The 55,769-nt window shown below is 68.6% G+C and carries 52 protein-coding genes and 1 tRNA gene (2 of these 53 only partly in view); 28 read left to right on the plus strand and 25 right to left on the minus strand.

Translation table 11 applies throughout. The features are described 5' to 3' along the window. The 3 genes from J2S76_RS11580 to J2S76_RS11590 all read left to right on the plus strand — a co-directional run. Positions 1-1,128, plus strand: the 3' portion of a protein-coding gene (locus J2S76_RS11580) for an aspartate aminotransferase family protein (RefSeq protein WP_307060602.1). Its footprint begins 252 nt before the window's first position; the window shows 1,128 of its 1,380 coding nt (coding positions 253-1,380); the start codon falls outside the window, past its left edge; its stop codon occupies positions 1,126-1,128. A gap of 63 nt (positions 1,129-1,191) precedes the next feature. Then, positions 1,192-2,571, plus strand: coding sequence for a transaminase (locus J2S76_RS11585; protein WP_307060603.1), 1,380 nt, complete (start codon positions 1,192-1,194; stop codon positions 2,569-2,571). Positions 2,572-2,682: 111 nt separating this feature from the next. Next, positions 2,683-3,663: an amidohydrolase family protein gene (locus tag J2S76_RS11590; protein ID WP_307060604.1), complete on the plus strand. Its 981-nt coding sequence runs from the start codon at positions 2,683-2,685 to the stop codon at positions 3,661-3,663. Between the two features lie 15 nt (positions 3,664-3,678). Here J2S76_RS11590 and J2S76_RS11595 read toward each other — a convergent pair whose 3' ends face one another. Together J2S76_RS11595 and J2S76_RS11600 are read right to left on the minus strand one after the other, a co-directional pair. Next, positions 3,679-4,017 carry a rhodanese-like domain-containing protein gene (locus J2S76_RS11595; RefSeq protein WP_307060605.1) on the minus strand — a complete coding sequence of 113 codons (339 nt, stop codon included), beginning with the start codon at positions 4,015-4,017 and terminating at the stop codon, positions 3,679-3,681. Positions 4,018-4,104: 87 nt separating this feature from the next. After that, positions 4,105-5,112, minus strand: a complete 1,008-nt coding sequence (locus J2S76_RS11600; protein ID WP_307060606.1) for a DMT family transporter — start codon at positions 5,110-5,112, stop codon at positions 4,105-4,107. Between the two features lie 238 nt (positions 5,113-5,350). Here J2S76_RS11600 and J2S76_RS11605 point away from each other — a divergent pair, with 238 nt between their 5' ends. Continuing rightward, positions 5,351-6,217, plus strand: a complete 867-nt coding sequence (locus J2S76_RS11605) for a LysR substrate-binding domain-containing protein (RefSeq protein WP_091441357.1) — start codon at positions 5,351-5,353, stop codon at positions 6,215-6,217. 120 nt (positions 6,218-6,337) lie between these two features. After that, positions 6,338-7,501, plus strand: a complete 1,164-nt coding sequence (chrA, locus tag J2S76_RS11610; RefSeq protein ID WP_307060607.1) for a chromate efflux transporter — start codon at positions 6,338-6,340, stop codon at positions 7,499-7,501. A gap of 98 nt (positions 7,502-7,599) precedes the next feature. Here chrA and J2S76_RS11615 read toward each other — a convergent pair whose 3' ends face one another. Next, positions 7,600-8,370, minus strand: coding sequence for an SDR family NAD(P)-dependent oxidoreductase (locus J2S76_RS11615; RefSeq protein ID WP_307060608.1), 771 nt, complete (start codon positions 8,368-8,370; stop codon positions 7,600-7,602). A gap of 315 nt (positions 8,371-8,685) precedes the next feature. On the opposite strand from J2S76_RS11615, the gene J2S76_RS11620 reads away from it, so the two are divergent. Further along, positions 8,686-9,279, plus strand: a complete 594-nt coding sequence (locus J2S76_RS11620) for a protease inhibitor Inh/omp19 family protein (RefSeq protein ID WP_307060609.1) — start codon at positions 8,686-8,688, stop codon at positions 9,277-9,279. A 314-nt stretch (positions 9,280-9,593) separates the two neighbouring features. Beyond that, complete coding sequence (locus J2S76_RS11625) at positions 9,594-9,827, plus strand: transferase (RefSeq protein WP_307060610.1); 234 nt, start codon at positions 9,594-9,596, stop codon at positions 9,825-9,827. Positions 9,828-9,984: 157 nt separating this feature from the next. Here the strand turns inward: J2S76_RS11625 and pssA are convergent, their stop codons facing one another. The 4 genes from pssA to J2S76_RS11645 form a co-directional block, all read right to left on the minus strand. After that, the gene (pssA, locus tag J2S76_RS11630; protein WP_307060611.1) at positions 9,985-10,866 is read right to left on the minus strand and encodes a CDP-diacylglycerol--serine O-phosphatidyltransferase; all 882 of its coding nucleotides are present in this window, start codon (positions 10,864-10,866) and stop codon (positions 9,985-9,987) included. A gap of 23 nt (positions 10,867-10,889) precedes the next feature. After that, positions 10,890-11,588, minus strand: coding sequence for a phosphatidylserine decarboxylase (locus J2S76_RS11635; RefSeq protein ID WP_038197213.1), 699 nt, complete (start codon positions 11,586-11,588; stop codon positions 10,890-10,892). Between the two features lie 137 nt (positions 11,589-11,725). Beyond that, on the minus strand, positions 11,726-13,654 hold the full coding sequence (locus J2S76_RS11640; protein ID WP_307060612.1) for an ABCB family ABC transporter ATP-binding protein/permease: 1,929 nt from the start codon (positions 13,652-13,654) through the stop codon (positions 11,726-11,728). A gap of 94 nt (positions 13,655-13,748) precedes the next feature. Further along, entirely contained in the window at positions 13,749-14,114 is a 366-nt protein-coding gene (locus J2S76_RS11645) for an ArsR/SmtB family transcription factor (protein ID WP_307060613.1), read from the minus strand. A gap of 176 nt (positions 14,115-14,290) precedes the next feature. Here J2S76_RS11645 and J2S76_RS11650 point away from each other — a divergent pair, with 176 nt between their 5' ends. Together J2S76_RS11650 and J2S76_RS11655 are read left to right on the plus strand one after the other, a co-directional pair. Continuing rightward, positions 14,291-14,902, plus strand: coding sequence for an LOG family protein (locus tag J2S76_RS11650; protein ID WP_465252851.1), 612 nt, complete (start codon positions 14,291-14,293; stop codon positions 14,900-14,902). Between the two features lie 117 nt (positions 14,903-15,019). Then, positions 15,020-16,204: a linear amide C-N hydrolase gene (locus J2S76_RS11655; RefSeq protein ID WP_307060615.1), complete on the plus strand. Its 1,185-nt coding sequence runs from the start codon at positions 15,020-15,022 to the stop codon at positions 16,202-16,204. A gap of 44 nt (positions 16,205-16,248) precedes the next feature. On the opposite strand, the gene J2S76_RS11660 is transcribed toward J2S76_RS11655, so the two are convergent. Continuing rightward, positions 16,249-16,773, minus strand: a complete 525-nt coding sequence (locus J2S76_RS11660; RefSeq protein WP_307060769.1) for a GNAT family N-acetyltransferase — start codon at positions 16,771-16,773, stop codon at positions 16,249-16,251. Beyond that, a complete protein-coding gene (gene cysS, locus J2S76_RS11665) occupies positions 16,755-18,149 on the minus strand; it encodes a cysteine--tRNA ligase (protein WP_307060616.1) in 1,395 nt (464 codons plus the stop codon). The genes J2S76_RS11660 and cysS overlap by 19 nt, the downstream gene beginning before the upstream one ends. Before the next feature lie 258 nt (positions 18,150-18,407). Here cysS and J2S76_RS11670 point away from each other — a divergent pair, with 258 nt between their 5' ends. Further along, positions 18,408-18,749 carry a hypothetical protein gene (locus J2S76_RS11670; protein ID WP_307060617.1) on the plus strand — a complete coding sequence of 114 codons (342 nt, stop codon included), beginning with the start codon at positions 18,408-18,410 and terminating at the stop codon, positions 18,747-18,749. A 52-nt stretch (positions 18,750-18,801) separates the two neighbouring features. Here J2S76_RS11670 and J2S76_RS11675 read toward each other — a convergent pair whose 3' ends face one another. After that, positions 18,802-19,338, minus strand: a complete 537-nt coding sequence (locus J2S76_RS11675; protein ID WP_307060618.1) for a CreA family protein — start codon at positions 19,336-19,338, stop codon at positions 18,802-18,804. A 220-nt stretch (positions 19,339-19,558) separates the two neighbouring features. Between J2S76_RS11675 and J2S76_RS11680 the strand changes: the two genes are divergently transcribed. Then, positions 19,559-20,593, plus strand: coding sequence for a DUF2865 domain-containing protein (locus J2S76_RS11680; protein WP_307060619.1), 1,035 nt, complete (start codon positions 19,559-19,561; stop codon positions 20,591-20,593). Between the two features lie 160 nt (positions 20,594-20,753). Here the strand turns inward: J2S76_RS11680 and J2S76_RS11685 are convergent, their stop codons facing one another. Continuing rightward, positions 20,754-22,118: a glutamate--tRNA ligase gene (locus J2S76_RS11685; RefSeq protein ID WP_307060620.1), complete on the minus strand. Its 1,365-nt coding sequence runs from the start codon at positions 22,116-22,118 to the stop codon at positions 20,754-20,756. A 147-nt stretch (positions 22,119-22,265) separates the two neighbouring features. On the opposite strand from J2S76_RS11685, the gene J2S76_RS11690 reads away from it, so the two are divergent. Next, entirely contained in the window at positions 22,266-23,186 is a 921-nt protein-coding gene (locus J2S76_RS11690) for an AEC family transporter (protein ID WP_307060621.1), read from the plus strand. A gap of 6 nt (positions 23,187-23,192) precedes the next feature. Here J2S76_RS11690 and J2S76_RS11695 read toward each other — a convergent pair whose 3' ends face one another. From J2S76_RS11695 to J2S76_RS11705, 3 genes are all read right to left on the minus strand, one after another. Next, positions 23,193-24,866 carry an NAD+ synthase gene (locus tag J2S76_RS11695; protein WP_307060622.1) on the minus strand — a complete coding sequence of 558 codons (1,674 nt, stop codon included), beginning with the start codon at positions 24,864-24,866 and terminating at the stop codon, positions 23,193-23,195. 56 nt (positions 24,867-24,922) lie between these two features. Then, positions 24,923-26,887 carry a rhamnan synthesis F family protein gene (locus J2S76_RS11700; RefSeq protein ID WP_307060623.1) on the minus strand — a complete coding sequence of 655 codons (1,965 nt, stop codon included), beginning with the start codon at positions 26,885-26,887 and terminating at the stop codon, positions 24,923-24,925. A 112-nt stretch (positions 26,888-26,999) separates the two neighbouring features. Further along, complete coding sequence (locus tag J2S76_RS11705) at positions 27,000-27,218, minus strand: winged helix-turn-helix transcriptional regulator (protein WP_307060770.1); 219 nt, start codon at positions 27,216-27,218, stop codon at positions 27,000-27,002. A gap of 319 nt (positions 27,219-27,537) precedes the next feature. Between J2S76_RS11705 and J2S76_RS11710 the strand changes: the two genes are divergently transcribed. Beyond that, complete coding sequence (locus J2S76_RS11710; protein ID WP_307060624.1) at positions 27,538-28,551, plus strand: zinc-binding alcohol dehydrogenase family protein; 1,014 nt, start codon at positions 27,538-27,540, stop codon at positions 28,549-28,551. Positions 28,552-28,572: 21 nt separating this feature from the next. Here the strand turns inward: J2S76_RS11710 and J2S76_RS11715 are convergent, their stop codons facing one another. The 4 genes from J2S76_RS11715 to gor all read right to left on the minus strand — a co-directional run bounded on the left by J2S76_RS11715 (position 28,573) and on the right by gor (position 33,505). Next, entirely contained in the window at positions 28,573-29,391 is an 819-nt protein-coding gene (locus tag J2S76_RS11715; RefSeq protein ID WP_307060625.1) for an alpha/beta hydrolase, read from the minus strand. 157 nt (positions 29,392-29,548) lie between these two features. Beyond that, positions 29,549-30,334, minus strand: a complete 786-nt coding sequence (locus tag J2S76_RS11720) for an alpha/beta hydrolase (RefSeq protein ID WP_307060626.1) — start codon at positions 30,332-30,334, stop codon at positions 29,549-29,551. Between the two features lie 134 nt (positions 30,335-30,468). After that, positions 30,469-31,854: a class II 3-deoxy-7-phosphoheptulonate synthase gene (locus tag J2S76_RS11725; protein WP_307060627.1), complete on the minus strand. Its 1,386-nt coding sequence runs from the start codon at positions 31,852-31,854 to the stop codon at positions 30,469-30,471. Between the two features lie 244 nt (positions 31,855-32,098). Then, a complete protein-coding gene (gene gor, locus J2S76_RS11730; RefSeq protein WP_307060628.1) occupies positions 32,099-33,505 on the minus strand; it encodes a glutathione-disulfide reductase in 1,407 nt (468 codons plus the stop codon). 227 nt (positions 33,506-33,732) lie between these two features. On the opposite strand from gor, the gene J2S76_RS11735 reads away from it, so the two are divergent. The 3 genes from J2S76_RS11735 (at position 33,733) to J2S76_RS11745 (ending at position 36,793) form a co-directional block, all read left to right on the plus strand. Further along, positions 33,733-34,698, plus strand: coding sequence for a Bug family tripartite tricarboxylate transporter substrate binding protein (locus J2S76_RS11735; protein ID WP_307060629.1), 966 nt, complete (start codon positions 33,733-33,735; stop codon positions 34,696-34,698). A gap of 87 nt (positions 34,699-34,785) precedes the next feature. Next, the gene (locus J2S76_RS11740) at positions 34,786-35,271 is read left to right on the plus strand and encodes a tripartite tricarboxylate transporter TctB family protein (RefSeq protein WP_307060630.1); all 486 of its coding nucleotides are present in this window, start codon (positions 34,786-34,788) and stop codon (positions 35,269-35,271) included. 10 nt (positions 35,272-35,281) lie between these two features. Then, positions 35,282-36,793, plus strand: coding sequence for a tripartite tricarboxylate transporter permease (locus J2S76_RS11745; protein WP_307060631.1), 1,512 nt, complete (start codon positions 35,282-35,284; stop codon positions 36,791-36,793). Between the two features lie 66 nt (positions 36,794-36,859). Here J2S76_RS11745 and J2S76_RS11750 read toward each other — a convergent pair whose 3' ends face one another. The 3 genes from J2S76_RS11750 to J2S76_RS11760 all read right to left on the minus strand — a co-directional run bounded on the left by J2S76_RS11750 (position 36,860) and on the right by J2S76_RS11760 (position 38,740). Beyond that, complete coding sequence (locus J2S76_RS11750; protein WP_307060632.1) at positions 36,860-37,438, minus strand: DUF2059 domain-containing protein; 579 nt, start codon at positions 37,436-37,438, stop codon at positions 36,860-36,862. Between the two features lie 21 nt (positions 37,439-37,459). Then, positions 37,460-38,161 carry a ribose-5-phosphate isomerase RpiA gene (gene rpiA / locus J2S76_RS11755; protein WP_307060633.1) on the minus strand — a complete coding sequence of 234 codons (702 nt, stop codon included), beginning with the start codon at positions 38,159-38,161 and terminating at the stop codon, positions 37,460-37,462. A 102-nt stretch (positions 38,162-38,263) separates the two neighbouring features. Continuing rightward, a complete protein-coding gene (locus tag J2S76_RS11760; RefSeq protein ID WP_307060634.1) occupies positions 38,264-38,740 on the minus strand; it encodes a hypothetical protein in 477 nt (158 codons plus the stop codon). Positions 38,741-38,928: 188 nt separating this feature from the next. Between J2S76_RS11760 and J2S76_RS11765 the strand changes: the two genes are divergently transcribed. The 6 genes from J2S76_RS11765 to J2S76_RS11790 all read left to right on the plus strand — a co-directional run bounded on the left by J2S76_RS11765 (position 38,929) and on the right by J2S76_RS11790 (position 45,353). Further along, positions 38,929-39,612, plus strand: a complete 684-nt coding sequence (locus tag J2S76_RS11765) for an HAD-IA family hydrolase (RefSeq protein WP_307060635.1) — start codon at positions 38,929-38,931, stop codon at positions 39,610-39,612. Positions 39,613-39,700: 88 nt separating this feature from the next. Next, a tRNA-Val gene (locus J2S76_RS11770) sits at positions 39,701-39,775 on the plus strand. Between the two features lie 56 nt (positions 39,776-39,831). Next, the gene (locus J2S76_RS11775) at positions 39,832-40,581 is read left to right on the plus strand and encodes an SOS response-associated peptidase (protein ID WP_307060636.1); all 750 of its coding nucleotides are present in this window, start codon (positions 39,832-39,834) and stop codon (positions 40,579-40,581) included. Between the two features lie 57 nt (positions 40,582-40,638). Next, the gene (locus J2S76_RS11780) at positions 40,639-42,537 is read left to right on the plus strand and encodes an acyltransferase family protein (RefSeq protein WP_307060637.1); all 1,899 of its coding nucleotides are present in this window, start codon (positions 40,639-40,641) and stop codon (positions 42,535-42,537) included. 162 nt (positions 42,538-42,699) lie between these two features. Then, a complete protein-coding gene (locus J2S76_RS11785; protein ID WP_307060638.1) occupies positions 42,700-44,580 on the plus strand; it encodes an acyltransferase family protein in 1,881 nt (626 codons plus the stop codon). Positions 44,581-44,747: 167 nt separating this feature from the next. Continuing rightward, positions 44,748-45,353, plus strand: coding sequence for a L,D-transpeptidase (locus tag J2S76_RS11790; RefSeq protein WP_307060639.1), 606 nt, complete (start codon positions 44,748-44,750; stop codon positions 45,351-45,353). 73 nt (positions 45,354-45,426) lie between these two features. Here the strand turns inward: J2S76_RS11790 and J2S76_RS11795 are convergent, their stop codons facing one another. Continuing rightward, positions 45,427-45,819: a gamma-butyrobetaine hydroxylase family protein gene (locus tag J2S76_RS11795; RefSeq protein ID WP_307060640.1), complete on the minus strand. Its 393-nt coding sequence runs from the start codon at positions 45,817-45,819 to the stop codon at positions 45,427-45,429. Positions 45,820-46,012: 193 nt separating this feature from the next. Between J2S76_RS11795 and moaA the strand changes: the two genes are divergently transcribed. The 3 genes from moaA (at position 46,013) to J2S76_RS11810 (ending at position 49,417) form a co-directional block, all read left to right on the plus strand. Next, on the plus strand, positions 46,013-47,059 hold the full coding sequence (gene moaA, locus J2S76_RS11800; protein ID WP_307060641.1) for a GTP 3',8-cyclase MoaA: 1,047 nt from the start codon (positions 46,013-46,015) through the stop codon (positions 47,057-47,059). Between the two features lie 145 nt (positions 47,060-47,204). Next, on the plus strand, positions 47,205-48,395 hold the full coding sequence (locus J2S76_RS11805; RefSeq protein WP_307060642.1) for an MFS transporter: 1,191 nt from the start codon (positions 47,205-47,207) through the stop codon (positions 48,393-48,395). 119 nt (positions 48,396-48,514) lie between these two features. Next, a complete protein-coding gene (locus J2S76_RS11810) occupies positions 48,515-49,417 on the plus strand; it encodes a DMT family transporter (protein WP_307060643.1) in 903 nt (300 codons plus the stop codon). Positions 49,418-49,569: 152 nt separating this feature from the next. Here the strand turns inward: J2S76_RS11810 and J2S76_RS11815 are convergent, their stop codons facing one another. Together J2S76_RS11815 and J2S76_RS11820 are read right to left on the minus strand one after the other, a co-directional pair. After that, positions 49,570-50,676 (minus strand): TRAP transporter substrate-binding protein, encoded by a 1,107-nt coding sequence (locus J2S76_RS11815; RefSeq protein WP_307060644.1) that lies wholly within the window; start codon positions 50,674-50,676, stop codon positions 49,570-49,572. A gap of 59 nt (positions 50,677-50,735) precedes the next feature. Then, positions 50,736-51,824: a TRAP transporter substrate-binding protein gene (locus J2S76_RS11820; RefSeq protein WP_307060645.1), complete on the minus strand. Its 1,089-nt coding sequence runs from the start codon at positions 51,822-51,824 to the stop codon at positions 50,736-50,738. A 154-nt stretch (positions 51,825-51,978) separates the two neighbouring features. Here J2S76_RS11820 and J2S76_RS11825 point away from each other — a divergent pair, with 154 nt between their 5' ends. Then, positions 51,979-52,809: an isocitrate lyase/PEP mutase family protein gene (locus tag J2S76_RS11825; RefSeq protein ID WP_307060646.1), complete on the plus strand. Its 831-nt coding sequence runs from the start codon at positions 51,979-51,981 to the stop codon at positions 52,807-52,809. 30 nt (positions 52,810-52,839) lie between these two features. On the opposite strand, the gene J2S76_RS11830 is transcribed toward J2S76_RS11825, so the two are convergent. After that, positions 52,840-54,003, minus strand: a complete 1,164-nt coding sequence (locus J2S76_RS11830; protein WP_307060647.1) for an Mrp/NBP35 family ATP-binding protein — start codon at positions 54,001-54,003, stop codon at positions 52,840-52,842. 249 nt (positions 54,004-54,252) lie between these two features. Here J2S76_RS11830 and J2S76_RS11835 point away from each other — a divergent pair, with 249 nt between their 5' ends. Both J2S76_RS11835 and J2S76_RS11840 read left to right on the plus strand, forming a co-directional pair. Beyond that, positions 54,253-55,044 (plus strand): ABC transporter substrate-binding protein, encoded by a 792-nt coding sequence (locus J2S76_RS11835; protein WP_307060648.1) that lies wholly within the window; start codon positions 54,253-54,255, stop codon positions 55,042-55,044. Positions 55,045-55,122: 78 nt separating this feature from the next. After that, positions 55,123-55,769, plus strand: the 5' portion of a protein-coding gene (locus J2S76_RS11840; RefSeq protein WP_307060649.1) for an ABC transporter permease. 76 nt of this gene lie beyond the right edge of the window; 647 of the gene's 723 nt are visible here — the first part of the coding sequence; it begins with the start codon at positions 55,123-55,125; its stop codon lies off the right edge, out of view.

Consider the following 55,769-nt stretch of genomic DNA (forward strand, 5'->3'; position numbering starts at 1 on the left):
TACAACACCTTCTTCAAGACCACGCACCGGCCGGCCATCGAACTGTCGGCAAAGCTCGCCGAACTGACCCCGCCGCAGTTCAACAAGGTGTTCTTCACCGGCTCCGGCTCGGAATCCAACGACACGGTGATCAAGCTCGTCCGCCGCTTCTTCCAGATCAAGGAGAAGCCGGAGAAGAAGATCATCATCTCGCGCCGCAACGCCTATCACGGCTCCACCGTCGCCGCCGGCAGCCTGGGCGGCATGGCGCCGATGCATGGGCAGAGCGCGGTCATCCCCGACATCCTGCACATCGCCCAGCCCTATTTCTGGGGCGAGGCGCGCCAGGGCGAGACGCCGGAGGAATTCGGCCTGCGCACCGCCCGCGCGCTGGAAGCCACCATCGACGCCATGGGCGAGGACCGCATCGCCGCCTTCATCGCCGAGCCGATCCAGGGCGCCGGCGGCGTCATCATCCCGCCCGCCAGCTACTGGCCGGAAGTCGCCCGCATCTGCCGCGAGCGCGACATCCTGTTCATCTCCGACGAGGTGATCTGCGGCTTCGGGCGCACCGGCAACTGGTTCGGCTGCGAGACCTTCGGCACCGAGCCGGACATTCTCGTCATGGCCAAGGGCATCACCTCGGGCTACATGCCGCTCGGCGGGGTGATGGTGGCGGACCGCGTGGCCGAGGTGCTGCTGGAAGGCGGCGACTTCAACCATGGCTACACCTATTCCGGCCACCCCGCCGCCTGCGCCGCCGCGCTGGCCAATCTCGCCATCATGCAGCGCGAGGACCTGGTGGGCCGCGTCGCCAACGATGTCGGCCCCTATCTCAAGGCGCGCTGGAGCGCGCTGGCCGAGCACCCGCTGGTGGGCGAGGCGCCGATGACGGGCCTCGTCGGCGCGCTGGAGCTGACGCCTGATAAGGCCGGCCGCACCAAATTTCCCGATGTCGGCAAGGCCGGCACGCTGGCGCGGGACTTCTCGTTCAAGAACAACCTCGTCATGCGCGCCGTGCGCGACCGGCTGATCATCGCCCCGCCGCTCATCATCTCGCATGAGGAGTGCGACGAGCTGGTGGCCCGCGTCCGCAAGACGCTGGACGAAACTTTTGCCGAACTCAAGCGCTGGGGCTGGGTGCGCTAGTCCCCACCCGGCACGGAAACGTGCTTACATGAATCGGCAGATGGAACTCGCGAGAGCCCGGATATGAATGCCGTCACCTCGATAAGCGATGGACCGGGCGTCAGCCCGGCCCGCACCGCCGCGCTGCGGGCGGAGGCGGAAGCGCTCTATCTCGGCACCCGCCCGAAGACGCGCGCCGCCGCCGAGGCCGCCGCGCATCTGCTCGACGGGGTGCCGATGCACTGGATGGTCGACTGGTCGACCCCGGTGCCTCTGGTCATCGCCGAGGCCAGCGGCGCCCGGCTCATCGATGTCGACGGCCATGGCTATGATGATTTCTGCCTGGGCGACACCGCCTCGCTGTTCGGACACGGGCCAGCCCCGGTGGCGCGGGCCCTCGCGCGGCAAGCGAGTGCCGGGCTCGCCACCATGCTGCCGAGCCCGGATGCCGGCCGTGTCGGCGACCTGCTGAGCGAGCGCTTCGGCTTGCCCTATTGGCAGATCGCTACCACCGCGACCGACGCCAACCGCTTCGCCCTGCGCGCCGCCCGCGCCGCCACCGGGCGCCCGCGCATCCTCGTCTTTGACGGCGCCTATCATGGCGCGGTCGACGAGACCTTCGTCGAGATCGGCCCGGACGGGCGCGCGGCAAACCGCCCCGCCCTGATGGGCGAGCCGCGCGACCTTTCCAAGCTCACCCGTGTCGTGCCGTTCAACGATCTCGATGCGCTGGAAGCGGCGCTGGCCGACCGCACCGTGGCCTGCGTCATCACCGAGCCGGTGATGACCAATTGCGCCATGGTGCTGCCCCAGCCCGGCTTTCACGAGGGGCTGCGCGAGATCACCCGGCGCCACGGCTCGCTGCTGCTGATCGACGAGACCCACACCCTCTCGACCGGCCCGGGCGGCTATTCCCGCGCCTACGGGCTGGAGCCGGACATGTTCGTCGCCGGCAAGGCGGTGGCCGGCGGCATTCCCGCCGCTGTCTGGGGCATGACCGAGGACGTGGCCGAGCGCTTCCGCACCGCCCGCATCAACCGGCCCGACGGCCATTCCGGCATGGGCACGACGCTCTCGGGCAGCCCGCTCCAACTCGCCGCCCTGCGCGCCAATCTGGAAGAAGTCGCCACCGAGCCGGCCTATGCGCAGATGAACCGCCTCGCCGATCGCATGGAGGCAGGGCTGGCGCAGGTGCTGGCGGATGCCCGCCTGCCCTGGCATGTCGCCCGCTGCGGCGCACGGGTGGAAGTGGTGCGCGCGCCCTTCCCCCTCACCGACGGGCGGCAGGCCAAGGGCGCGCATTACCCCGCGCTGGAGGCCACGACGCATCTTGCCTTGCTGGTGCGTGGGGTGCTGATCTCGCCTTTCCACGACATGATGCTCGCCTCCCCCGCGACGACGGAGGCGCAGGTCGAGCGGCTGATCGAGGCGACGGCGCAGGTTGTGGGCCGGCTCTGCGACTAGAGCCCTTTCCATCGATCAGCTGGCGCCTTTGCTCGTCGCGAAACTCTGTCCGTTTTCGCGGAATATGCCCGTGGCACCCCGATCCTGGACGCGCCGCTTGGGAGAGAACCGATGAGCCTGCCCGCCCCTTCCGCCCGCGTGCCCAAGATCGGGCTGGAGGAGCATTTCATCACCCCCGGTTTGACGGACTATCTGCTGTACGACTTCCCCCACGTGCCGGAGGCGGACAAGAAGCAGTTGCTCGGCCTTCTGTCCGATTTCGGGGAAGGGAGGCTCAGCGCCATGGATCGCGCCGGAATCGAGATCGCCGTGCTTTCTGTCACCGGGCCGGGCGTGCAGGCCGAGCCAGACGCCGCCATCGCCATCGCCCGCGCGGCCGAGGCCAATGACGCGCTGGCCGGCGAGATCGCCCGGCGGCCGCACCGCTATGCCGGCTTCGCCCATCTCGCCATGCAGGACCCGGCCAGAGCCGCCGACGAGCTGGAGCGCTGCGTGCGGCAGCTCGGCTTCAAGGGCGCCATGGTCAACCACCACACAAACGGCGTCTATCTCGACCATCCCTCAAACGATGTGTTCTGGGAGCGGCTGCAGGCGCTCGACGTGCCGCTCTATCTCCATCCCGGCAATGCCTTCATCAAGCCGCATGTGCTGGCCGGCGTGCCCGAACTGCACCAGCCGATGTGGGAATGGACGACGGAAACCGCGACCCACGCGCTGCGCCTCGTCGTTACCGGGGTGTTCGACCGGTTTCCCCGCGCGCAGCTCATCCTCGGCCATGCCGGGGAAACGCTGCCCTACATGCTGTGGCGCCTCGACAGCCGCTATCAGTTCGTCGCCACGGAACGGCGCCTGAAGCGTCCGCCCTCAGCCTATCTGCGTGAGAATGTCTCGGTGACGCTGTCCGGGCAGTTCGCTGACGTGCCGCTGCAGGCGGCGCTCGCCGCACTGGGCAGCGAGCGCGTGATGTTCTCGGCCGACTATCCCTATGAATCGCTGAGCGAGGCGGCCGATTTCATGGACACGACGCCGCTGCCCGACGCGGTGCGCGCGGCGGTGGCAGCCGGCAATGCCCGCCGCCTGCTGCGTCTCTGATCGAGAGAGGCGGCCTCAGTCCCTATCGGTCGGGAAGCCGGCATCCTTCCAGGCGAGAATGCCGCCCGCCATGTGGCGGTGAAGGTCGAAGCCGGCCGCCTGGGCCGCCGCCGCCGCCTTCTGCGAACGCTGGCCGGAGCGGCAGGAGAACACCAGCGTCTTGTCGCCGGGATCCGGCAGCGCGGCCGCATCGAAGGTCGACAGCGGAAACTCGACCGCGCCGGGAATCCGCTCGGCGGCCAGCTCGTTCGGCTCGCGCACATCGACGAGGAGGATGGTGCCGTCGTCGAGGCCGGCCCTGACCTCCTCGACCGTCAGATTCTCGATCACGCCACCGAACGGATTGGGCTGCATCGTCGTGCTCCTTGAGTGCCTGAACGAGGTAGTCCCGCCGCCCCCGCCGCGCAAGCCCGTCGCTTCAGCTCTGGCGCTTCAGGCCGCTCAGCTCGGCCGCGCCGTGGTGACACCAGCGACCACCAGCAGCCCGCCGGCGAGAACGACCAGCGAAGGGAAGTCACCGAACAGCAGGGCCGCCAGCGCGGTGCCGACGACGATCTGCAGCAGCAACACCACCGAGATCACGCCCGCCGGCAGCCGGCCGAGCGCGAAGGTCGCGAGCCCTTGCCCGGTGGCATGGGGGATCAGGCCGAGCCCTATCACCGCCAGCAGACCCTGCAGCGACTGCGGAACAAGCACCTCACCCGCCGCCACCGCCCAGGCGAGGCAGACCACGGCCCCTGTCGCGCTGGCGATCAGCGACACCATGCCCCCGCCCAGCGGCACCGCATCGCCGCGCCCGGCCCGGCGCACCGCGCGCGTCGCCAGCATATAGGCGGCATAGGCGAGCGCCGCGCCGACGCAGAGCAGGTCGCCGATCACGCTCACGGGCCGAGCCCCGGAAGCGCCGCCGCCTGCCGCGCTCGACCCGATGATGATGAAGGTTCCGGTCAGCGCCAGCGCCAGCGCGATCAGCAGCCCACGGGTCGGCCGCTCACGCAGGATCAGCCAGCCGAAAAGGAACACGAACACCACGGCGAGATTGCCGAGCAGCAGCGCATTGGCGGTGCTGGTCAGCGCCAGCCCCTTGTGGAACACGATGAGGTCGGCGCCAAAAAACACGCCGGCCAGCATCGCCAGCAACACCTGGCGCAGTGAGGGGCGAAGTGCGGTGGCACCGGCGCGGCGGGCGCGGCGGGCCAGCGCGCGATTCTCGGCATAGGCCCACACCAGCGCGGGGCCGAGGGCGAAGAACAGGCGCCAGAAGCCGATGGCGGCCGGCCCGGCATCGGCGAGGCGCACCAGCGGCGCCGAGAAGCCGATGCACATCGCCGCCATCACCACCGCGAAAAACGCCTGGCGCCGCATTTGTGTGTCGCGGACCACGGACGGGGCGGCATCGGGGAGAACCCCGAGCGACGGCTCGATCATGGCTGCAGGGGGCGGAGACATTGCCGAACTCGACAGGTGCAAAAGGCTGAGGGCGAGGCATGAGGCCCGGGCCGCGACCGGCGCCAAAGCCGCCGCTGGCGGGCTTGAATCGGCAGGCCCGGCCCAGGGCAGCTTATCTACCGCGACGTTTGAAATCGCGAAAGCGAGTTTATTTTGTCATTCCATCATGGTTTCTGATATGAAAGCCGCTCGCGCGGCAAAGCGCGGCAAATCCTCATCCGGCGGACCGGAGGGCGCGATGCGACATCTCGACACCGAATCGCTTGGCATGCTGATCGCCATCGTCGACACGGGCGGGTTTACGGCGGCGGCCGAGCGCGTCGGGCGCACCCAGTCGGCGGTTTCGGCCCGCATTGCCCAGCTCGAAGACAATCTCGGCGTGCGGCTGCTGGAGCGCTCGCGGCGCGGCATCTCGCTGACCGAGACCGGTGAGCGCCTCGTCGCGCATGCGCGCCGGCTTCTGGCCTATGAGAGTGAGGCGCTGGCCGATCTCAAGGGCGGCACGCCGGAGGGCAGCGTGCGTGTCGGCATGCCCGACGATTATGTCGACGCCTATTTCACCCCCACCATCGCCCGCTTCGCCGCCGCCTATCCGCGCGTCGAGATTTCCATCCGCGCCGATCTCTCCAAGCATATCGAGCCCGAGGTCGATCGTGGCCATATCGACGTCGCCCTGCTGACGCGCGACAGCGCCCGGCCGACCGGCGAACTCATCAAGCGCGAGAAGCTGCTCTGGCTGGCGGCGCGCGGCTATCGGCCGGAGCGCAATTCGCCGCTGCCGCTGGCGCTGTTTCCCACCGGCTGCCGCGCCCGCCCGCACATCGCCTCCAGCCTCGACAAGGCCGGGTTGAGCTGGCGCGTGGCCTGCACTTCCTCCTCGCAGGGCGGCATCCATGCGGCGATCGAGACCGGGCTGTGCATCACCGCCCTGCCCGAATGCGCCGCGCCGCCGGACTGGCGCCGGCTCGGCCCGGCCGAAGGGCTGCCGCCGCTGCCGGATATCGAGGTGGCGCTGTTCCTCGCCCCCGCCGCTTCCTCCGCCGCCCGCCGCCTTGCCGACATGCTGCGCGCCGCGCTCGCCATGCCGGTCGTGGAAGCCGCCTGAAGCGCCCGCACCGCGCACGTCATCGAAAATTCACATGCAGCGTCTCCGGTGGCGCGCTAGTGCTGCGCCATGAGCGATGCGCCCGCCCCTGCCCCTACGGATAAAGGAACACCGGTTGAGGTGTTCCTCGCCTTTCTGCGTCTCGGCCTGACCTCGTTCGGCGGCCCGGTGGCGCATCTCGGCTTCTTTCGCGACGATCTGGTCAAGCGGCGCCGATGGCTGAGCGAGGAGAGCTATGCCAGCCTCGTCGCTCTCTGCCAGTTCCTGCCGGGTCCCGCCTCCAGCCAGGTCGGCATGGCGGTGGGGCTGATGCGCGCCGGACCGGCCGGCATGGCGGCGGCGTGGCTGGGCTTCACCCTGCCCTCGGCGCTGCTCATGCTCGCCTTCGCCTATGGCGTCATGCAAGCCGACGCCGCCGGCATTGGCGGGGGATGGCTTGACGGGCTGAAAGTGGCGGCGGTCGCCATCGTCGCCGACGCCGTGCTCGGCATGGCGAAGAACCTCTGCCCGGATCGGCCGCGCCGCAGCCTCGCCCTCGTCGGGGCGGCTGTGGCGGCCCTGCTGCCGGGTGCCTTTGGCCAGATCGGCGTGATTGCCGGCGGCGCTCTCGCCGGCCTCGCCTTCATCCGACTGGACGGCGCGGCGGTGCGCGAACCCAGCGGGCACTACCTGCCGGGCCGGACCGCCTCGCTGATCGCCTTCGCGCTGTTCGCCCTCCTGCTTGTCAGTCTGCCGCTGCTGGCGCAGGCCACCGGCAGCGCCGGCGTCGCGCTGTTCGACACGCTCTACCGTGCCGGGGCGCTGGTGTTTGGCGGCGGCCATGTGGTGCTGCCGCTGATCGAGGCGGAACTGGTGCGGCCCGGCGGGCTCACGCGCGAGGTCTTCCTCGCCGGCTATGGCGCGGCGCAGGCCGTGCCGGGGCCGCTGTTCAGCTTCGCCGCCTATGTCGGCGCCATGATGCCGGTGCCGCCCAATGGTGTGGCTGGCGGGCTGCTGGCGCTGGTGGCCGCGTTCCTGCCCTCGGCGCTGCTGGTCTATGCGGCGCTGCGCTTCTGGACCCGGCTGGCGGCGAACCGGCGGGTGCGCGATGGCCTCGCCGGGGTCAATGCGGCCGTGGTCGGCCTGCTCGGCGCGGCGCTGTGGGACCCGGTGATCACGTCGAGCCTCACCTCGCCCCGCGCCTTCGCGCTGGCCCTGCTCGCCTATCTGGCGCTGGCGCTGTGGCGGGTGCCAGCCTGGGCAGTGGTCGCCGGCGCCGCCCTCGGCGGCGCCATCCTTCTCTAAAGAGCTGCGCCGCCCTCGGCGGCGCCATCCTTCTCCAAAGAGCTGCGCCGCCCTCGGCGGCGCCGTTCTTAGCTAAGAGCTTCCGCAGCCCGCAGCTCTCAGCCGCGCGAGACCTTGAACGGCGCGAAGCTCTGGCAGGTGGCGAAGGCCTGGATGCGGTTGATGTTGACGCGCCGCGGCAGGGTGGAGGCGAAGAACACCTGCTCGGCAATATCCTCGGCGGTCATCGCCTCGGTGCCGGCATAGACGTTCTCCGACTTGGCGGCATCGCCATGGAAGCGCACCAGCGAGAACTCGGTCTCGACCATGCCCGGCTCGATATTGGTGACGCGCACGCCGGTTCCGGCGACGTCGGAAATCAGGTTCAGCGCGAACTGCTTCACGAAGGCCTTGGTGGCGCCATAGGCGTTGCCGCCGGGATAGGGATAGTCGCCGGCCACCGAGCCAGTGAACAGCACATGCCCCTCCTTGGCCTCCACCATCGCCGGCAGCGTCGCGCGGATGGTGTAGAGCAGGCCCTTGATGTTGGTCTCGACCATGTCGTCCCAGTCCTTGAGGCTGGCTGCCTGGGCCGGCTCCAGGCCAAGCGCCAGGCCGGCATTGGCGAACACCACGTTGAACGGGGCGAAGGCCTCCGGCACGCCGGCCAGCGCCGCCACCAGCGCGTCATTGTCGCGCACATCCACTTCGAGGGGGTGGAAATGGCCGCCAAGCTCATCGCGCAGCGCGATCAGGCGGTCGGCGCGGCGGCCGGTGCCGACGACGCGGGCGCCCGCCAGCGCGAAGCGCCGGGCGGTGGCGGCGCCGATACCGGAGGTGGCTCCGGTGACAAGGACACGCAGGGTGGCGGGATCCAGCATCTGGTACATGGCGCAGCTCCTTTTCGCTGCAACGCACATAGAACAATTTTCGACAAAACTGAACGGGCGATGCGGGATGGGCCGCGACACGCCGCTGGTGCCTGGCGGGGGCGAGGCATTAAGCTTTCATTGAGCATAAGCACGCCAAATGTCCCTTGGGAGAAGGCGTGGCGGCGCCGTTAGGCGTTGGGGTCACGCTGATGCCATCTTCCCCGAGGAAACAGGGCGGGTGGCAGGGATAGTGCGAATGCCGGAAGCGGCGTCGCGCCGTGTAGAATTCAGGAAATGTCCGGCGGGTTTTGCCGGGCAAGAGGTACAGCGCCGATGAAGTTCACCGCCGTCGTCATCACGTCCGCAACCGCCCTGCTGCTGGGCGGCTGCAGCACCGTGCTCGACGGGTTCGGCGACAAGGCAGCGAGCCCGGTCGAAACCAGCCAGATCACCCCGGCCCCCTCGGGCTCGGTGGAAAGCTCGCCCGTCGCGGCGCCCGCCCCCACCACCTATGGCGCCACGGCCGCCACGGCCGCCGCCGCCGTCACGCCAACCTCGCCGACGAGGGCTTCGCAGGTCGCGCTCGCCCCGCCGCCGGCCACCGCGCCGGGCGGCGTCGCCTATGCCGAGCCGGGCGCCGCGCGCACCCAGTTGGCCGGCACGTGGAATTTCAGCTGGGACGAGGGCCAGAAGACCTGCAAGGTCACGCTCTCCACCGATCGCGGCATGTCCGGCTTTGCCGCCACCGCTGATGTCGACTGCCCGAACGATATCTTCATGACCAAGGGCTGGGATGTGTGGGGCAACGAAATCGTCCTGCAGAACCATGTCGGCAAGGTCACGGCGCGTCTGCAGCCCGCTGGCGCTGGCCAGTATGATGGCGTCGCCACCGGTGACGGCGCCAAGGTGACGCTCACCCGCACCTGATCCGCCTGCGTGAAATGACCGGACGTCTCCGGTCATTTCGGCGCCGAGCCAGCGTAGCCGGCCGCACGGCCCCAAAATTCTTCCCACCGACGAATACCGTTCGACCCGGCAATTCTCGCCCTGAGGCGAGAATATCGTGCTCTCGTCTTCGTAGTGTCTCGTATGGCGGCCAGGCTAGCACTGTGAGAACTTGGCCACAGGCGCGTTCACAAGAATGGGAACGCAAATTTTGTTCGTGCGTTTGGAGATGATGGCCCTCATTTTATCCATGAGGAAAGCCGATTGATTCGAGATGGCGATCGGAGGATGTTGTGATGCTGCAGTCTGCGAGCGTGACAGTGAAGATTCCGGCGCCTGGCCCGCTGCGCGAGGCCGACACCCGCATCGCCTTCAAGCGCGAGCCCGCGACCGTGGCGCAGCTTATGTCCCAGCATCTTGACCTTGCCCGCCCCGGCTCGGACGCCGAGGCACTGCGGCTTTTGCGGCAGGCCTTTCCCGCCGCGCCGCTGGCCGCGCGGGTTGAGGCGATGAAGGGCCGCGCCCGCTGAGCGCGGGCATTCCCGTTTCGCGCGGGCGTCCAGGCCCCCGCCGCTAGTGCATTTTCCGCGAAAGTTGACAGACTTTCGCGACGAGAAAATGCTCCATCTTATTGAATGCAAATCACTTTCTGATCGATCAGGTAATTCCACCTGATCGGAAAGGGCTCTAGTTGAGCGGGCCGGGCCGGTCGTCCTGCGTGCCGCCAGCCCCCGGCGCCGGGTGACGCTCGGCGGGGTGTGCATGGGCGAGCCGCGCCTCATAGGCCCGCGACAGCTGATTGTAGCGCATCACCGAGAACGGCATCGCCGCGAGATAGGCGACGCAGATGACGGAGAGCACCGCCCACGGCCATGTCACCAGCACCGCCACGAACAGCACCACGCAGATGAAAAGCGGCATCACCTTGTCGCGGGGAATGCGGGCGCCGAGCCGCTTGCCGGAAAAGGCCGGCAGCTTCGAGACCATGAGCAGCGCGATCGCCAGGCAATAGAACGCCGCCACCGCCGGCGAGGCGACGAGGCGCGGCAGGCCCACCAGTTCCAGATAGACCGGCAGCAGCACGCAGATCGCCCCGGCCGGCGCGGGAACGCCGGTGAAGAAATCCCCGGCGAAGGGCGGCTTGTTGGGGTCTTCCAGCATCACGTTGAAGCGGGCGAGGCGCAGGGCGGCACAGATCGCGAAGGCGAGAGCGGCGATCCAGCCGACCGAGCCCAGCGTCTCCAGCCCCCACATATATAGCACCAGCCCCGGCGCCACGCCGAAGCACACGAAGTCGGAGAGGCTGTCCAGTTCCGCCCCGAAGCGCGAGGTGCCGTGCAGCATCCGCGCCAGCCGGCCGTCGAGCCCGTCCAGCACCGCCGCCAGCACGATGGCGCCGAGCGCCAGTTCCAGCCGCCCCTCGATCGCCATGCGAATGCCGGTGAGGCCGGCGCACAGCGCCAGCAGCGTCACCAGGTTCGGCAGAAGCAGCCGAAACGGCACCGCCTGAAAGCGCCGGCGCGGCGGCTCCGGCGCATCGGGCTCAAAGGGAGAGAAGAGGTCGGCCATCGCACGCTCGCGGGTTGGAACACTCAATCGATGCGGAATGTCGGCTCGGTGCCGATGGCGGCGCGGTCCGCAAGAACGGTTTCGCCGGCAATGGCGCGCTGGCCCTCGGCCACCGCCGGGCGGGTGCCGAGCGGCAGGTAGACATCGACCCGCGAGCCGAAGCGGATCAGCCCGAAGCGCTCGCCCGGCGCCAGCAGGTCGCCCTCGCGCACGAAGCTGACAATGCGGCGCGCCACCAGCCCGGCGATCTGCACCACGCCCACCGCGCCGATGGCGGTGTCGAGCACCATGCCGCTGCGCTCATTGTCCTCGCTCGCCTTGTCGAGATCGGCATTGAGGAACTTCCCCGGCCGATAGGCGATGCGGGTGATCCGGCCGGCCAGAGGCGCCCGGTTCACATGCACGTCGAACACATTCATGAAGATGCACACGCGCGGCAGCGGCATGTCGCCGAGGCCGAGCTCGGCCGGCGGCACCGCTGGCCCGACAAGGCAGACGCGGCCATCGGCGGGGGAGACGACAAGCCCCTCCCGCACCGGCGTCACCCGTTCGGGATCGCGGAAGAAATAGCAGATCCACAGCGTGATCAGCACGCAGATCCAGCCCAGCGGCGCAAACAGCCACAAAAACAGCGCCGAAACGCCGGCGCCGATCAGGACGAACGGATAGCCCTCCCGGTGAATGGGGGCGAGGCCGCTGCGGATGGAATCGAGGACGGACATCAACTGGCCTTTCTGCCCGGTGCCCATGGGTCACGCGCCGGGTCCTTGCGCCGAGAGGTAGGGCGCGCCGGCCCGCCCGTCAAATGCCGGATGCGCGACATGGTTCCGCAGAGGCCGCCCGCGCGCCGCCATCGGCCTCAGGCCGGGACGGCATCCGCCGTACCTGCCGGCACCGCCTCGTCGTCCACCTCGCCGGCGGCCTTAAGCGTCTCGATGGCCCGCTCGGCCTCGCGCTGGCGCTCCCACATGGAATGATAGAGGCCCTCGCGCTCCATGAGTTCGCCATGGGTGCCGCGCTCGGCGATGCGGCCATGCTGCAACACGATGATCTCGTCGGCCCCGACCACGGTGGAGAGGCGATGGGCGATGACCAGCGTGGTGCGCCCGCGCGAGACGCGCTCCAGCGCGTCCTGGATCTCGCGCTCGGTGTGGCTGTCCAGCGCCGAGGTCGCCTCGTCGAGAATCAGAATGGGCGGGTCCTTGAGGATGGTACGGGCGATGGCAACGCGCTGCTTCTCGCCGCCGGAGAGCTTGAGCCCGCGCTCGCCGACTTCGGTCGCGTAGCCCTTCGGCGTGCGGCGCACGAAGCCGTCGATCTGCGCCAGTTCCGCGGCGCGCGCCACCTCCTCGTCCGAGGCACCGGCGCGGCCGTAGCGGATGTTGTAGCCGAGCGTGTCGTTGAACAGCACCGTGTCCTGCGGCACCATGCCGATGGCGGCGCGCAGGCTGGCCTGCGACACCTCCCGCACATCCTGCCCGTCGACCAGGATGCGGCCGGCGCTGATGTCGTAGAAGCGGTAGAGCAGCCGCGAAATGGTCGACTTGCCGGCCCCGGACGGGCCGACGATCGCCACCGTGCGCCCGGCCGGCACCTCGAAGCTGACGCCCTTGAGGATTTCGCGCTCGGGATCATAGGAAAAGCGCACATCCTCGAAGCGCACCGTGCCGCCCTTCATCTCCAGCGCCGGCGCGCCGGGCCGGTCGCGGATCTCCGGCGAGCGGGCGAGGATGGTGAACATCGCCTCGATGTCGATCAGCGACTGCTTGATCTCGCGATAGATCATGCCGAGGAAGTTCAGCGGCTGGTAGAGCTGGATCATCATGGCGTTGACCATGACGAAGGAGCCCACCGACTGCCGCCCGGCGCGGATGTCCATCACGCACAGCGCCATCACCGCGGTGAGGCCGAGGGTGAAGATCGCCGCCTGCCCGGCATTGAGCCAGGCCAGCGAGGTGTGGGTGGTGACGGTGGCGCGCTCATAGCGGGCCATGGAACGGTCATAGCGCTCGGCTTCCCACGATTCAGCGCCGAAATACTTCACCGTCTCGTAGTTGAGCAGGCTGTCCACCGCCTTGGCGTTGGCGTCGGTGTCGCTCTCGTTCATCGCCGCGCGGATGCCCATGCGGTACTCGGTCATCACGAAGGTGAAGAGCGTATAGGCGAGGATCATACCGATGGTGGCTGCCACATAGCGCCAGTCGAACTGCCAGAACAGCACGCCGATCACCATCGCGAATTCAAGGATGGTCGGCCCCAGATGCAGCACCAGCATCCGCACGATGGTCTCGATACCCTCGCGCGAACGCTCCAGCACCCGCGTCAGGCCGCCGGTCTTGCGCTCCAGATGGAAGCGCAGCGACAGCGCGTGCATGTGCTGGAAGGTTTCCAGCGCCAGCCGGCGCACCGCATGGATCGCCACCTTTGCGAACAGCCCGTCGCGCCACTGCGTCAGGCTCGCCATGACGATGCGCGAGCCGCCATAGGCGAGCGTGAGCATCAGCGGGCCGGCGACAAGCCAGGCGATGGCGTCGGTGGAGATGCGCGCGCCCTCGCCTTCCGCCACCGCGTCCGTCGCCCATTTGAAGAAGAAGGGCGTGGACATGGTGGCGATCTTGGCCAGCACCAGCAGCAGCAGCCCCCAGACGACGCGGGTGCGCAGATCCGCCCGGTCGGCCGGCCAGAGATAGGGCCACAGCCCCTTGAGCGCGACCAGCAGGCTGCCGCGTGGATTGATCTCGGAGGCTTTGGAGGCGGGCGCGGCGGCGGCGCCCTGCGGTGCGGACATGCGACTTTCCGTTCTTCTCACTCGCGGGCGGCAGGCGCCCGATTCACGTCTTACATACGTTCATGGTCGTCACGCAGATGGTGACGGGGCGCGCTCAGACCAGTGCGTCGGCGCGCGGATCAGGGTTGTCCGCCCCGCTCCCCTGCGCCGGCGCGGCGGCGAGCAGATCCAGCAGCGGCAGCAATTCGTCGGCCAGCATGGCCACCGTCTCGCGATCGAGGCAGTAGCAGGAGCGGGGCCCCTCGATGGTGCCGGTGATCAGTCCCGCCTCCTTCAGCACTTTGAGGTGCTGCGAGACGGTGGACTGCGCCAAAGTGAGCCCGCGCACGATCTGCCCGCACTGGCAGCGCTCCGTCTGCGCCAGCGCCCGGAGAATGGCGAGCCGCGCCGGATGCGCCAACGCGCGCAGGCGCAGCGCCAGCAATTCGTCGGCGTCAATGGTGGCATCTGCAGGGTTCATCGCCATCGTTTATCGTCGATAGACGATGATTTCAAGACAGCGCCCCTCAGCCGCCCGGCGGGCGCTGCATGGAACCGGATGGCCCGCCCCGCCATTTGCACCCGAAGGCGGGCGATGCTATGTGATGGTAATCTGAATGCTTGAACCCGCCCGTGCTGCGGTGCAACATGGTGTCCATGACAAAGATCAAGAGCATATGCGTCTATTGCGGTGCGGCCACGGGAGCCGATGCCGTCTATCTCGAAACCGCCATCGCGCTCGGGCGCCTGCTCGCGGCCGAGGGTATCCGCCTCGTCTATGGCGGCGGCGGCGTCGGGCTGATGGGCGCCACCGCCCGCGCCTGCGCGGAAGCGGGCGGCAAGGTGACGGGCATCATCCCCGATTTCCTGATCGGCAAGGAACAGGCCTTCGACCATGCCCATGAGCTGATCGTCACCCGCGACATGCATGAGCGCAAGCGGCTGATGTTCGAGCGGGCGGACGCCTTCATCGCCCTGCCCGGCGGCATCGGCACGCTGGAGGAACTGATCGAACAGCTCACCTGGGTCCAGCTCAACCGGCATTCCAAGCCGGTGATGGTGCTCAACATCGCCAATTTCTGGGACCCGCTGCTGACCCTGCTGGACCACATGCAGTCGACCGGCTTCGTCAACATCGCCCGCCCGGTGAAGCTGCTGGTGGCGCATAATGTGCGCGCCGTGCTGCCGAAGCTGCACACCGCCGTCGCCCATCTCGGCGAGGGCGAGCTCCATGGCGAGGCCGAAGAACGCGTGCTCGACCGGATGTGAGGCGGCGGCCTTTGCGAGCCGGCCGCCTCCGGCTTTCGTGATGCGGCGGGCGATGGCGTTGCGCGGCCCGTGACGGTATTCAAGAGCCGTCGCCGTCCCGGCTCGCACGAGTTCATCATGTCGTTTTCCAGCTTTACCGCCCGCCGCTCCCTCGCACGGCTGCTGCCTGCGGCCTGCCTCTCGCTCACCCTCGCCGTCGCGCCGAGCGCGCAGGCCTGCACCTCGCTGATCTATCGCGACGCCAATGGCGGGGTCTATTTCGGCCGCACGCTGGAACTGGCGATGGAGCTTCCCTACCGGGTGACCTATCTCCCCGCCGGCCAGCGCTATGCGTCGACCGCTGCCGCCGGTGCCGCCGCGCTCGCCTACACCACCAAGTACCGCATGCTGGCGATCACCGTGCCGGACGGCTCGCTGGACGATCTGAAGATCGTCGAGGGCTTCAACGAGAAGGGCCTCACCTTCAGCCTGCTCGCCTTCGCCGGTGCCGCCGGGCCCACCCACGCCTTCGAGATGACCAAGGCGGCGCTCTCCGCCATCGATCTCGGCTCCTGGACGCTCGGGCAGTTCCAGGACGTGGCCGAGGTGAAGGCCGCGCTCGCCAGCCAGCCGGTGCTGCTCGCCCCGCTGGCCGTGCTCGGCAACGCCAAGTCGCCCTTCCACTATGTGCTGCACGACCGCAGCGGTGCTTCGATCGTCATCGAGTTCGCCAATGGCAAGCAGACCGTCTACGACAACCCGGTGGGGGTGATGACCAACGGGCCCGAACTGCCCTGGCATCTCACCAACCTCAACAATTACACCTTCCTCAGCAATGTCGATCAGTCGAGCGGCCAGTTCGGGTCGCTGAAGGTGGCCCAGCCCGATTCTGGCATCGCCACGGCGGGACTGCCGGCGTCGAACACATCGGTGGGGCGCTTCGTGCGCGCGGTCTATTACTCGCAATACGCGCAGAAGGTGACCAAGCCCGACGACGCGGTGCGCACGCTCGCCCACATCATGAACAATTTCGACCGGCCCAAGGACATCACCATCGACACCAACTCCGGTGGCAATGAAGGCATCGCGGCGGTCGCGACCAAGGATTCCCCGCCTTTCACCAGCGAGTACACCTCCTGGACCGCGCTGACCGATCTCAACCGCAGCGTGCTCTATGTCCGCACCTATGGCGGGCTCAATTACAGCACCTTCGATCTCACCAAGCTCGCGGCCGGCAACGCGGTGCTCTCGCTGCCGCTGGCGACGCTGGACGGCATGGCCGGCGACGCCACCGCCGCTCTCGTCGCTGCCAAGGCGCCCTGATGGAGTGAGAAAAGCGCCCGGAGCGATGTTCCGGGCGCCTGCCTTCAATGGGTGGTGTCGGGCGCCGCGAGCGTCTTTTCCAGCGTCGTATTGCCGAGCCACACCCCGCCCAGCGACACGGTGTTGCGCTGCTTGGGGGTGAAGCCGCGCTTGCTGAAGAAATCGAGCGCGGTGTCGCTGGCATCGACCGTCAGGCTCTTGGCGCCGCGCGCCCCGGCCAGCCGCTCGATGGCGTCATAGAGCAGAGACGCCACGCCCTCGCCCACCGCTTCCGGCCTGATATAGAGCATGTCGATCAGCCGGTTGTCGGCGAGCGAGATGAAACCCACCGGCTCGCCGTCGCGGGTGGCGATGAGGGTCAGCTGCTGCGTGAGGCGCGTCTCCAGCGCCTCCTCGTCGGAAGCCGCCGCCGCCCAGGCTTCCTGCTGGTCGGAATCATAATCCTCGCCGGTCAATTCAAGGATCGCCGCCTCGGCAATGGCGGCGAGCATCGGCACGTCGCCCGGCAGTGCCGGGCGCAGCGCGGCGGCCGGGGGCCGGTTGGCGCTGCTCACCGCTTCGGCTCCCAGGAGGTGGTGCCGTCCTTGTTGTCCTTCAGCGCCACGCCGAGCGCCAGCAGCTCGTCGCGGATGCGGTCGGAAGCGGCCCAGTCGCGGTTGCGGCGGGCCTCGATGCGCTCCGATATGCGGGCCTCGACCTCCTCGGCGGCAATCGTCAGCACCGGCGCCCGCGCCGCCGCCCAGGCTTCCAGCGGGCCGGGCTCGAAGCCGAAGAAGGCGAGCGTGCCCGCCAGCGCCTTCTTGCCGGCATGGTCGCGCAAAGCGTGCATCTCGGCGATCGCCTTCGGCGTGTTGAGATCGTCGGCCAAAGCCTCCAGCACCGCCGGCGCCGGGCGCGGATAGGCGTCGGGGGCGGCTGCGTCGAACCACTGCTCCAGCGTCTTCGCGCTCTCCTCCAGCCCCTTCACGGTCCAGTCGATCGGCTGGCGGTAATGGGTCTTCAGCATGTTGAGCCGCAGCACCGGGCCGGGCCAATCGGCCAGAAGCTGGCGGATGGTGATGAAGTTGCCGAGCGATTTCGACATCTTCTCGCCTTCCACCTGCAGGAAGCCGTTATGCATCCACACCTTGGCCATCAGCCCGGAATGGAAGGCGCAGCGCGACTGCGCCACCTCGTTCTCATGGTGCGGGAAGACGAGATCGATGCCGCCGCCATGGATGTCGAAGGTCTCGCCCAGATGCTTCCACGACATGGCGGAGCACTCGATGTGCCAGCCCGGCCGGCCGGGCACCGTGATGCCCGCCGGCGAGGGCCAGCCCGGCTCGCCGGGCTTGGAGGGCTTCCACAGCACGAAGTCCATCGCGTCCTTCTTGTAAGGCGCGACATCGACCCGGGCGCCGGCCAGCATGTCGTCCAGCGGCCGGTTGGAGAGCTTGCCGTAATCGGGCATGGAGGGCACCGAGAACAGCACATGGTCCTCGGCGACATAGGCATGGCCTGACGCGACCAGCTTCTCGATCAGCTGGCGCATTTCGGCGATGTGCTCGGTGGCGCGCGGCTCGACATCGGGGTGCAGCACGCCGAGCGCTTCGAGATCGTCGTGGAACTGCGCCTCGGTGGTGAAGGTCACCTTGGCGATCGCCTCGTTGAGGTCGAGGCCGGGATGCTCGGCGGCCGCGCGCGCGTTGATCTTGTCGTCCACGTCGGTGATGTTGCGCACATATTTGACGTGGTCGGCGCCATAGAGGTGGCGCAGCAGCCGGTAGAGCAGATCGAACACGATCACCGGGCGCGCATTGCCGATATGGGCGAAGTCATAGACGGTCGGGCCACAGACATACATCCGCACATGCGCGGGATCGAGGGGGGTGAAGACCTCCTTCGTCCGCGTGAGCGTGTTGTAGAGCTTGAGCTCGGGAAGCGCCTGCGCGTTGGTGCCCGACATATCTGTGCCTTCCGGATCCTGCCGCGCGCGATGAGGCGCGGCGTCGCGTCTGTCGTCCGTTTGGCCGGCCGCGTCAAGCCAGAGCAGGGAACGTCGCACGCGATGCCGCCAGCGTGCCGCAGTTGACGGGTGCGGAAGGCGGGGCTATCTCGCCGCCACGCGGACAACAGGCGAAAATTTTAAGGGTCGATTCAAACCTTTTCGCCACATTCACGTTGTCCTGCCGCCACCTTGTCGCCACCAAAGAACGCACCCACCATGACCGCGATGCCGCGCCTGCGCCTGTCCCTGCTCGCCCTCGCTTTGGCGCTGGCCCCAAGCCTTGCGCCGAGCCTTGCTCCGGCGGCCGAGACATCAGCCATTTTCAGCGTCGACCTTTCCGACGGCTATGGCATCGATACCTGCATCGCCTCCGGCGCGCCCTGCGGCCAGGCGATGGCGGATGCGTGGTGCCGGGTGCATGATTTCAGCCGCGCCACCAGCTTCGGCGTGGCGCGCTCGGACGCCCAGCCGGGCCTGACGGGCGCCGCCCCGGTCCGCACCGCCGCCTGCGAGGGCAATGCGTGCCAGGGCGCCGTCGCCATCACCTGCGCGCGCTGAACGCCTGCGCACACAAAAGGCTTGCGCGCTCAGCCGGCGCGCAAAAGCGGCCTCACTTCAAATAGTCGGCGCATTTGGGCGCCTCATTGGTCGCGCCCCAGGGCATGACCGGCACGGTCGAGGTCGAGTTCTTCGGGCTGCCCTCGATCAGCTTGTCGGAATAGACGAGATAAACCAGCACGTTGCGCTTGGCGTCGCAGCCGCGCACGATCTGCATCTTCTTGAAGATCAGCGAACGGCTCTCGCGATAGACGATATCGCCCTGGTCGAACTTGCTCTTGAAGCTGATCGGGCCGATCTGCCGGCAGGCGATGGAAATGTCCGACACTTCCTCGGCCACCCCCAGCATGCCCTTCACCCCGCCACGCTCGGGCACGGTGTAATGGCAGGCCACGCCGTCGACGACGGGATCGTCAATGCCATAGGTCGCGAGCTTGTCGTCGGGGGTGAGGAATTTCCACACCGTTGACTTGCGGAAGATGAGGTCCGGCTCCTGTGCCTGCACGGGGACGGCGGCGAGGACCGCGGCCAGCCCGAGGGCAGCAAGCGCGAGAGAGCGGAAGGTGGGAACGCGGGGGGCGCGGATCATGCGGATGTGAACTCCGATCGGAACGTCCCGCATATGGGGGTGCCGGCCCGGCGCGCAACGCCCCGCCGGCCCCGCGCCGGGCCGGTAGCATGCGCCCCGCCCTTGCATCGGGTGGCGAAAGCGGGTTCAAACTTTCGACAAGCTTGCCGTGCTCATTGCGACCTTCGCCCGATTCCGGCACACCCGCTTCCGTCCGCCATCGCGATTGCAGTCTCCCTTGATGACATTCCGCCGCCACCGCCTCGCCGCCCGCCTCCTCATCGCTGCGGCGCTCCTTGCCCCGGCCGGCCTCGCGGTCGCGCAGGATTATCCGCCCGGCAGCGTCGGCGGGGGGTATGAGGGCGGCGGCTATGAAGGCGGCGGCGACCGTTCCACCTGCATCCGGCTGGAGGGCCAGCTTGCCGGGCTCGACCGGGGCCAGGGCGGGCAGCCTGATCTCGGCGCCGCCATCGGCCAGCAGCAGCAGGACATCGCCAACCTTACCGCCCAGGTGCGCCAGCTCGGCTGCGACAAGCGCGGCTTCCTCATCTTCCAGCCGCAGCTGCCGCCGCAGTGCGAATCGCTCAACCGCCGCCTCACCCAGGCCCGCTCAAACCTCGACCGCACCATGATGCAGGCGCGCGGGCAGCAGAGCGGCAATAATGAGCAGCGCCGCCAGCTCATCTACGCCCTCGCCCAGAATAATTGCGGCGCCCAGTATCAGGCCGCGCTCGGGCAGAGCAGCGGTCAGGGTGCCGGGGGCAATTACGGCAACCAGAACCGCCGGCCGCGCAATTTCATCGAACAGCTCTTCGGCGTGCCAGCGGACGAAACCGGCCCGCTGGATGTGCAGCCGCTGGAAATGCCGAAAGTGTCGACCTATCGCACAGTGTGCGTGCGAACCTGCGACGGCTTTTTCTTCCCGGTGTCCTTCGCCGCGACGCCGGCCAAGTTCGGCTCGGACGAACAACAGTGCCAGCGCCAGTGCCCCGGCACCGAGGCGCGGCTGTTCGCCTATCGCAACCCCGGCGAGGACATCAACCAGGCGGTGGGCATCAACGGCCAGCCCTATATGTCGCTGCCGACCGCGCTGCTGTTCAAGAAGGAATATGTTGCCGCCTGCACCTGCCGCCCCACCGGCATGAGCTGGGCGAAGGCGCTTTCCGGCCAGGAAGACCCCACGCTGCGCAAGGGCGACATCGTCGTCACCGAGGATGCCTCGCGCGAAATGGCGCAGCCGCGCCCGGCCGCGCCGCCGGCGACCAAGAAGCCCTGATCTCCGCCACCCGTCACCCCGAACGGCGGCAGGTTAATCCGGGATCGTCATGACGGCTCGTCATCCCCGGGCTTGACCCGGAGATCCACGTCTTCTGTCCCGCACCCGGTCAAAGTCGTGGAGGACCGGGACACGCCCGGCGATGACGGCATTCAACGCCCTACGCCCGCTCGCCCCGCAGCCGCGCCGCCGCCCTCTCGCGGCCGATCAGCGGCAGCAGCGCCTTCATTTCCGGCCCGCTCTCGCAGCCCGTGAGCGCCAGGCGCAGCGGGTGGAACAGCGCCCGGCCCGCGCGCCCGCTCGCCGGCTTCAGCGCCGCGATCCAGCGCGGATAGACCTCGCTGTCCCATTCCCCCTCCGGCAGCAGCGACGCCGCCTGGGCAAGAAACGCCGCATCCTCCGCCGCCGTCACCGGCTCAATCGGCCCCTCGACCACGCGCCACCAATCGGCGGCCTCGCTAAGCCGGGCGAGATTGCCGCGCACCGCCTGCCAGAACGCCTCGCCGCCGCCGACGCCATAGGCGGCAAGGCGATCGGCCACGGCCTCGAACGGCAGATGGTGCAGCGTTGCGGCGGTGAGCGCGGAAAGCTCGGCCGGGTCGAAGCGGGCGGGGGCACGGGAAATCTTCGCGAAGTCGATCTTCGCCGCCAGCGCCTGCAGCGAGATTACCGGCTCCACTGCCAGCGAGGTGCCGGTGAGCACGGCGAGGCTCGCCACCGCCAGCGCCTCCTCACCCTCCTCGCGCAGCGCCCGCAGCGAGAGATGGCCGAGCCGCTTGGAAAGCCCCTCCCCGCTCGGCAGCACCAGAAGATTATGGTGCCCGAAGCGCGGCACCCAGCCGCCCAGCGCCTCGATGATCTCGATCTGCACGCCGGTATTGGTGACGTGGTCCTCGCCGCGCACCACATGGGTCACGCCCATGTCGATATCGTCAACCACCGAGGTCAGCGTGTAGAGATAGGACCCGTCCTCGCGCACCAGCACGGGATCGGAAAGCGTGGCGGTGTCGACGCCCTGCCGGCCGCGCACCAGGTCGTCCCACACCACCTGCCGCCCGTCGAGCCGAAAGCGCCAGTGCGGGCGGCGGCCCTCGGCCTCCAGCGCCGCGCGGGCCGCGTCGGTGAGCTTCAGCGCCGCGCGGTCATAGACCGGCGGCAGGCCGCGCCGGCGCCGCGACTGGCGCATCGCCTCCAGCTCGTCCTCGGTCTCATAGGCGGGGTAGAGCCGGCCGAGCGCCTTCAGCCGCGCCACGGCCTCATCGTAACGCGGCAGCCGCCGCGACTGGTGCTCCACCCGGTCCGGGGCGAGGCCGAGCCAGGCGACATCCTGCGCGATCGCCTCGGCGAAGGCGTCGGTTGAGCGCGCCGTGTCGGTGTTGTCATAGCGCAGGATGAAGGTCCCGCCCCATTGCCGCGCATAGAGGGCGTTGTAGAGCGCTGTCCGGGCGTTGCCGACATGCAGCAGGCCGGTGGGCGAGGGCGCGAAGCGCAGGACGGGCGGGGTGTCGGGAGCGGTGTCGGACATGCCGTCTTATCGCCGAGGAGAGCCCATCGGAGCAAGCGCCGGGGCCGCGCGCACCGCCCATAGCTTTACCTCGGCTGCCACAGATGAGAGATTGCACTGGTCGACTTTATACCCAAGGCGCTGCGGTGCTGGTTAGTGGAGTTTCGCGTGACCCCGATCATCCAGGATATCTTCTCCATCTTCTTCGTCCTCGCTCTTGGATATGTCGCGGGAAAGCGCTCCAGCTTTGATCAGGCCCAGGCCTCCGGCTTCAATCACCTCGTCCTCACCTATTGCCTGCCGGCCCTGCTCTTCGTCTCAATCGCCAATTCCTCCCGCGAGGAACTGTTTTCCGACACGCGGCTGCTGACCATATCCGTGGCCGTGCTGCTGTTCTGGTATTTCGTCGCCTTCTTCGGTGGGCTTTTCGTGTTCGGGCACGACCGCCGCGAGGCGGGAATCGCCGGGCTGAGTGCGGGCGCCCCGACCGTCGGGTTCCTCGGCATGGCGGTGCTCTCGCCGCTGTTCGGCGGCAGCGCGGCGCTTAGTGTCGCCATCGTGGCGTTGGTCGTGAACGTGATACTGGTTCCGCTCGGCATGTTCTTCGTCGCGCCCAAGGGCACCAAGCCGGCGGCGGCTTTGGTCAAGGCGGCCCAGGAGCCGGTCGTTCTGGCACCGATGATCGCCGTCGTCCTCGTCATCGCCGGCATCCGCATGCCCGAACTGCTGCAGGCACCGCTGGCGCTGATCGGCCATGCCACTTCGGGTGTCGCCGTGTTCGCCGCCGGCCTTGTGCTCTCCGCGCACAAATTCCAGCTCAATACCGAAGTGATCTGGAATTCGGTGGTCAAGGTCGGCCTGATGCCCGCCTCGATGCTGGCGCTGGCGCTCGCGGCCGGCGTGGGCGGGAGCCATCTGGAGCAGGTGGTGCTGCTCGCCGCGCTGCCGCCCGCCTTCTCGGGAATCGTCATTGCCGGGCGCGAACAGACCTATGTCGGCCTCGCCTCGTCGACACTCATCGTCAGCGTGCTGGGATTCGCCGTCGCCGCGCCGCTCTGGATCTCGCTGGCCCGCCACCTCGCGGGATGACGGCGCCTACGCCCCCTCGCGAAACCGGTTGGTGAGGGGGTAGCGCCGGTCGCGGCCGAAATGGCGGGCCGTCACCTTCACCCCCGGCGCGGCCTGCCGGCGCTTATATTCGGCGAGGGTCAGCAACCGCTCCACCCGCGCCACCAGCGCCGGCTCGAAGCCGTCAGTGATGATGGCGTCGAGCGGCATTTCGCGCTCCACCAGCCGTTCCAGGATCGCGTCCAGCACCTCATAGGGCGGCAGGCTGTCCTGGTCGGTCTGGTTCTCGCGCAGCTCGGCGGTCGGCGGCTTGGTGAGGATGTTGTCGGGGATGACCGCGCCGTCCGGGCCCAGCGCTCCGGCCGGCTTCCAGCGGTTGCGCAGGGCGCACAGGCGAAACACCTGCGTCTTGTAGAGGTCCTTCAGCGGGTTGAAGCCGCCATTCATGTCGCCATAGAGCGTGGCATAGCCGGTCGCCATCTCCGACTTGTTGCCTGTCGTCACCACCATGGCGCCGAACTTGTTGGAGAGCGCCATCAAGAGCGTACCGCGCAGCCGCGACTGCAGGTTCTCCTCGGTCACATCGCGGCCGCGCCCGGCGAACAGCGGCGCCAGCCCCTGCTCCAGCGCTTCCACTGCCTGCCCGATCGGCAGAATGTCGTAGCGCAGCCCCAGCGCCTGCGCGACGGCGGCGGCGTCCGCCAGCGATTCGTCCGAGGTGAAGCGGGAGGGCAGCATCACGCCATGAACGCGGGCCGGCCCCAGCGCGTCCACCGCCATCGCCGCGGCAAGGGCGGAATCGATGCCGCCGGAAAGCCCGAGCACCACGCCGGGAAAGCCATTCTTCTCGACATAGTCGCGCAGACCGAGCACGCAGGCGGCATAATCCGCCTCGTCGCCCGCCAGCAGCGGCGCGCGGGCCCCCTCCTCGCAGCGCCAGCCATCGGCCCAGCGCTCCCAGCGGGTGATCCGCACCCGCTCCTGGAAATTCGGCAGCTGCACCGGCAGCGAGCGATCGGCGTTGAGCACGAAGGAGCCGCCGTCGAACACCAGCTCGTCCTGCCCGCCGACCGCGTTGACATAGGCCAGCGGCAGCCCGCTTTCGACCACGCGGGCCACGGCGACGTTCAGCCGCGCGTCCTGCACGTCGCGGCGATAGGGCGAGCCATTGGGGATGAGCAGGATTTCCGCCCCGGTCTCCATCAGGCACTCGACCACATCAGGCGACCAGATATCCTCGCACACCGGCACGCCGAGCCGCACGCCGCGAAAGGCCATCGGCCCGGGCATCGGGCCGGGGGTGAAGAGGCGCTTCTCGTCGAACACGCCGTAAGTGGGCAGGTCCACCTTGAAGCGGGTGGCCGCCACCGCGCCGCCATCGAGCAGCAGCGCCGCATTGTAGAGCCTGCCATCCTCGACCCACGGCGCACCGAGAAGCAGCGCCGGCCCGCCATCGGCGGTCTCAGCGGCGAGTTCCTCCACCGCGCGCCGGCATGCCGCCTGGAAGGCGGGCTTCAGCACCAGGTCCTCAGGGGGATAGCCTGCGAGGAAAAGCTCGGTGAAGACGACGAGATCCGCCCCCTGCCCGCCCGCCAGCGCCCGCGCCTCACGCACACGCCGCATATTGCCGGCGATATCGCCGACCACCGGGTTGAGCTGGGCAAAGGCGATGAGAAGCTGGTCGGCGGGCGTACTGGACATGGGCGTGCTTTAGCCTTCCCCTCCGGCGCCGGCAATCGCGGCCGCGCCGGTGCGATTCAGTCCCAGTCGGTGCCGGGCACCCGCACGGCGAGCGTGCTGAAGCCGGCCTGCCGCGCGGCCATGGGCAGCAGCCGCTCCAGACCGTGCATGAGGGTGCCGTCGTCCGGAATCGGCTCAGCCGGGTAATCCTCCCACTCCAGGCCGAGCGCGAGAAAGGACCGCAGCGCCGCCGGACGGATGGCGAACATGTTGCCGACGGGAAAATCGACATAGGTGCCGAGCGGCTCGGTCAGCGCCAGGTCTTCCCGCAACTCCTGGACGATACGGTCGTTGCGCGCCCAATTGACCAGGTGCGAATCCTCCGGATGAACCAGCCCGACCTCCGGGCTGGCTTCCAGTCGGGCGAGCACGGTATCAACCATGGGATGGGCGCCGCCGATCAGGTTCTCCCACAGGAATTGGCGCCAGGGATCGCCGATGGCACGGCGCCTTCCCTTGGTCTTCTTGCCGTGCACGTGGAAGAACACGTCATAGCCGCCCCCGGTCAGCGCCGCGCGCAGCCCGGTCAGGAACGGGCCGATGTCGCGGCCGAGATTGGGCACGACATCGATCTGCACCCCGCCGGCATAGCCGACCGTCATCGCCCGCACTTCGTCCGCCTTGGCCGGCGTGTCCGTGGTCAGGAAGAGGTCCGGGCGCGAGGCATTGACCGTCAGGCGGTCGAGGAGTTCCGGCAATAGGTCGGGATAGAAGAAGTGCCCGTGCAGCGCGCTCTTCAGCTGGCTGGCGCGCGGGCCCGGCAGCGGCCCGAACACCGGCAGCGCCCATGGCCCCGGCGGGCGCCCGCGCTCGATCCAGTGCGACAGCGGGTAGCGCCGCTGGTCGAAGCAGGCCACCGGGTGGTGCTCGGCATAGATGAGCGGGTGAAAGCCGGAATAGGGCCGGCGCAGCGGCGGCCGGTTGGGGTGGCGCTTCAGCAGCGCCTTGCGTCGCCAGTCGGCGATCAGCCGCTCCAGCTTCTGCACCCGGGTGACGTCGCCCGGCGGGTCGTTCTCGCGCGGGATGTCGAGTATTTCCAGCCGCTCCGGCTCGGTGGCCAGAATGAGGGAAAGCTCGCCGTCCAGTTCCTCGCCGATCTCGCGGCCGATGGCGAGCACATCAGCCGCGCCCGCTTCCAGCGGCGCTTGCGCCGCCACCAGCCGGCGGCGGGCGGCAAAGCGCGGCATGGAAGCCAGCGCCGCCTCGCGCGCGGCAGCCGTGGGGAACACCAGGGCGCTGGCCCGCTCCAGCGCCAGTTCCAGCGCCGGGCCGAGCGTCTCGTGCCGCGCCGGGTCGGCATCGGCGGCACCGATCACCGCGACCACGGGAATGTTGCGCTGTTCCAGCGCGTCGGCGGCGTCGATGGTCGCCAGCCCCACCGTGACGGCGAAAAGCGGCCGGTCCTGGCGGACGCGGAAGGCCAGCGCGTCGAGCAGCACCGCGCGGGGGGCGCGCGCACTGGCGACCGGCACCGGCACGGCCGCGACATCTTGCAGACCGGCGTCGCCGCCCGGCTCGCCATCGAGCACCAGCACCACCACCGCGTGGTCGCGGGCGAGCAGGCGCAGCAGCGGCGCGGCCGGGGCGGCGCTGTTCTCGATCACCACCACGACCGAGCGGCGCCCCGCCGAGGGCGGCGGAAACGGCAGGCCGGCGACCAGCGGCGGCAGCGTCGCGTCCGAGCCTGTCAGCCAGTTGGCGAAGGGACGCCGGGGCCGGCCGGGCTCCTTGAAGATGACGCCCGCCAGCCCCGGGCGCGGGCGCTGATAGGCATCGAACAGCAGCGAACGCAGGAAGGCGCGGGGGTGGCCCTCGGCGTCGAACAGCAGCCGGCCGATCCGGCGCCCGGTCTTCTGGGTGTTCGCGGTGATCCAGCGCCGCAGCTTGCTGCGCTGCCGGGGCACGAAATAGCGCGCGCGCTTGGCCGGGCCATCGGTGGCCGGCGATGCCAGTTCCGGCGGGGAAGACTCGGGACGGGTCATGACACTCCGGCGGGCCGATGCGGACGATCGTGCTGAGCGCTTCGCAGAGGCGCCGCGCTCCGGGCGTTCTAATGAGGGTGGCCGGCGAAGGCCAGAGCCTCGCCGCGCAAAGTCATTCCGCCGCGATGTCGAACACCCCGCGCGGGCGACTGCCCCAACGGTGCAAAGCCAGAATAGCGGGGCGCAGGTCCTCGCCCGCCTCGCTCAGCCGGTAGCCCACCTGCGGCGGCAGGGTCGGGTAGACCGTGCGGGCGATCACCCCATCCGCCTCCAGCTCGCGCAGCGCCTTGGCGAGAATGCGCGCGGTGATATTCGGCATGCGCCGGCCCAGCTCGCTGAACCGCGCCTAGCCGGAGAGCAGGTGATAGACGATGCCGCCCTTCCATTTGGCGCCGATGATCTCCAGCGCCGCCTCGACCGGGCAGCCCTCGCCGCACGCATAATCCTGATGCCGCCTCGCCATCGCCTGTCTCCGCTTCGGGCGCGGCGAATCTAGGATGTCCGGGGCAACGGGGAAAGGGCGTTACATTTTCGATAGCAGCCGACAATCTCGTGCGTTCTTGCGCTCGGCCCGCGCATCCCGACATCTGGGGGCACGACTGTCAACGCAAGCAGGCGCGCGCCTCCGGGTGCCGCGCGGGAGTTTTGCCATGAAGGCCATCGGCTACACCAACTCGCTGCCCATCACCGAGGCGCGCGCGCTGTTCGATTTCGAGACCGCCGCGCCGGCGCCCGGCCCGCGCGACCTGCTGGTGCGGGTGAAGGCCGTCTCGGTCAATCCCGTCGATACCAAGGTGCGGATGCGCCGCGCGGGAGCCGAGGGCGCGCCTGTCATCCTCGGCTGGGACGCCGCCGGCGTGGTCGAGGCGGTGGGCGCCGAGGTCTCGCTATTCACGCCGGGCGACGAGGTGTTCTACGCCGGCGACCTCAACCGCCCCGGCACCAATGCCGAGCTGCACCTCGTCGACGAGCGCCTGGTCGGCCACAAGCCGGCCTCGCTCGGATTTGCGCAAGCCGCCGCGCTGCCGCTCACCTCGCTCACCGCCTGGGAAGGGCTGTTCGACCGGCTCGGTGTGCCGATGCACGGTGGCGAGGGCGCCAGCCTGCTGGTGGTCGGCGCGGCCGGCGGCGTCGGCTCCATGGTGGTGCAGCTGGCCCGCCAGCTCACCGCACTCACCGTCATCGGCACCGCCTCCCGGCCCGAGAGCCGCGCCTGGGTGGAACGCCTGGGCGCCCATGCCGTCATCGACCATTCCCGCCCGCTGAGCGAGGAACTCGCCGCCGCCGGGCTCGGGCTTGTCGACTACACCTATGCGCTCACCCACACCGACAGGCACTGGGCCGAGATCGTCAAGGGCGCGAAGCCGCAGGGCCGCATCGCCATCATCGACGACCCGGCGAGCCTCGACGCTCTGCCGCTGAAGGGCAAGAGCCTGTCGCTGCACTGGGAACTGATGTTCACCCGCTCGCTGTTCCAGACCCCGGACATGATCCGCCAGCACGAAATCCTGGAGGAGGTGGCGCGCCTCGTCGATGCCGGCACGCTGATGCCCACGGCGGGCACGCATCTCGGCACGATCAGCGCCGAGAACCTCCGGCGTGCCCATGCCGCGTTGGAGAGCGGCGCCACCATCGGCAAGGTCGTGCTGGAAGGCTGGAACTGACGCCCTGCGCGGGCGACGGCTTCACACGGCGCGGTCGGGCGTGAGCCCCGCCGCGCCATCGGCGCCGCCCGTGCCGAGACGGCGTTCGAGCAGGTGCTCGATGACGAGATAGCGCAGGCGGCGAAACAGGCCGGTGCGCTTGCGCCGCCTGGTCTTGGCATAGGTTGCCGACACCAGCCGGCGCTGCCAGATGCGGTGCTCGAACCGCGCCGCGTCGAAGCGGCCCTCGGCGATGTCGAGCACGGCGCTGTCCAGCAGGCCGCATTCCTGCACATAGGAGATGGAGGCGTGGCCGCTGAAATAGATCCGCACCAGGTCGAGCGGCGCCTCGCGGCGCAGGGCGCGGATATGGCGGCGGTCCTGATTCAGCGGATCGTAGAAGATGTACTTGACCGCGCCCTGGCGCGGCTTCAGTCGGTCCCACAGCACCGAGCGGCTCTGCGAGCCCCAGCGCCGCTCCCACCACACGCGCCAGCGGTCAATGCTGTATTGCGGCGAGAAGGCGATCACCACGTCGGCGCCCAGCGGTTCGGAGAAGCGGTAGGCGGCATAGCCGCCCATGCTCATGCCATAGGTGATGACGCGCGCACCCGTCGCGATGTCGGCGCGCACGCGCGCCAGCGCCTCGGGCATTTCCGGATATTGATACCAGCAATTTCCCGAAGGCATGAAATGATAGGCGGTGCGCCCGCGCTTGGCGAAATAGTCCTCGCCGAAGCCCTTGCGACCCTCCGGCCAATCCGCCCGCATCGATTCGAACGTCACGAAAACGGTGTCGGAGCACAGGCCCGGAACCTTGACGACCGTTAGGTTCTCGCTCTCGAAGATGACCTGCCGCACGAAGCTGCCCCGCTGGCCGCCTTCCCGCGACCTCTCTTGCGACGGGCAAACTAGCCAGAGCCACCGTCACCGGACAATCACAATTTCCGAAGATTGCGCGATTGCCGCTGAAATGCGACGCAGCGGCCACGTGACCCTGGAGGCCGCGTGACGGGCGTTAGAGCCCGAAGCGATCGATGATATCGGCGATGATGCGGCGGAACAGCCGGCTGCGCTTGCGGGCGCGCTTGTCGCGATAGAACGCCGAGTGATCGAGGCGGGGCGCCAGTTCCCGCTGGAAGCCGGCGGCGTCGAAGCGGTTCTCGCCGATAGCGAGCACCACCTTTCCCAGCAGCCCCGTTTGCATCAGCACGGTGATCGAGCCATGGCCGGCATAGGGCACGCGCACCCGCACCACATCGGCCACCCGCTCATAGAGCCGCACATGCCGGCGGTCGCGGTTGTGCGGGTCGTAGAACAGGTAGACCGGCACGCCGCGCGGCGCCATCAGGTGCTCCCACAGGATCTGGCGCGGGCGGTCGAACAGCCCGTCCCACCGCCGGTCCCACGGCACCACCTTCGGGTCGATGCTGTATTGCGGCGAGAAGGCGAGGATGCGCGACACGCCGAGCCGGCCAGCGAAGCGGATGGCGGCATACGCGCCCATGCTCACGGCATAGGCGACCACCTCCACGCCGGGGGCGATGTCGGCCCGCACCGTCGCCAGCACCTCCTCCATTTCGGGGTACTGGAACCAGAAATTGTCGTTGGCGAAGAAATGGTAGGCGGTGAACCCGTTGTCGCGCAGGAACTTCTCGGCGAAGGCCTGCCGCTGCGGATTCTTGTCGAGCACATGCGGCTCGAAGGTGACGAACACCACGTCGGTTCGGGTGCCCTCGGTGCGGACGACGCGCACATTTTCGCTTTCGAGGACGACATGACGTCCGGTCTCAAGCTGCGGCACGCCGGCCCCCTTCTGAAAACACCGCAGGGTGAAAACACCCCACATGAAAACACCGCGACCCTTGAGGGCCGCGGTGTGTCTCATTCCGTCCGGCGCCGGCGCGGGCCATCAGGGCCGTGTCCGGCATGCCGACCTCACTCGGCGGCTTCGATCACCGGGCGCACCCGGCCCGAGCGCTCCTGCTTGAGGAGTTCAGCGACGAGGAAGGCCATCTCGATGGCCTGCTCGGCGTTGAGGCGCGGGTCGCAATAGGTGTGGTAGCGGTCCTTGAGGTCGGCATCGGTGATGGCGCGGGCGCCGCCGGTGCATTCGGTAACGTTCTTGCCGGTCATCTCCAAATGCACGCCGCCGGCGAAGGTGCCTTCGGCCGCGTGGACGGCGAAGAAGTCCTTCACCTCCTTCAGGATCTGGTCGAAGGGCCGGGTCTTGTAGCCCGACGCCGCCTTGATGGTGTTGCCGTGCATGGGATCGCAGGACCACACCACGGTGCGGCCCTCGCGCTTCACCGCCCGCACCAGCGCGGGGAGGTGGTCGCCCACCTTGTCGGCGCCGAAGCGGGCGATCAGGGTGAGGCGGCCGGCCTCGTTCTGCGGGTTCAGCGTGTCGATGAGGCGGATCAGGTCATCCGGCTTCAGCGACGGGCCGCATTTCAGGCCGAGCGGGTTCTTCACGCCACGGCAATATTCCATATGCGCGTGGTCGGCTTGGCGGGTGCGGTCGCCGATCCAGATCATGTGGCCGGAGGTGGCGTACCAGTCGCCCGTGGTCGAATCCACCCGCGTCAGCGCCTGCTCGAAGCCGAGCAGCAGCGCCTCATGCGAGGTGAAGAACTCGGTCGAGCGCATCTCCGGGTGGTTTTCCGCGTCGAGCCCGATGGCGCGCATGAAGTCGAGCGCCTCGGTGATGCGGTCGGCCAGCGCCTGGTAGCGGCCGGACTGCGGGCTATCCTTGATGAAGCCGAGCATCCACTGATGCGCATTACCAAGGCTGGCATAGCCGCCATTGGCGAAGGCGCGCAAAAGGTTCAGCGTCGCCGCCGACTGGCGATAGGCCTCGATCTGGCGGCGCGGATCGGGAATGCGCGCTTCCGGCGTGAACTCGATGTCGTTGACGATGTCGCCGCGATAGGAGGGCAGCTCCACCCCGTCCACGGTCTCCATCGGCGCCGAGCGCGGCTTGGCGAACTGGCCGGCGATGCGCCCGACCTTCACCACGGGGGAGGCGCCGGCATAGGTCAGCACCACCGCCATCTGCAGGAAGACGCGGAAGAAATCGCGGATGTTGTCGGCCGAATGCTCGGCGAAGCTCTCGGCGCAGTCGCCGCCCTGCAGCAGGAAGGCCTCGCCCTTCGCCACCTTGGCCAGCTCGCGCTTCAGGCGGCGCGCTTCACCGGCGAAAACCAGCGGCGGAAACGAGGCCAGCTGACGCTCCACCGCAGCCAAAGCTGCGGCGTCCGGATAATCCGGCACCTGCTGAACGGGCAAGGCCCTCCAGCTATCCGGCGTCCAGCGATCAGACATGACGGCCTCCAACAAGCTCAACACGTCGCCGGGGCTCCTCCCCGGCGGAAAGGCGGGCCTTATACACCCAAGCATCCCCGCCGCGCCAGTGCACCGCCGCAAGGTCAGGGATGCCGTGCGCGCCCTTGTGCCGCCCCTCCCCGCACACCGTCATTCCCAGGCTCGACCCGGGACCCATCTTCCAGGCGGAAAAGCGTGGATGGCCGGGTCAAGCCCGGCCATGACGTCGCTTCGGAGAAGGGCGTCACAGCGCCGGCGTCGCCTCGGTGGAAGCCTCGGGCAGCGGGTCGCTGGTGGTGTGCTTGGAGCGCAGCGTCACCAGTTCCTCGGCGCTGGAGGGGTGCAGCGCCATGGTGCGGTCGAAATCGGCCTTGGTGGCGCCGACATTCATCGCGATCGCCGCCATCTGCACCATTTCGCCCGAGCCCTCGCCGATGAGGTGGACGCCGAGCACCCGGTCGTCGGCCTGGTCGACCACGATCTTCATGAACACCCGCGAGGTGCGGCCCGAGAGCGTCGCCTTCAGCGGGCGGAAATCGGTCTGGTAGATGTCGAGCCGCCGGCCCTGCGCCCGCGCCTCCTGCTCGGTCAGCCCTACCGTGCCGATCTCCGGCTCGGTGAACACGGCGGTCGGGATGTTGTCATAGCTCACATGCCAGGGCCGCTTGCCGAACACCGTGTCGGCGAAGGCGTGGCCCTCGCGGATGGCGACCGGGGTCAGGTTCACCCGGTTGGTCACATCGCCCACCGCATAGATGGAGTGGATGTTGGTGCGCGCGTGGTCATCCACCGCGATCGCGCCGGCCTCGTCGAGATGCACCTCCACCGTGTCGAGCCCGAGCCCGATCGTGTTCGGCACCCGGCCGATGGCCAGCATCACCTCGTCGGCGAACAGGTCGCGCCCGTCATTCAGGCGCACGCGCTTCTCGCTGCCTTCCTGATAGATGCCCTCGATGGTGACGTTGAAGGCGAACTCCACCCCGTTCTGCGCCATCTCGTCGACGATGCGGGCGCGGATATCCTCGTCGAAGCCGCGCAGCAGCCTGTCGCCGCGATGAATGACCGTGACCTTCGCCCCGAGCCCGGCCAGCAGGCTGGCGAATTCCAGTGCGATATAGCCGGCGCCCTGGATGAGGATGCGCTCGGGGAAGCGTTCGAGATCGAAGATCTCGTTCGAGGAGATGCCCAGCTCGCAGCCGGGAAAGTCGAGCCCGCGATTGGGCCGGCCGCCGGTGGCGATGAGGATGGTACGGGCCGTCACCTGCGTACCATCGGCCAGGCGTACCGCGTGCGGCCCCTCGATGGAGGCGCGCTGGGCGACGATCTCGACGCCGGCCCGCACGAGATTGGCGCGATAGGCGCCCTCCAGCCGGGCGATTTCCTTGTCCTTGTTGGCGACCAGCGTCGCCCAGTCGAACCGGACGTTCTCCACGCTCCAGCCGAAGCCCGCGGCGTCCTCGAATTCATGGGCGAAGCGGGCGGCGTAGACGAACAGCTTCTTGGGCACACAGCCGCGGATCACGCAGGTGCCGCCGAGCCGGTATTCCTCGGCGAGCTTCACCTTGGCCCCATGGCCCGCCGCGATGCGGGCGGCGCGCACGCCCCCCGAGCCGCCGCCGATGACGAACAGGTCGACGTCGAACTGGTCCATGTGAGGCTCTCCGCGCTGCGCTGGTGCCTCGCATGTCGCCCCGCACGGCGCCCCCGTCAAGCACCCGCATGGCTGGGCTGCGAATCCGGCCTGCCAATACCGGCCGCGAAAGCTCTCATCCTTCCGGGGAACTCGACAGCGGGGGGCCTGCGGCTTTAGCTTCGGTCACCGCGTTGCAAGCGGCGGCCAGCGTCAACGTGCCGTCGCCCTGTTCCTTGGAGGAAACCATGAAACATCTCGTCAGCGGGGCGCTGCTCGCCGCCGCAATCGCCGCTGCACCTCTCGGTGCAGCCTATGCCGAAATCAACGAATTGAAGATCATCGCCCCGGCCGCGCCCGGCGGCGGCTGGGACCAGACGGCCCGCTCGATCCAGCATGTGCTGCAGTCCGACAAGCTGGTCGGCAATGTGCAGGTGCTGAACGTGCCCGGCGCCGGGGGCACCATCGGCCTCGCCCAGTTCGTCAATTCCAGCAAGGGCGATCCCAATGTGATGATCGTCGGCGGCTATGTCATGGTCGGCGCCATCATCACCAACAAGTCGCCGGTCAACCTCTCCATGGTGACGCCGATCGCCCGCCTCACCGGCGAGTATGAGGCCATCGCCGTGCCGGCCGCCTCGCCGCTGAAGTCGCTGGCCGATCTGGTCGCGGCGCTGAAGGCGGACCCGCAGAAAGTGTCCTGGGCCGGCGGCTCGGCCGGTGGCACCGATCACATCACCGCCGGGCTGTTCACCAAGGCGATCGGCGTCGATCCGCGCAAGGTGAACTACATCGCCTTCTCGGGCGGCGGCGAATCGCTCGCCTCGCTGCTCGGCGGCAAGGTCACGGTCGGCATTTCCAGCCTCTCGGAGTATGACGCGCAGGCCAAGGCCGGCAAGCTGCGCATCCTCGGCGTGTCCAGCGCCGCCCGCCTGCCGGAAGCCCCCGACGTGCCGACCTTCAAGGAAGCCGGCGTCGACGTGGAAATCCAGAACTGGCGCATGATCGCCGCCGCCCCGGGCATCACCCCGGCGCAGAAGCAGGAACTCAGCCAGACCATCGAGAAGATGGTGAAGTCCAAGGCGTGGACCGAGATGCTGGCGCAGAAGGGCTGGGCCAACACCTACCTTTCCGGCGAGGCGTTCGACGCCCAGTTGGCCAAGGACATCGCCGCCACCCAGACCATCCTGAAGGATATCGGCCTCGCCCAGTAAGGGACGCAGCCTTATCCGACCCAACCGAGACTCCCTCGCGGCCCGCCGCGGGGGAGTCTTTCGTTCCGACACCCCGGAGCCCCGCCGATGAGCGATTCCCGCCCCACCTCCACCGCCGGCCCCGACAAGGGCCGCTTCGTCATCGCCTTCGCCCTTGCCATCCTGTCCCTCGTGGTCGGCTGGGATGCGTGGCGGCTGTCCGGGATCAACACCTATTCAGCCGTCGGGCCGGGGGCGTTTCCCGCCATCATTTCCGCCGGCCTCGCCCTGCTGGCGCTGGCCAATGCGGTCGAGGCGGTCCGCGAGGGGGCGCAGGAGCGCCCGCGCGACGAGATCGGGCCGATGGCCTGGGTGCTGGGAGGGCTGATCGGCCAGATCGTGCTGCTGGCCTTCGGCGCCGGCTTCGCCATCGCCACCGGCTGGCTGTTCGCCGCCACCGCCAAGGGCTTCGGGCGCGGGCCGGTGTGGGGGCATTTCCTCGCCGGAGCGGTGCTGTGCTTCGTCATCTATGTGGTGTTCGCCAAGGGGCTGCAGCTGGCGCTGCCGGCCGGCCCGCTCGAACGGTTGATCTGAGGACGCAGCCATGGACACGTTTGCCGCCCTCGGCTCCGGGGTGATGGTCGCCCTACAGCCGATAAACCTCTTGTTTGCGTTTGTCGGCGTCATGCTCGGCACGGCCGTCGGCGTTCTGCCCGGCATCGGTCCGGCGCTGACCGTCGCGCTGCTGCTGCCGATCACCTTCAAGCTCGACCCGGCCGGCTCGCTCATCATGTTCGCCGGCATCTATTATGGCGGCATGTATGGCGGCTCCACCGCCTCCATCCTGCTCAACACGCCGGGAGAAAGCTCGTCCATCGTCACGGCGCTGGAGGGCAACAAGATGGCCCGCGCCGGGCGCGGCGGGCCGGCGCTCGCCACCGCCGCCATCGGTTCCTTCGTCGCCGGCACCATCGCCACCATCGGCCTGGCGCTCATCGCCCCGACCGTGGTCGACATCGCCATCTCCTTCGGCCCGGAGGATTATTTCGCGCTGATGGTGCTCGCCTTCACCACCGTGTCGGCGGCCTTCGGCTCCTCGGTCACGCGCGGCCTCACCAGCCTGTTCCTCGGCCTCTCGCTGGGCCTGATCGGCATCGACCTGCAGAGCGGGCAGGCACGGCTCTCCTTCAGCGTGCCGGACCTGCTCGACGGCGTGGAAGTGACGACGCTCGCCGTCGCCCTGTTCGCCATCGGTGAGACGCTGTCGGTGGTGGCGGCGGGCGCGCGGGCCGACGAGATCATCGAACCGGTCAAGGGCTCGGTGTTCATGAACCGGGAGGACTGGAAGCGCTCGTGGAAGCCCTGGCTGCGCGGCACGTTTCTGGGCTTCCCGATCGGCGCGATGCCGGCGGGCGGGGCGGAAATCCCGACCTTCCTGTCCTATGCGCTGGAAAAGCGGCTGTGCAAGAAGCCGGGCGAGTTCGGCAATGGCGCCATTGAGGGCGTCGCCGGGCCGGAAGCGGCGAACAATGCGGCGGCGGCCGGCGTGCTGGTGCCGCTGCTCACCCTCGGCCTGCCCACCTCGGCCACGGCGGCGATCATGCTCGCCGGCTTCCAGCAATACGGCATGAATCCCGGCCCACTGCTGTTCGCCACCAATCCGGACCTCGTCTGGGGCCTGATCGCCAGCCTGTTCATCGCCAATGGCATGCTGCTGGTGCTGAACCTGCCGCTGGTGGGGCTGTGGGTGCGGCTGCTCGCCATTCCGCGCCCCTGGCTCTATGGCGGCATCCTGGTTTTCGCCACGCTCGGCACGCTGGGCGCCAACCCCTCGCTGGTCGAGCTCGGCATGCTGCTGATCTTCGGCCTGCTGGGCTATGTGCTGCGGCGCTATGACTACCCGATCGCGCCCGTGGTGGTCGGCCTCATCCTCGGCCCGCTGTCGGAACAGCAGCTGCGCCGGGCCCTGGCGATCAGCGTCGGCGATCCGCTGGTGCTGTTCCAGAGCCCGGTGGCGCTGACGCTCTACGCCCTCTCCGCGCTCGCTTTGTTCGGGCCGCTGCTGTTCTACATCCTCACCGGCCGCAAGGCCCCGGTGGGTGCCGACGAGGATTGAGGCGAACCGCACTCCAAACGAAAATGCCCGGCGCGAGCCGGGCATTTGTCGTTGAGGAGGCCGTGATCAGATGGTGAAGCCGCGCTTCTTCATCTCTTCCCGCACCCGGACCTCCATCTCGCGCGCGAATGCCGCGCTCCAGGCCTGGATGCTGCTGAAACCGGCCTTGAGCAGGTCCTCGCGCTTGGCCACCAGCTTCTTGCCGGCCTCCGAGCGGTAGAACGCCAGAAGGTCGCGCAGTTCCTGGGTGGTGAACTCGGTGGCGTAAATCTTGGCGAGGATCTGCACGATCTCGCTGCGGCGGCTCTCATATTGGGTGGAGAGCTGCTTGGCGACCTCGCGCAGCTCGCGAATCAGGTCCGGATTGGACTGCACGAAGCTGGCCGCCGTCTGGTCCACGACATTGGGGATCACCGCGTCGAAGCTGCTGGCCTCGCCATTGGCGACGAGCAGCTCATTGGCGAGCTTCATCTGTTCGGCGGTAGGCTCGGGCGCCTTGGGGGCGGCGGCCTGGGCGAGCTGGAACGGCGCGGTGTCCTGCGCCAGCGCCGGGGCGCCGCTGGCGAGAAGGACGAGCCCCATCGCGACGGCGGCGAACGGCGCGGCCCGCCGGGCGGCGCGCGGGGCGGCAATATCAAGCTGCATGAAAGTCTCCTGACGAACGGTTCACGCGCGGTCGATGACCGTCACGCCGCCGGCGCCCGCGAGAATGACGCGGCTCGCCAGATTGATGAAAAGGCCGTGCTCGACCACGCCCGGCACATTGGAGAGCTCGGCGGCAAGAGCCTGCGGATTGGTGATGCTTTGATAGGCGGCATCGAGGATCAGGTGTCCCTGATCGGTGACGAAAACATGACCGTCCGGCCGCCGGCGCAGTGTCAGCAGCCCGTGGCACCCCGCCGCGCGGGCGGCGCGGTCAATGCCGCGGCGGATGGCGGCGACGCCGAAATCCACCACCTCGATCGGCAGCGGAAAGGTGCCGAGCACCGCCACTTTCTTCGAGGCATCGGCGATGACGATCATCTGCTTGGCCGCCGAGGCGACGATCTTCTCGCGCAGCAGCGCGCCGCCGCCGCCCTTGATCAGGGTGAGGTCCGGGCCGACCTCGTCGGCGCCGTCGATGCACAAATCGAGCACCGGGTACTCGTCCAGCGTGCCGAGCGGGACGCCGAGGCTCTCCGCCTGGGCGCGGGTGGCCTCGGAGGTCGGCACGCCGACCACCTCCAGCCCCTCATTCACCCGCACGGCGAGCAGATCGACCAGATGCTTGGCGGTCGAGCCGGTGCCGAGGCCAAGCTTCATGCCCGAACGGACATATTCGAGCGCCTGCGCGGCGGCCTGTCTCTTGAGGTTGTCAGCGTCGGTCATGAGCGTCGCGGGCCCTCGTTTTTAGGACTTCTTAATCTTCATCTCGTGCGTAGCGCCGTTGGCGCGCGCCGACAAGCCCGCGCGAGGTCGCCTCCCCGGCGATCATTGGCTGGAAGGTGGGGTGCAGACCACCGCCGGCTCGACACCGCCGCCCTCCTTGGGCATGTCGCGGACATAGCAGACGCTCATCTGGCCGGTGCCGGCATCAACGCGGAAAATGCCGGTCTCGCCGGAATAGCGGGTCGACATGATGTCGTAGCGGCCCGGCGTGCCGCCCTGCGCGCTCGCGTCGCGCCGGAAGCAGCGGGTGACGCCGACAAGGCTGCCCTCGGGGCGCTCGAACTGGCAGGCATTCACCTCGCCGGTCCGCACATTCACCGAATAAAGCCGGTTGGCCTGCGCGGCAGGGGGCGCGGCAAACACATAGGCGCCGCCGCCGGCAGCCGCCTCAATGGGCGTCGCCGGCGCGGTGGCCGAGGGCGCCTCGCTCGGCTTTGTCTCCTGCGCCAGGGCGCCGCCGCCCGCCAGCACACCAAGCCCGAGGGCCGCCATCACCACCGCCACACGCCAGTTCTGCATCGTCATCCTCATAGCCGGGCCATCCTGTGCCTCGCCCATCTTCCGCGCGCCGCCGGCCGCGCCCGCATGCGCCCGATGGACGCGGCAGGCTGGACAGCAAAAGCGGCAGGATTGTAGGCCTAGAGCGGACGGCCCGTCTCGCGGCGACGGGCGGCCCGCTTTTCCCGTCACCATCCACGGAAATTGTCATGCCCTCCTCGCCTCCTGCCGTGATCGCCTTCGACCTCGACGGCACGCTCGTCGACACCGCCCCCGACCTGCTCGACACGCTCGACATCGTGCTCGACGAGGCCGGCGCCGCCCGCCTGCCGCGCGACGAAACCCGCAAGATGATCGGCGCCGGCGCCAAGGCGCTGGTCAATCGCGGCCTCACCGCCGCTGGAATCAGCGTCGAGCCGCCGGAATTCGAGCAGCTCTATGCCCGCTTCCTCGACCATTACGCCGCCCATATCGCCGATCTCTCGCGCCCCTATCCCGGCCTGCTCGACGCGCTGGACGAGCTTTCCGCCCGTGGCCATGTGCTGGCCGTGTGCACCAACAAGCTGGAATATCTCTCGCGCCTGCTGCTGGACCGGCTCAACCTCACCGACCGCTTCGCCGTCATCGCCGGCTCGGACACGTTTCCGGTCTACAAGCCCGATGCCGGCCATCTGCTCGGCACGGTCGAGCGCGCCGGCGGCCAGCCGGGCCGCGCCATCATGGTCGGCGACAGCATGACCGATGTGCTCACGGCGAAGAATGCCCGCATTCCCTCGATCGTCGTGCCCTTCGGCTACACCGAGATTCCGGCCGAGGAACTGGGCGGTGACGCCTTCATCGGCCATTACGATCTGCTGGTGGAGACGGTGGAGCGGCTTCTCTCCCGTGGGTAGCGGCTTCAGCCCGCTTGACACCCGGGCCGCGGACACACTACATCCCGCCGCGATGGCGCTGGCCCCGGACATATCCGGCGGGGCCGACGGGCGATTAGCTCAGCGGGAGAGCACTCCCTTCACACGGGAGGGGTCGCAGGTTCAATCCCTGCATCGCCCACCATCGTCGCTCTCGCTTCAGGGACGCGACAGGCCGGGAGCCGGCCAGCAGGGCCGCCCATGTGCAACCTCTACAGCCATCACTCCAATCTGCACGCCATCACCGATCTTGTCGGCACGCTGCGCAATCTCGCCGGCAATCTGCCGCCGCAGACCGGCATCTTCCCGGATTTCCCCGCCCCGATCGTCCGTACCGGCACGGATGGTGAACGCGAACTGGCGCTGGCGCGCTGGGGCATGCCCTCGCCGCCCTCGGTCGCCGGGCCGCCGGTGACGAATATCCGCAACCTCGCCTCGCCGCACTGGCGCGCCTGGAGCGGGCCGGCGCATCGCTGCCTGGTGCCGTTCACCAGCTTTTCCGAATACGCGCCGCTGCCCAATCCCGCCACCGGCCGCAAGGACGTGGTGTGGTTCGCGCTGGACAATGAGCGCCCCCTCGCCTTCTTCGCCGGGCTGTGGACGCGCTGGAGCGGCACGCGCGGCACCAAGGCCGCGCCGGTGGAGGGTCCGCACGAGCTGTTCGGCTTTCTCACCTGCCCGCCCAATGGCGTGGTCGAACCCATCCACCCCAAGGCGATGCCGGTGATTCTCACCACCCGTGAGGAGCGCGAGGCATGGCTGAACGCCCCGTGGAGCGAGGCACGCGCCCTGCAGCGCCCGCTGCCCGATGATCGCCTCGTCATCGTCGCGCGCGGGCCGGCGAAGGAGGACCCGCCACCCGCCACCGCGCCTGCACCCTCGCCTGATTCGCCCGCCGGCTCGCCTACTGCTTCTCCCGAAGCGTCGCCGCGCCAGGGTAGCCTGTTCTGATCCCCCGCGCGCGGCCCGCGCCGCTTATGTTCCCCTGCCTGAAAGAGCCTGCGGCCCGTGCATAATCCCCTGCGTTATCGCGCCCATATTGACGGCCTGCGCGCCATCGCCGTGCTGGGCGTGGTGCTGTTCCATTTCGGCGCGAGCTGGCTGCCCGGCGGCTTCATCGGCGTCGACGTGTTCTTCGTCATTTCCGGCTTCCTCATCGCCAAGTCGCTTTACGCCGACGTTGATGCCGGCAGCTTCTCCGTCCTCGGCTTCTATGAGCGGCGGATGCGGCGCATCGCGCCGGCCTTCTTCGTGGTGACGGCGGCCACCAGCCTTGCCGCCTTCCTGATTTTCTTCCCCAACCAGCTGATGACCTATGGCCGCTCGCTGATCTGGGCGGTGCTCGCCTTCGGCAATGTCTATTTCTACCAGCGCACCGACTATTTCGGCCCCTCCGCCGAGGAGACGCCGCTGCTGCACTATTGGTCGCTGGGGGTGGAGGAGCAGTTCTATTTCCTGTTCCCGGGGCTGATCCTGCTCATCGAGCGATTCGCCCCCCGGGCGAGGGCAAAGCTGGTGCTCGGCCTGCTCGTGGTCTCGCTCCTCGCCTGCGAGATCATCCGCCCGTTCAACCCGGCCGCCGCGTTCTATCTCCTGCCCTTCCGCGCCTTCGAGCTCTTGATCGGCGCCGGCCTCGCCTTGCCGGGCGTGCGCTTTACCGAAAACCCACGGGCCGGCGGCGCGGCGATGGCGGCGGGGCTCGCGCTCATCCTCGCCGGCATGGTCTTCATCACCGAGCACGCCCCCTTCCCCGGCGTGCTCGCGCTGATGCCCTGCCTTGGCGCGGCGCTGGCGATCTGGGGCGGGGAGCGGACGCACAGCCTGCCGGCGCGGCTGCTGGGGTGGCGCCCCCTCGTCTTCTTCGGCGCCATCTCCTATTCGCTCTATCTCGTCCACTGGCCGATCGTGGTGTTCGCCCGCCATCTGCTGCCGGAGCTGCCGGCGCCGGCCTTCCTCATCGGCGGCGTCGCGGCCTCGACCCTGCTCGGCTGGCTGTCCTGGCATTTCGTCGAGCAGCCGGTGCGGCAGAACCGCCGACTGTTCGGGCGCGGGCTGGTCTATGGCGGCACAGCGGCGGGCGCGGCGCTGCTCATCGCCTTCGGCACGGCGGCCTCGGACACGCGCGGCTTTCCCGGCCGGCTGGACCCGGAAATCCAGCGCGTGCTCGCCTTCACCCGCTATCCCTTCCGCGAGGTGGTGCGCGACGGCACCTGCTTCATCAATGGCAACCGCCCCAAGGACCAGCCGGCGCCGGAGTGCCTGCCGGACACCCATCCCAGCCTCGTCCTGTGGGGCAGCAGCCATGTGGCGCAGTTCATCGGCGCGCTGGAGCCCATCGCCAAGGCGCGTGGCTATGCGGTGGGCCAGATGACCGCCGCCGCCTGCCCGCCGCTGGTGCAGTCGAGCTTCGCCGCCATGTGCGACCGGCTGAACCGATTCGCCTTCGACTGGCTGTTGGAGCACCGGCCGTCCATCGTGGTCATCGGCGGCGACACGCTGGTCTCGCCCGAGCAGTTCCGGCAGCTGGACGCCGATCTCGCCCGCCTGCATGCCGCCGGCATCCGGGTGATCCTGCTCGGCCCGGTGCCGCATTACAGGCGCCCGGCGCCGGAAATCCTGGCCGAAAGGATGTACCGCCACGCGCCGAGCCGCCTCGCCGATGACGACCTCACCGAGGGCACGGGCCGCGCCGACCGGCTGATGGCTGCGCATTTCGCCGGCAATCCGAATGTCGAGTTCGTCTCGCTCCTCGGCCTGTGCCCGGAGAGGAACTGCCCGATGATGATCGACGGCACGCCGCTGCAGTTCGACCCCACCCATTTCACCCGCGAGGGCGTTGCCTATTTCGGCGACAAACTCGCCGCGCTGATCTTCGCCAATGCGCCCTCCCCTGCCCCGGCGCCGTGAGGCCGGCGTCCGGCGCCCCTATGGCCGCCCGGCCACACTCCCGGCCCAACTGGGCGCGCGGGAGGGGACGGGGCGCGCCAGGCGTGCCAACGCACCGCCAGAGCGTTCATAATGACACCCGCTTTGCCCCCCTCGCCTGCCTCACTCAGCCTGCGGTCTACCGTGCATCATCCCCTGCGCTATCGCGCCCATATTGACGGCCTGCGCGCCGTCGCCGTCCTCGGCGTCGTCCTCTATCATTTCGGTGCGACGTGGCTGCCGGGCGGGTTTGTCGGCGTCGACGTGTTCTTCGTCATTTCCGGCTTCCTGATTTCCAAGTCGATCTATGCCGATGTCGAGGCCGGCCGCTTCTCGCTGTTCGGCTTCTATGAACGGCGCATCCGCCGCATAGCGCCGGCTTTCCTGGTCGTCACCGCCCTCACCGCCGCCTTCGCCGCGCTCATCCTGCTGCCCTATGAGATGATGATCTTCGGCCGCTCGGTGCTGTGGTCGGTGTTCGCCGTCGGCAACATCTTCTTCTTCCAGCGCACCGACTATTTCGGCCCGGCGGCGCAGGAAATGCCGCTGCTGCATTATTGGTCGCTGGGGGTGGAGGAGCAGTTCTATTTCCTGTTCCCGGCGCTCATCCTTGTTCTGCAGCGGTTCGGCCGGCGGGCGATCCTCTGGACCGTGCCCGCTTTGCTCCTCGCCTCGCTGGCCGCCAGCCAGTTCATGGTGACGCGCGACCCCGCCGCCGCCTATTTCCTGCTGCCCTTCCGCGCCTTCGAGATGCTGATCGGCGCGGTGCTGGCGCTGCCCGGCCTGCGCTTTGCCGAGCGGCGGGCGGTGCGCGTGGCGGCGGGAACGGGCGGCTGTGCCCTCATCCTGGGCGGCATGGTCGGCCTCAGTTCCGCCTCGCCCTTTCCGGGGCTACTGGCGCTCATCCCCTGCCTGGGCACGGCGCTGGTGATCTGGGGCGGCGAGGCCGGGCCGAGCCTGCCGACCCGGCTGCTGGGCAGCCGGGTGATGGTGTTCTTCGGCCTCATTTCCTATTCGCTCTATCTCGTCCACTGGCCCATCGCCTCGCTCGGCCGGGAGTGGCTGGGCCCGGTGGCGCCGCTGCCATTCCTCATCGGCGGCGTGGCGCTGTCGGTGCTGCTGGGCTTTCTGTCCTGGCGATTCGTCGAGCAGCCGGTGCGCGTCAACCGCCGCCTGTTCACCCCGAAGGTGCTGGTCGGCGCCACGGTGGCGGGCACACTGGCGCTGGCCGCCTTCGCGCAGACCGCCATCGCCACGCGCGGCCTGCCTCAGCGGCTCGACCCCGAGGTGCGGCGCCTCGCCGCTTATGCCTTCTACAACGCCGACCCGGTGTTCCGGCAGGGCGTGTGCTTCACCCCGTTCTTCCAGGCCGAGCTCGCCATCAAGCCGGAATGCCTGCCCACCACCCACCCCTCGGTGCTGGTGTGGGGCAACAGCCATATCGCCCATTTCATCACCGCCATCATCGAGGCGGGCGAGGCGCGCGGCTATGCCGTCGGCCAGATCACCGGCGCCGCCTGCCCGCCGGTGCTGGAAGCCGAAGGCTCCCGCCTGCCCTATTGCGCGGCGATGAACGCCTTCGCCCGCGACTGGGTGCGCGCCAACAAGCCGGACATTCTGGTGCTCGGCGGGCTGGCCGCGCCCTCGCCGGAACTGGACGCCGCGCTTGAGGGCTTCGCCCGCGAGGGCATCCGCGTGGTGGTGGTCGGCCCGGTGCCGCTCTACCGCGATGCCGTGCCCAAGCTGCTCGCCCGCCGCCTCATCGCCGGCGACGGCAATACCGGTGCGGGAGACGACCTTCTCCCCAGCGCCCGCCTGCACGATGAGCGGCTGCGGGCGCATTTCGCCGGCAACCCGGATGTCACCTACATCTCGGTGTTCGACGCCGCCTGTGGCGGTACCGACTGCCCGCTCATCGTGGACGGCGTGCCGCTGCAGCATGACCCCTCGCACTTCACCCAGGCCGGGGCGAACTTCTTCGGCCGGCCGGTCAGCGCGCTCATCTTCGGCGCGCCGGCGAAGTGACGGGGCCGACCTGTGGCATTCGTGCCATAGCGCCGGGCAAATTTGCCCGTGTTCGCCCGCTTCTAGGCAATGCCCCGATTTTCGCCGCATACTGTGGCAGCTCCCGCCAGTGCTTTGGCGCCGGGAGGGGGCTGCCATCCGCCACGGGTGACGGAACGGGGCATTTCATGGGGCTTACGATGCGACTTAAGACACTGGCTGCCCTGGCGCTGGGCGCCGCGATTCTCGCCGGCAGCGCGCCGGCCATGGCGCAGAGCGCGAGCTCGCCCTCCTTTTTCAGCTTCTTCCCGCGCCCCTCCAATTTCGGCAACGGGCCGGTTAAGGGGTATTCCTCCATCCGCCGGCAGGTCGTGCCCTATACGGGCAAGTACAAGCCCGGCACCATCGTGGTGAACACGGCCGAGCGCCGGCTCTATCTGGTGCAGGACAATGGCACCGCCCTGAAATACGGCATCGGCGTCGGCCGCGACGGCTTCCGCTGGGGCGGGATGAAGACGATTACCCGCAAGGCCGAATGGCCGGGCTGGACCCCGCCGGCGCAGATGCTGCAGCGCCGCCCCGATCTGCCGCGCTACATGCCCGGCGGCATCGACAACCCGCTCGGCGCCCGCGCGCTCTATCTCGGCTCCACCCTCTACCGCATCCACGGCTCCAACGAGCCGGAGACGATCGGCCAGGCGGTGTCCTCCGGCTGCTTCCGCATGACCAATGACGACGTGACCGACCTCTATGACCGCGTCCGCGTCGGCACCCAGGTGGTGGTGCTGAACTGAGCGTCTTTCCGGGCGGCCGGAAGGCCGCCCGGGCACCGCGCGTTTCCTCAGTGCCGGCGCACCGAGCAATTCCTCAGTGCCGGCGCACCGCGCCGGGTGCATCGCGCGAAAGATTCTTCGCCGCCAGCTCCTGCAGATAGCGCTTGAAGCGCGTGTCCTGCTCGCTCCCCAGCGTGTGCAGCAGGTCCCAGGTGAAGATGCCGGTGGAATGGCCATCGTCGAAGATCAGCCGCACGGCGTAATTGCCGACCGGTATAGCCTCCTCGATCCGCACTTCGCGCTTGCCCGCCACCAGCTGGCGGTCGGCCGGCGAATGGCCCTGCACCTCGGCGGAAGGGCTCTCCACCCGCAGCAGCTCGGCCGGGATGATGTAGCTCGCCCCGCCCTCGAAGGCGATGGTCAGCGCACGGCGATCCTTGTGCACCTTGATTTCGGTCGGCCAGAATGTGCCTGCGGCATCGGTCACGGGCGTCTTCCTCTCTTCTCGTTCCTTCCCACATAGACAGGCGTGGCGCTTTCGCCAAGCACCTGCGTTTGCGCAAAGCCATTGTCACGAATGGGTTAGGCTATCGGCCGATAGGACCCAGCGCCTTGGCAGACGGGGCGCCGAGCCTTAGAAATGGAAGAAGAACAGCGCCCATCGGCGCGGGAGCGACTGCGTGAGCACCAGCGAAGCCGTCATCGACCGTATCCAGCTCGCGGCCCCACGCGCCCCGCTGGTCGACACGTTCGGCCGCGCCGTCACCTATCTCAGGGTCTCGGTCACCGACCGCTGCGATTTCCGCTGCGTCTACTGCATGGCGGAACATATGACGTTCCTGCCGAAGCCCGAACTGCTGACGCTGGAAGAACTCGACCGCCTCTGCTCCGCCTTCGTCGCCCGCGGGGTGAAGAAGCTGCGCCTCACCGGCGGCGAGCCGCTGGTGCGCCGCGATGTGATGACCCTGTTCCGCTCGCTCGGCCGGCATCTCGATTCGGGCGCTCTGGAAGAGCTGACGCTGACCACCAATGGCTCGCAGCTCGCCCGCTTCGCCAAGGAACTGGCGGCCTGCGGCGTCAAGCGCATCAATGTCTCGCTCGACACGCTCGACCCCGACCGTTTCCGGGCGCTGACCCGCTGGGGCGACCTCGACAAGGTGCTCGCCGGCATCGACGCGGCGCAGGAAGCGGGCATCCATGTGAAGCTGAACGCCGTCGCGCTGGCCGGCGAGAACGAGCACGAGATCCCCGGCCTGATCCAGTGGGCGCATGGCCGCGCCATGGACGTGTCGCTGATCGAGGTCATGCCGCTCGGCGAGACAGGCGCGGAGCGCGCCGACCAGTATCTGCCGCTGTCCACCGTGCGCGAGCGCCTCGCACGCCAGTGGACGCTGGAGGACATCCCGTTCCGCACCGGCGGCCCGGCGCGCTATGTCAGCATCAAGGAGACCGGCGGCCGGCTCGGCTTCATCACCCCGCTGACGCATAATTTCTGCGAGGGCTGCAACCGGGTGCGCGTCACCTGCACCGGCACGCTCTATATGTGCCTCGGCCAGGAAGACGCGGCGGATCTGCGCGCGCCCCTGCGCGCCTCCGAGAGCGACGAGAAGCTGCACGCCGTGCTCGACGACGCGATCTTCCGCAAGCCGAAGGGGCACGATTTCGTCATCGACCGCCCCGGCCGCGCCCCCTCCGTGCGCCGCCATATGAGCGTCACCGGCGGCTGAACCGGGCGGCTCCTGCGAGCGCGCCGCATGGCTGCCGCGCGCTCCGCCATGTTGCTGCGCTGCAATACAACGTGCATAGGATCAGCTGAATCGCGCTGCTAAACAGCAGCCAACACACCCTTTTTCGATCATAGAGCGTTCCGCGATGCAGCTTCCGCTGTTGGCCCTGGCCATGGCTTCCTTCGGCATTGGCACGACCGAATTCGTCATTATGGGCCTGCTGCCGGAGGTCGCCGCCGATCTCTCGGTCACCATCCCCGCCGCCGGGCTTCTCGTCACCGGCTATGCGCTGGGCGTGGTGGTCGGCGCGCCGATCGTCGCCGTGATCACCAATTCGCTGCCGCGCAAGGGCACGCTGATCGGCCTTGCCAGCATGTTCGTGCTCGGCAATTTCCTCTGCGCCATCGCGCCGGACTATTGGTTCCTCATGGCGGCCCGCGTCGTCACCGCCTTCTGCCACGGCGCCTTTTTCGGCATCGGCGCCGTCGTGGCGGCCAATCTGGTGCCGCCGAACCAGCGCGCCAGCGCCATCGCGCTGATGTTCGCCGGGCTGACGCTGGCCAATGTGCTGGGCGTGCCGCTGGGCACCGCGCTGGGGCAGGCCGCGGGCTGGCGCTCCACCTTCTGGGCGGTGGTGCTGATCGGCATTCTCGCGGTCAGCGCCATCGCGCTGTGGGTGCCGCGCGACATTCCCCATGCCTCGGGCAACATCATCCGCGAATTCGCGGTGCTGAAGCGCCCGCAGGTGATCCTCACCATGCTGATGAGCGTGCTCGCTTCGGCCAGCCTGTTCTCGGTGTTCACCTATATCGCGCCGCTGCTGCGCGACGTGACCGGCTTCACCCCCCACGCCGTCACCTATGTGCTGCTGCTGTTCGGGGTGGGCATCACCATCGGCAATTTGCTGGGCGGCAAGCTGGCCGACTGGCGGCTGATGCCCTCGCTGATGGCGAGCTTTGTCGGGCTGGCCGCCATTCTCGTCGCCTTCGTCTTCCTCAGCGCCTCTGCCGCCGCCACCGTGGCCACCGTCTTCATCTGGGGCATTCTGGTGTTCGCCGTGGTGCCGCCGATCCAGATGCGGGTGGTCGACGCGGCCGAGGGGGCGCCCAACCTCGCCTCGACGCTCAATCAGGGCGCGTTCAATCTCGGCAATGCCGCCGGCGCCTGGATCGGCGGGGCGGCGATCACGGTCGGCATCGGCTATGCCGACCTTCCCTGGGTCGGCGCGGCGCTGGCGGTGGGCGCGCTCGGCCTGTGCGTCGCCTCGCAGGCGCTGGAACGGCGCAGCGGCGGCCTGGTCGCGATGACCGGCGAGGCCGCCTGCGAAGAATGCTGAACCGAATGCTGAACCGCGCCCTCGTTTGAGCGCATATTTTCCCCGGCGCCGGCGCGATGGCCGCGTTTGCGCCGCCTTTGAATGACTTTTAAGGGCGCTCTCGCCTCCGGACCCGTTTCATGCACGCCCCCAGCGCCAAGCGCGGCATTTTGCTGATGATCGCCGGCTCGGCGATCTTCTCGACCAATGACGCCTTCTCCAAGCTGGCGCTGGCCCATATCCCGCCCTCGCAGATCCTGGCGATGCGCGGTGCCCTGGCGGCGCTGCTGCTGCTCGCCGTGCTGGGCTGGATGGGCCAGCTTCCCTCGCTGCGCCATATGATGGACCGGCGGGTGCTGCTGCGCTCCGTCACCGAGGCCTGCGTGGCGCTGCTGTTCATCACCTCGATCTCGGTGATGTCGATCGCCGATTCCACCGCCATCCTGCAGGTCACCCCGCTCGCCACCATGGCGGCGGCGGTGCTGTTCTTCGGCGCGCATATCAGCTGGCGCCAGTGGCTGGCGGTCGCCATCGGCTTCCTCGGCGTGACGCTGATCGTCAAGCCCGGCACCTCGGCCTTTGACGCGATGGCGCTGCTGCCGCTGGGCGCCGCCCTGCTCATGGCCTTTCGCGACTTCGTCACCGGCCGGATCGGCACCCATGTGCCGACCCTCATCGTCACCTTCTGCACGGCGGTGGTGGGCATGGGCTTCGGCTTCGCCGGCAGCTCGGTCGAGACCTGGCACGCGCCGGACGGGGCGACGCTAGCCTATCTCGTCGGCGGCAGTGTCTCGCTGATTATCGGCCAGATGCTCACCATCGCGGCGATGCGGACGGGCGATATCTCGGTGGTGGCGCCGTTCCGCTATGCCGCCGTGGTCAGCGCCGTCGGCCTCTCGGCCGTGGTGTTCCACGACATGCCGGATCTGGTGTCGATTGGCGGCATGGCGCTCATCATGGCGGCGGGGCTCTACACCATGCACCACCACATGAGCGCCCGGCCCGCCGTGATGGCGCGCGAGGAACCGCGCGAGGCGGCGTAAGCGCCTTTCCCGAACATGCGCCATCCCGGGACAGCCGCGAGGCCGTATCCGGGATCGCGCGGCTGGCTTGGCGGGCGATCCCGGCGGGCGATCCCAGCCCTTGGGCCGCGCCCGCGTCCGGGATGACGGCGCTGGAATGACCGCGCCGGGCCTCAGCCCTTCTGGCGGGCGCGGATCATGTAGCCGTCATAGGGATATTCGCCGACCTGCCACCACAGATACTCCTCGTTGCGGAAGGCGAGCATCGAGTCGTAGATGGTCTTGAACTCCGGGTTCTTGGCGGAAATTTCCGCCATCAGCGCGATGTTCTCCTTATAGGCGGCATCCATCACTTCCGGCGGGAAGGGGCGCAGCTGTGCGCCGCCGGCCACCAGTCGACGCAGCGCCGCCGGGTTGCGCGCGTCGTATTTCGCCAGCATATCGGAATTGGCATAGGCGGAAGCCGCCTCGAACGCGGCCCTGTAGGGGCGCGGCAGCTCGTTCCACGCCTGCAGATTGGCGATGAAATGGATGGTCGGCCCGCCTTCCCACCAGCCGGGATAATAGTAATACGGCGCCACCCGGACGAAGCCGAGCTTCTCATCGTCCACCGGCCCGACGAACTCGGCGGCGTCGATCGTGCCCTTTTCCAGCGCCGCATAGATGTCGCCGCCCGCCAGGTTCTGCGGCACCAGCCCGAGCCGCGCCAGCACCTGCCCGGCGATGCCGGGAATGCGCATCTTCAGCCCCTTCAGATCGGCGACGGACTTGATCTCCTTGCGGAACCAGCCGCCCATCTGCGCGCCGGTATTGCCGCCGGCGAAGCCGATGACGTTGCTCTTGGCGAGGAAGGCGTTCTGCAGCGCGTTGCCGCCACCATGGTAGAGCCACGCCGTCTGCATGCGCGCATTGAGCCCAAAGGGCAGCGTGGTGAAGGGGGCGAACGCCGGGTTCTTGCCGATGTAATAGTAGAGCGCGGTCTGCGAGACCTCGACGGTGCGGTTCTGCACCGCGTCCAGCGCCTGCAGGCCGGGCACGATCTCGCCGGCGGCGAACACATCGATGGTGAAGCGCCCATCCGTGGCCTCGCCGACATATTTCGACAGCAGGGTGGCGGCGCCATAGATGGTGTCGAGCGATTTCGGGTAGCTCGACGTCAGCCGCCAGCGCAGCGTCGGCAGGGTCTGGGCGATGGCGGGCGCCGCCAGGGTCGAGGCGGCGGCGGCGGTGGCGAGGCCGGCGCCCTTGATCAGGCCCCGGCGGGAAGGCGAATGCGGCATCGGCGTTTCCTCTGTGTTTTTTTGCTTTCCTCTCCCCGACGGGGAGAGGGAGGGGCCCCCTACCCCCGCGTGCGGGCGCGGATCATGTAGCCGTCATAGGGGTATTCGCCAACCTGCCACCACAGATACTCCTCGTTGCGGAAGGCGATCTGCGCGTCCATGATCTTCTTGAAGCCGGCATTCTTGGCGCCGATCTCGGCGATCAGCTCGTTCGAGGCCTTCCACGAAGCGTCGAGGAAGCTCTGCGGGAAGGTGCGCAGCTGAGCGCCGGCCGCCACCAGCCGGCGCAGCGCCCCCGGGTTAAACGCGTCGTATTTCGCCAGCATGTCGGCATTGGCATAGGCCACCGCCGCCTCGAACGCCGCCTGATACGCCTTGGGGAGGCCGTTCCACTTGTCACGGTTGACCACGACATTCATCGTCGGCCCGCCATCCCACCAGCCGGGATAATAGTAATACGGCGCCACGCGGACAAAGCCGAGCTTCTCGTCGTCATAGGGCCCGACCCATTCGCAGGCGTCGATCGTGCCCTTCTCCAGCGCGGCATAGATGTCGCCGGGGGCGATCTGCTGCGGCACCACGCCGAGCTTGGCCACCACCTGCCCGGCAATGCCGCCGATGCGGAATTTGAGGCCACGGAAGTCGGCGAGGTCCTTCACCTCCTTGCGGAACCAGCCGCCCATCTGGGTGCCGGTATTGCCGCCGAGAAAGCCGACGAGGTTGTACTTGGCCAGAAACTCGTCCTGCAATTCGCGCCCGCCGCCATGGTAGAACCAGGCGTTCTGCATGCGGGCGTTCAGCCCGAACGGCATGGTGGTGAAGCAGGCGAAGGAGGGGTCCTTGCCGGTGTAATAATAGAGCGGCGTCTGGGCGACCTCGACCGTGCCGTTCTGCACCGCGTCGAGCGCCTGCAGGCCGGGCACGATCTCGCCGGCGGCGAAGTTCTGGATGACGAACCGCCCCTGCGTCGCCTCGCTCACATATTTCGACACCAGCTCATTGGCGCCGAAAATGGCGTCCAGCACCTTGGGCACCGAGGAGGTGAGCCGCCAGCGGATCTGCGGCGCGTCCTGCGCCAAAGCGGGCGCCGCCAGGCCCGCTGCGGGAGCGGCGAGTGCGGCGGTGCGGAGAAAATCGCGGCGCTTCATGGGCAGGCATCCCTCGCAAATGGGCGGGCGATGTTTGCAACAGCCGGCGGCGCAGGGCAACCGGCTTGGCCCTCGCACCGGCCCGCGGGCGAATGTTCTTGATATGTTCACACAGCTTCGCTAGCTTTTCGCCGTCATCGGGGAGACGCTGCACATGGACGACAAGGCCGCCCGCTTCCGCGCCCTGCATGAGGGGCCCGGCGCCTTCATCCTGCCCAATCCGTGGGATGCCGGCACGGCGCGTATCTTCGCCGCGCTGGGCTATCCCGCGCTCGCCACCACCAGCGCCGGCATGGATTTCTCACGCGGTGTCGCGGAGGGCACCACCTCGCGCGCGGATCTGTTCGCCCATTGCGCCGGCATCGTCGCCGCGACGCCGCTGCCGGTGTCGGCCGATCTGGAAATGGGCCTCGGCGACAGCCCGGAGAGCGCGGGCGAGACCATCCGCGCTGCCGCCGCCCTTGGGCTGGCCGGGGCATCGCTGGAGGATCACACCGGCCGGCGCGACGCGCCGATCTACGATTTCACCCTCGCTGTGGAGCGCATCGCAGCGGCGGCGGAGGCTCGCAATGGCTTGCCGGGCGACTTCGTGCTCACCGCCCGGGCGGAGAATTTCCTGTGGGGCCGGCCCGATCTTGACGATACGATCCGCCGGCTGCAGGCCTTCGAGGCGGCGGGCGCCGATGTGCTCTACGCCCCCGGCCTGCCGGATATCGAGGCGGTGCGCACGGTCTGCGCGTCGGTGTCGCGGCCGGTGAACGTGGTCATCGGCATCGGCAAGACGCGCTTCACTCGCGACGAACTGAGCGCGGCCGGCGTGCGCCGCATCAGCATCGGCTCTAGCCTCGCCCGCCTCGCCTATGGCGCGGTGATCCGCGCAGCGCAGGCGATGCAGCGCGAGGGCCGGTTCGATTTCCTCGACGAGGCCATGGGCTTCGCCGAGATCGAGGCCGTCTTCACCGCGTTCGCGGCGCAGCAGCGATAGGCGGCGCTACCTTCCGGCAGCGCGCGCCCCTCACCCCTCCATGACGATGCGCGGCGCGGCGCGGGCGGTGCTGCGGCGGCCGGCCAGCGCATCGCGTACCGCCTGCGCGATGCCACGGTAGATGCCCGCCTCCGGGCTGTCCGGCCGGGTCGCCACCACGGGCAGGCCGGCGTCCGAGGTCTCGCGGATCGACATCTGCAGCGGCACCTCGCCGAGGAAGGGCACACCGAGCCGCTGCGCCTCGTGCCGCGCCCCGCCATGGCCGAACACGTCGGAGCGGGTGCCGCAATGCGGGCACATGAAGTAGCTCATGTTCTCCACCACGCCGAGAACAGGCACATTCACCTTCTGGAACATGGCGACGCCGCGCCGCGCGTCGATCAAAGCCAGGTCCTGCGGGGTGGAGACGATGACAGCGCCGGCCAGCGGCACCTGCTGCGCCATGGTCAGCTGCGCGTCGCCGGTGCCGGGCGGCATGTCGACAACGAGAATGTCGAGCGGCGCCCAGTTCACTTCCTTCAGCATCTGGCTGATCGCCGACATCACCATCGGCCCGCGCCAGATCATCGGCGTCTCTTCCTCGACCAGGAAGCCGATCGACATCACCTTGAGGCCGAAGGCCTGCATCGGGGTGATCATCCGGCCATTCACCTCCGGCCGGCCCTTCAGCCCCATCAGGCGCGGCACCGAGGGGCCGTAAATATCGGCGTCGAGCAGGCCGACCTTGAGCCCGGAGGCGGCGAGGCCCAGCGCCAGATTGGCCGCCAGCGTCGACTTGCCCACCCCGCCCTTGCCCGAGGCCACCGCGATGATGGCGCCCACCCCGGGCAGGCCCGGCGCCTCCTTCTGCGGATCGGCCGGCGGCTGCGCATGCGTGTGGCCGGCATGGGAATGGCCACCGGGCGCGCGTGACGCTGCGGGCGTGTGCGACGCGACCGGGGGCAGGCCCGCCTTGCGCTCGGCGGTCAGCGCCACCAGCGCCGAGGTCACGCCGGGCGTGCCGCGCACCGTGCGCTCCACGGCTGATCGCACCGGCTCCCAGGCGCGCGCCTCAGCGGCATCGACGGTGAGGGAGAGATAGACCTTGCCGTCCGAAACGAGGATGTCGGACAGCACGCCGGCCTCGGTCACGGGACGGCCGTCGGGGGCGGAAACCTGCGCCAGCCGCGCCTTCACATCGTCTGCCGTCGCCATCGCGCGCTTCTCCTCAATAGACCTGTTTCAAGCTGAGACACACCAGTGCGCGCGCAGCGTCAACCCGTGCCGCGCCATTGCCCGATCGGCCGGCCTGATGGTGCCGCACTGCACACAAATGGATCAGTTCGACTTTCTGACTAGGGATGCAGCACCCCCCGTTGCACTACATTCGAAATTAGTGCCAGCATGGGTTGCCGGGAACGACAGAACACACCGGCGAAGCATACCGTTTCAGAGGGGAACATCATGAGGCTCGTCACCCGGTTCGCGGCCGTGGCCATTCTCGCAGCGGCCATCCTTGCCGTGCCCCTGGCCGGCGGCGCCTCCGCCAAGGAATGGAAGACCGTCCGCATCGGCACCGAAGGCGCCTACCCGCCCTTCAACTATATGGACAAGGGCGAGCTGAAGGGCTTCGACATCGACATCGCCAAGGCCCTGTGCACCAAGATGGAGGTGGAATGCACCTTCACCGCGCAGGATTGGGACGGCATCATCCCGGCGCTGCTGGCCGGCAAATACGACGCCATCGTCGCCTCGATGTCGATCACCGAGGAGCGCAAGCAGCAGATCGCCTTCTCGAATAAATACTACAAGACCGCCGCCATCTTCGCCGCCCCCAAGGACAGCAAGATCACCGACACCTCGCCGGCCGCGCTCAAGGGCAAGGTGCTGGGCGCGCAGGCCTCGACCATTCACTCGAACTACCTCGAAGACATCTATGCCAAGGCCGGCGCCGAGGTGAAGCTCTATGGCAAGCAGGACGAGGCCAATCTCGACCTCGCCAATGGCCGGCTCGACGCCGTGCTGGCGGACAAGATCGTGCTGCTGGAATGGCTGAATTCCAAGGATGGCGGCTGCTGTGCCTTCGTCGGCGCCGACCATACCGACGCGAAATATTTCGGCGAGGGCATCGGCGTCGGCATCCGCAAGGGCGATCCCGAGCTGGTAGCGATGTTCAACAAGGCGATCGACGCGATCGTCGCCGATGGCACCTACAAGACCATCAACGACAAATATTTCCCCTTCAGCGTCTACTGACGCCCGCGCCGCAGCGTCGTCCCGGCCCGGCCGGGGCGGCGCCTTTTCGTCTGATGACCGTGGGGCGCGCCGTCCGTCATGCTGAATCTGCTTGAGCTGCTGTCCTTCGGCCCCAATGGCTGGGGCGACGAGATTTTGCAGGGTGCGCTGCTCACCATCGAGCTCGCCCTCGTCACCCTCCCCGTCGGCATCGCCATCGGCCTCGCCGTGGCGGTGGCCAAGGATTCGCGCTCGCGGGCGCTGCGGGCAGTGGGCGATCTCTACACCACGGTGTTTCGCGGCCTGCCGGAACTTCTCACCCTGTTCATCGTCTATTATGGCGGACAGATGCTGCTCACCCGCCTCGCCGGCTATGTGGTCGAGGGCGCCCATATCGAGGTGAACCAGTTCGTCGCCGGCGTGGTGGCGCTCGGCCTCGTGCTCGGTGCCTTCTCCAGCGAGGTGCTGCTCGCCGCCATCCGCGCCGTGCCGAAGGGCCAGAAGGAGGCGGCCTCCGCGCTCGGCCTTTCGGGCTGGAACACCTTCCGGCTGGTCACCTTCCCCCAGCTCTGGCGCGTCGCCCTGCCGGGCCTGTCCAACAACTGGATGGTGCTGCTGAAAGACACCTCGCTGGTCTCGGTCATCGCCATCAGCGATCTGATGCGCCAGACCTCGATCGCGGTGGGCGTGACCAAGCAGCCCTTCTTCTTCTACCTCGTCGCCTGCCTCATCTATCTCGTGTTTTC

This window comes from Ancylobacter vacuolatus, from assembly GCF_030813595.1.
GTDB lineage: Bacteria > Pseudomonadota > Alphaproteobacteria > Rhizobiales > Xanthobacteraceae > Ancylobacter > Ancylobacter vacuolatus.

Excerpts from the sequence above, each read along its gene's own strand:
- J2S76_RS11695 (WP_307060622.1), bottom strand. The coding sequence starts at position 24,866 with ATGTCCAGTACGCCCGCCGACCAGCTTCTCATCGCCTTTGCCCAGCTC.
- J2S76_RS11650 (WP_465252851.1), top strand. The coding sequence starts at position 14,291 with ATGACAAAGATCAAGAGCATATGCGTCTATTGCGGTGCGGCCACGGGA.
- J2S76_RS11810 (WP_307060643.1), top strand. The coding sequence starts at position 48,515 with ATGCACGCCCCCAGCGCCAAGCGCGGCATTTTGCTGATGATCGCCGGC.
- J2S76_RS11700 (WP_307060623.1), bottom strand. The coding sequence starts at position 26,887 with ATGACCCGTCCCGAGTCTTCCCCGCCGGAACTGGCATCGCCGGCCACC.
- pssA (WP_307060611.1), bottom strand. The coding sequence starts at position 10,866 with ATGGCCGACCTCTTCTCTCCCTTTGAGCCCGATGCGCCGGAGCCGCCG.
- J2S76_RS11625 (WP_307060610.1), top strand. The coding sequence starts at position 9,594 with ATGCTGCAGTCTGCGAGCGTGACAGTGAAGATTCCGGCGCCTGGCCCG.
- gor (WP_307060628.1), bottom strand. The coding sequence starts at position 33,505 with ATGGACCAGTTCGACGTCGACCTGTTCGTCATCGGCGGCGGCTCGGGG.
- J2S76_RS11805 (WP_307060642.1), top strand. The coding sequence starts at position 47,205 with ATGCAGCTTCCGCTGTTGGCCCTGGCCATGGCTTCCTTCGGCATTGGC.
- J2S76_RS11735 (WP_307060629.1), top strand. The coding sequence starts at position 33,733 with ATGAAACATCTCGTCAGCGGGGCGCTGCTCGCCGCCGCAATCGCCGCT.
- J2S76_RS11675 (WP_307060618.1), bottom strand. The coding sequence starts at position 19,338 with ATGATCCGCGCCCCCCGCGTTCCCACCTTCCGCTCTCTCGCGCTTGCT.
- J2S76_RS11740 (WP_307060630.1), top strand. The coding sequence starts at position 34,786 with ATGAGCGATTCCCGCCCCACCTCCACCGCCGGCCCCGACAAGGGCCGC.
- J2S76_RS11820 (WP_307060645.1), bottom strand. The coding sequence starts at position 51,824 with ATGAAGCGCCGCGATTTTCTCCGCACCGCCGCACTCGCCGCTCCCGCA.
- J2S76_RS11750 (WP_307060632.1), bottom strand. The coding sequence starts at position 37,438 with ATGCAGCTTGATATTGCCGCCCCGCGCGCCGCCCGGCGGGCCGCGCCG.
- J2S76_RS11635 (WP_038197213.1), bottom strand. The coding sequence starts at position 11,588 with ATGTCCGTCCTCGATTCCATCCGCAGCGGCCTCGCCCCCATTCACCGG.
- J2S76_RS11765 (WP_307060635.1), top strand. The coding sequence starts at position 38,929 with ATGCCCTCCTCGCCTCCTGCCGTGATCGCCTTCGACCTCGACGGCACG.
- J2S76_RS11605 (WP_091441357.1), top strand. The coding sequence starts at position 5,351 with ATGCGACATCTCGACACCGAATCGCTTGGCATGCTGATCGCCATCGTC.
- J2S76_RS11830 (WP_307060647.1), bottom strand. The coding sequence starts at position 54,003 with ATGGCGACGGCAGACGATGTGAAGGCGCGGCTGGCGCAGGTTTCCGCC.
- J2S76_RS11815 (WP_307060644.1), bottom strand. The coding sequence starts at position 50,676 with ATGCCGCATTCGCCTTCCCGCCGGGGCCTGATCAAGGGCGCCGGCCTC.
- J2S76_RS11725 (WP_307060627.1), bottom strand. The coding sequence starts at position 31,854 with ATGTCTGATCGCTGGACGCCGGATAGCTGGAGGGCCTTGCCCGTTCAG.
- J2S76_RS11640 (WP_307060612.1), bottom strand. The coding sequence starts at position 13,654 with ATGTCCGCACCGCAGGGCGCCGCCGCCGCGCCCGCCTCCAAAGCCTCC.
- J2S76_RS11615 (WP_307060608.1), bottom strand. The coding sequence starts at position 8,370 with ATGTACCAGATGCTGGATCCCGCCACCCTGCGTGTCCTTGTCACCGGA.
- J2S76_RS11835 (WP_307060648.1), top strand. The coding sequence starts at position 54,253 with ATGAGGCTCGTCACCCGGTTCGCGGCCGTGGCCATTCTCGCAGCGGCC.
- J2S76_RS11600 (WP_307060606.1), bottom strand. The coding sequence starts at position 5,112 with ATGTCTCCGCCCCCTGCAGCCATGATCGAGCCGTCGCTCGGGGTTCTC.
- J2S76_RS11790 (WP_307060639.1), top strand. The coding sequence starts at position 44,748 with ATGGGGCTTACGATGCGACTTAAGACACTGGCTGCCCTGGCGCTGGGC.
- J2S76_RS11825 (WP_307060646.1), top strand. The coding sequence starts at position 51,979 with ATGGACGACAAGGCCGCCCGCTTCCGCGCCCTGCATGAGGGGCCCGGC.
- J2S76_RS11710 (WP_307060624.1), top strand. The coding sequence starts at position 27,538 with ATGAAGGCCATCGGCTACACCAACTCGCTGCCCATCACCGAGGCGCGC.
- J2S76_RS11670 (WP_307060617.1), top strand. The coding sequence starts at position 18,408 with ATGACCGCGATGCCGCGCCTGCGCCTGTCCCTGCTCGCCCTCGCTTTG.
- J2S76_RS11595 (WP_307060605.1), bottom strand. The coding sequence starts at position 4,017 with ATGCAGCCCAATCCGTTCGGTGGCGTGATCGAGAATCTGACGGTCGAG.
- J2S76_RS11585 (WP_307060603.1), top strand. The coding sequence starts at position 1,192 with ATGAATGCCGTCACCTCGATAAGCGATGGACCGGGCGTCAGCCCGGCC.
- J2S76_RS11760 (WP_307060634.1), bottom strand. The coding sequence starts at position 38,740 with ATGCAGAACTGGCGTGTGGCGGTGGTGATGGCGGCCCTCGGGCTTGGT.
- J2S76_RS11645 (WP_307060613.1), bottom strand. The coding sequence starts at position 14,114 with ATGAACCCTGCAGATGCCACCATTGACGCCGACGAATTGCTGGCGCTG.
- J2S76_RS11655 (WP_307060615.1), top strand. The coding sequence starts at position 15,020 with ATGTCGTTTTCCAGCTTTACCGCCCGCCGCTCCCTCGCACGGCTGCTG.
- J2S76_RS11680 (WP_307060619.1), top strand. The coding sequence starts at position 19,559 with ATGACATTCCGCCGCCACCGCCTCGCCGCCCGCCTCCTCATCGCTGCG.
- rpiA (WP_307060633.1), bottom strand. The coding sequence starts at position 38,161 with ATGACCGACGCTGACAACCTCAAGAGACAGGCCGCCGCGCAGGCGCTC.
- J2S76_RS11775 (WP_307060636.1), top strand. The coding sequence starts at position 39,832 with ATGTGCAACCTCTACAGCCATCACTCCAATCTGCACGCCATCACCGAT.
- J2S76_RS11590 (WP_307060604.1), top strand. The coding sequence starts at position 2,683 with ATGAGCCTGCCCGCCCCTTCCGCCCGCGTGCCCAAGATCGGGCTGGAG.
- J2S76_RS11685 (WP_307060620.1), bottom strand. The coding sequence starts at position 22,118 with ATGTCCGACACCGCTCCCGACACCCCGCCCGTCCTGCGCTTCGCGCCC.
- J2S76_RS11620 (WP_307060609.1), top strand. The coding sequence starts at position 8,686 with ATGAAGTTCACCGCCGTCGTCATCACGTCCGCAACCGCCCTGCTGCTG.
- cysS (WP_307060616.1), bottom strand. The coding sequence starts at position 18,149 with ATGTCGGGCACCAACGCGCAGGCGCTTCCCGAGCTCAAGCTCTACAAC.
- J2S76_RS11745 (WP_307060631.1), top strand. The coding sequence starts at position 35,282 with ATGGACACGTTTGCCGCCCTCGGCTCCGGGGTGATGGTCGCCCTACAG.